The sequence below is a fragment of the Solitalea koreensis genome, from assembly GCF_900182575.1.
In the GTDB taxonomy this organism is placed as follows: domain Bacteria; phylum Bacteroidota; class Bacteroidia; order Sphingobacteriales; family Sphingobacteriaceae; genus Solitalea; species Solitalea koreensis.
In genome coordinates this window covers 1-44,590 of record NZ_FXSZ01000014.1, presented here as the reverse complement: position 1 = coordinate 44,590, position 44,590 = coordinate 1, and the positions used below count along the sequence as shown (strand labels likewise).

General features: G+C 39.2%; 41 protein-coding genes. 12 read left to right on the top strand and 29 right to left on the bottom strand.

What is annotated here, in order from left to right:
* Nucleotides 1-160: 160 nt before the first annotated feature.
* The 6 genes from FN756_RS13905 to FN756_RS13880 all read right to left on the bottom strand — a co-directional run bounded on the left by FN756_RS13905 (nt 161) and on the right by FN756_RS13880 (nt 10,075).
* Nucleotides 161-730 carry a DUF2911 domain-containing protein gene (locus FN756_RS13905; protein WP_142604723.1) on the bottom strand — a complete coding sequence of 190 codons (570 nt, stop codon included), beginning with the start codon at nt 728-730 and terminating at the stop codon, nt 161-163.
* Between the two features lie 61 nt (nt 731-791).
* Complete coding sequence (locus tag FN756_RS13900; RefSeq protein ID WP_142604722.1) at nt 792-3,158, bottom strand: S9 family peptidase; 2,367 nt, start codon at nt 3,156-3,158, stop codon at nt 792-794.
* Between the two features lie 207 nt (nt 3,159-3,365).
* Complete coding sequence (locus tag FN756_RS13895) at nt 3,366-4,061, bottom strand: OmpA family protein (RefSeq protein WP_142604721.1); 696 nt, start codon at nt 4,059-4,061, stop codon at nt 3,366-3,368.
* Nucleotides 4,062-4,299: 238 nt separating this feature from the next.
* Nucleotides 4,300-5,676, bottom strand: a complete 1,377-nt coding sequence (locus FN756_RS13890) for an efflux transporter outer membrane subunit (RefSeq protein ID WP_142604720.1) — start codon at nt 5,674-5,676, stop codon at nt 4,300-4,302.
* A 5-nt stretch (nt 5,677-5,681) separates the two neighbouring features.
* On the bottom strand, nt 5,682-8,822 hold the full coding sequence (locus FN756_RS13885; protein ID WP_142604719.1) for an efflux RND transporter permease subunit: 3,141 nt from the start codon (nt 8,820-8,822) through the stop codon (nt 5,682-5,684).
* A gap of 77 nt (nt 8,823-8,899) precedes the next feature.
* A complete protein-coding gene (locus FN756_RS13880; protein ID WP_142604718.1) occupies nt 8,900-10,075 on the bottom strand; it encodes an efflux RND transporter periplasmic adaptor subunit in 1,176 nt (391 codons plus the stop codon).
* A 264-nt stretch (nt 10,076-10,339) separates the two neighbouring features.
* Between FN756_RS13880 and FN756_RS13875 the strand changes: the two genes are divergently transcribed.
* The 4 genes from FN756_RS13875 to FN756_RS14530 all read left to right on the top strand — a co-directional run bounded on the left by FN756_RS13875 (nt 10,340) and on the right by FN756_RS14530 (nt 13,113).
* The gene (locus FN756_RS13875) at nt 10,340-10,552 is read left to right on the top strand and encodes a CsbD family protein (protein ID WP_142604717.1); all 213 of its coding nucleotides are present in this window, start codon (nt 10,340-10,342) and stop codon (nt 10,550-10,552) included.
* An 11-nt stretch (nt 10,553-10,563) separates the two neighbouring features.
* Nucleotides 10,564-10,851: an ATP-dependent Clp protease adaptor ClpS gene (locus FN756_RS13870; RefSeq protein WP_142604716.1), complete on the top strand. Its 288-nt coding sequence runs from the start codon at nt 10,564-10,566 to the stop codon at nt 10,849-10,851.
* 72 nt (nt 10,852-10,923) lie between these two features.
* Nucleotides 10,924-12,768 (top strand): S41 family peptidase, encoded by a 1,845-nt coding sequence (locus FN756_RS13865; RefSeq protein ID WP_185955299.1) that lies wholly within the window; start codon nt 10,924-10,926, stop codon nt 12,766-12,768.
* 201 nt (nt 12,769-12,969) lie between these two features.
* Nucleotides 12,970-13,113, top strand: a complete 144-nt coding sequence (locus FN756_RS14530; protein ID WP_185955298.1) for a hypothetical protein — start codon at nt 12,970-12,972, stop codon at nt 13,111-13,113.
* A gap of 146 nt (nt 13,114-13,259) precedes the next feature.
* Here the strand turns inward: FN756_RS14530 and FN756_RS13860 are convergent, their stop codons facing one another.
* The 9 genes from FN756_RS13860 to FN756_RS13820 form a co-directional block, all read right to left on the bottom strand.
* A complete protein-coding gene (locus FN756_RS13860; protein ID WP_142604714.1) occupies nt 13,260-13,586 on the bottom strand; it encodes a YdhR family protein in 327 nt (108 codons plus the stop codon).
* A gap of 79 nt (nt 13,587-13,665) precedes the next feature.
* Complete coding sequence (locus FN756_RS13855; RefSeq protein WP_142604713.1) at nt 13,666-15,801, bottom strand: elongation factor G; 2,136 nt, start codon at nt 15,799-15,801, stop codon at nt 13,666-13,668.
* A 199-nt stretch (nt 15,802-16,000) separates the two neighbouring features.
* Nucleotides 16,001-17,242 carry an FtsX-like permease family protein gene (locus FN756_RS13850; protein ID WP_142604712.1) on the bottom strand — a complete coding sequence of 414 codons (1,242 nt, stop codon included), beginning with the start codon at nt 17,240-17,242 and terminating at the stop codon, nt 16,001-16,003.
* 69 nt (nt 17,243-17,311) lie between these two features.
* The gene (locus FN756_RS13845; protein WP_142604711.1) at nt 17,312-17,947 is read right to left on the bottom strand and encodes an MBL fold metallo-hydrolase; all 636 of its coding nucleotides are present in this window, start codon (nt 17,945-17,947) and stop codon (nt 17,312-17,314) included.
* A 9-nt stretch (nt 17,948-17,956) separates the two neighbouring features.
* Nucleotides 17,957-18,541 carry a gliding motility lipoprotein GldD gene (gene gldD, locus FN756_RS13840; protein WP_142604710.1) on the bottom strand — a complete coding sequence of 195 codons (585 nt, stop codon included), beginning with the start codon at nt 18,539-18,541 and terminating at the stop codon, nt 17,957-17,959.
* A 158-nt stretch (nt 18,542-18,699) separates the two neighbouring features.
* A complete protein-coding gene (locus FN756_RS13835) occupies nt 18,700-19,449 on the bottom strand; it encodes a shikimate dehydrogenase family protein (protein WP_142604709.1) in 750 nt (249 codons plus the stop codon).
* A gap of 59 nt (nt 19,450-19,508) precedes the next feature.
* The gene (locus tag FN756_RS13830; RefSeq protein WP_142604708.1) at nt 19,509-20,285 is read right to left on the bottom strand and encodes a phosphosulfolactate synthase; all 777 of its coding nucleotides are present in this window, start codon (nt 20,283-20,285) and stop codon (nt 19,509-19,511) included.
* Between the two features lie 164 nt (nt 20,286-20,449).
* Entirely contained in the window at nt 20,450-21,856 is a 1,407-nt protein-coding gene (locus FN756_RS13825; protein WP_142604707.1) for a tetratricopeptide repeat protein, read from the bottom strand.
* A 462-nt stretch (nt 21,857-22,318) separates the two neighbouring features.
* Complete coding sequence (locus FN756_RS13820; protein WP_142604706.1) at nt 22,319-22,747, bottom strand: DUF3592 domain-containing protein; 429 nt, start codon at nt 22,745-22,747, stop codon at nt 22,319-22,321.
* 206 nt (nt 22,748-22,953) lie between these two features.
* On the opposite strand from FN756_RS13820, the gene amaB reads away from it, so the two are divergent.
* The gene (amaB, locus tag FN756_RS13815; protein ID WP_142604705.1) at nt 22,954-24,492 is read left to right on the top strand and encodes an L-piperidine-6-carboxylate dehydrogenase; all 1,539 of its coding nucleotides are present in this window, start codon (nt 22,954-22,956) and stop codon (nt 24,490-24,492) included.
* Nucleotides 24,493-24,616: 124 nt separating this feature from the next.
* On the opposite strand, the gene FN756_RS13810 is transcribed toward amaB, so the two are convergent.
* Nucleotides 24,617-25,015 carry a cupin domain-containing protein gene (locus FN756_RS13810; RefSeq protein WP_142604704.1) on the bottom strand — a complete coding sequence of 133 codons (399 nt, stop codon included), beginning with the start codon at nt 25,013-25,015 and terminating at the stop codon, nt 24,617-24,619.
* A 259-nt stretch (nt 25,016-25,274) separates the two neighbouring features.
* On the opposite strand from FN756_RS13810, the gene FN756_RS13805 reads away from it, so the two are divergent.
* Nucleotides 25,275-25,802: a YfiT family bacillithiol transferase gene (locus tag FN756_RS13805; protein ID WP_142604703.1), complete on the top strand. Its 528-nt coding sequence runs from the start codon at nt 25,275-25,277 to the stop codon at nt 25,800-25,802.
* Nucleotides 25,803-25,814: 12 nt separating this feature from the next.
* On the opposite strand, the gene ppk2 is transcribed toward FN756_RS13805, so the two are convergent.
* Both ppk2 and FN756_RS13795 read right to left on the bottom strand, forming a co-directional pair.
* The gene (gene ppk2, locus FN756_RS13800; protein ID WP_142604702.1) at nt 25,815-26,651 is read right to left on the bottom strand and encodes a polyphosphate kinase 2; all 837 of its coding nucleotides are present in this window, start codon (nt 26,649-26,651) and stop codon (nt 25,815-25,817) included.
* A gap of 43 nt (nt 26,652-26,694) precedes the next feature.
* Nucleotides 26,695-28,398 (bottom strand): SulP family inorganic anion transporter, encoded by a 1,704-nt coding sequence (locus FN756_RS13795; RefSeq protein WP_142604701.1) that lies wholly within the window; start codon nt 28,396-28,398, stop codon nt 26,695-26,697.
* Nucleotides 28,399-28,674: 276 nt separating this feature from the next.
* Here FN756_RS13795 and FN756_RS13790 point away from each other — a divergent pair, with 276 nt between their 5' ends.
* A complete protein-coding gene (locus FN756_RS13790) occupies nt 28,675-29,181 on the top strand; it encodes a DUF4199 domain-containing protein (protein ID WP_142604700.1) in 507 nt (168 codons plus the stop codon).
* A gap of 48 nt (nt 29,182-29,229) precedes the next feature.
* Complete coding sequence (locus tag FN756_RS13785; protein WP_142604699.1) at nt 29,230-29,760, top strand: DUF192 domain-containing protein; 531 nt, start codon at nt 29,230-29,232, stop codon at nt 29,758-29,760.
* A 91-nt stretch (nt 29,761-29,851) separates the two neighbouring features.
* Here FN756_RS13785 and FN756_RS13780 read toward each other — a convergent pair whose 3' ends face one another.
* The gene (locus tag FN756_RS13780) at nt 29,852-30,223 is read right to left on the bottom strand and encodes a DUF3127 domain-containing protein (protein ID WP_142604698.1); all 372 of its coding nucleotides are present in this window, start codon (nt 30,221-30,223) and stop codon (nt 29,852-29,854) included.
* 51 nt (nt 30,224-30,274) lie between these two features.
* Here FN756_RS13780 and FN756_RS13775 point away from each other — a divergent pair, with 51 nt between their 5' ends.
* Both FN756_RS13775 and tsaA read left to right on the top strand, forming a co-directional pair.
* Nucleotides 30,275-31,492 (top strand): THUMP domain-containing class I SAM-dependent RNA methyltransferase, encoded by a 1,218-nt coding sequence (locus tag FN756_RS13775; RefSeq protein WP_142604697.1) that lies wholly within the window; start codon nt 30,275-30,277, stop codon nt 31,490-31,492.
* A gap of 118 nt (nt 31,493-31,610) precedes the next feature.
* A complete protein-coding gene (gene tsaA / locus FN756_RS13770; RefSeq protein ID WP_142604696.1) occupies nt 31,611-32,300 on the top strand; it encodes a tRNA (N6-threonylcarbamoyladenosine(37)-N6)-methyltransferase TrmO in 690 nt (229 codons plus the stop codon).
* Nucleotides 32,301-32,412: 112 nt separating this feature from the next.
* On the opposite strand, the gene FN756_RS13765 is transcribed toward tsaA, so the two are convergent.
* From FN756_RS13765 to FN756_RS13745, 5 genes are all read right to left on the bottom strand, one after another.
* Nucleotides 32,413-32,943 carry a hypothetical protein gene (locus FN756_RS13765; protein ID WP_142604695.1) on the bottom strand — a complete coding sequence of 177 codons (531 nt, stop codon included), beginning with the start codon at nt 32,941-32,943 and terminating at the stop codon, nt 32,413-32,415.
* A gap of 65 nt (nt 32,944-33,008) precedes the next feature.
* The gene (locus FN756_RS13760; protein WP_142604694.1) at nt 33,009-33,209 is read right to left on the bottom strand and encodes a YwbE family protein; all 201 of its coding nucleotides are present in this window, start codon (nt 33,207-33,209) and stop codon (nt 33,009-33,011) included.
* Nucleotides 33,210-33,211: 2 nt separating this feature from the next.
* The gene (locus tag FN756_RS13755; RefSeq protein ID WP_142604693.1) at nt 33,212-35,071 is read right to left on the bottom strand and encodes a M1 family metallopeptidase; all 1,860 of its coding nucleotides are present in this window, start codon (nt 35,069-35,071) and stop codon (nt 33,212-33,214) included.
* 123 nt (nt 35,072-35,194) lie between these two features.
* On the bottom strand, nt 35,195-36,196 hold the full coding sequence (locus FN756_RS13750; RefSeq protein WP_142604692.1) for an energy transducer TonB: 1,002 nt from the start codon (nt 36,194-36,196) through the stop codon (nt 35,195-35,197).
* A complete protein-coding gene (locus tag FN756_RS13745; protein WP_142604691.1) occupies nt 36,189-36,779 on the bottom strand; it encodes an RNA polymerase sigma factor in 591 nt (196 codons plus the stop codon). Before FN756_RS13745 ends, FN756_RS13750 begins: the two co-directional genes overlap by 8 nt.
* A 236-nt stretch (nt 36,780-37,015) precedes the next feature.
* Between FN756_RS13745 and FN756_RS14595 the strand changes: the two genes are divergently transcribed.
* Nucleotides 37,016-37,315: a P-loop NTPase family protein gene (locus FN756_RS14595; protein ID WP_221929069.1), complete on the top strand. Its 300-nt coding sequence runs from the start codon at nt 37,016-37,018 to the stop codon at nt 37,313-37,315.
* A gap of 276 nt (nt 37,316-37,591) precedes the next feature.
* Here FN756_RS14595 and FN756_RS13735 read toward each other — a convergent pair whose 3' ends face one another.
* The 4 genes from FN756_RS13735 to FN756_RS13720 form a co-directional block, all read right to left on the bottom strand.
* Nucleotides 37,592-38,305 carry a carboxypeptidase-like regulatory domain-containing protein gene (locus FN756_RS13735; protein ID WP_185955296.1) on the bottom strand — a complete coding sequence of 238 codons (714 nt, stop codon included), beginning with the start codon at nt 38,303-38,305 and terminating at the stop codon, nt 37,592-37,594.
* Between the two features lie 131 nt (nt 38,306-38,436).
* Nucleotides 38,437-40,398: a DUF2075 domain-containing protein gene (locus tag FN756_RS13730; protein WP_142604688.1), complete on the bottom strand. Its 1,962-nt coding sequence runs from the start codon at nt 40,396-40,398 to the stop codon at nt 38,437-38,439.
* 334 nt (nt 40,399-40,732) lie between these two features.
* Nucleotides 40,733-41,218: a nuclear transport factor 2 family protein gene (locus tag FN756_RS13725; RefSeq protein ID WP_221929068.1), complete on the bottom strand. Its 486-nt coding sequence runs from the start codon at nt 41,216-41,218 to the stop codon at nt 40,733-40,735.
* A 35-nt stretch (nt 41,219-41,253) separates the two neighbouring features.
* Nucleotides 41,254-42,240 carry a tyrosine-type recombinase/integrase gene (locus FN756_RS13720; RefSeq protein ID WP_142604687.1) on the bottom strand — a complete coding sequence of 329 codons (987 nt, stop codon included), beginning with the start codon at nt 42,238-42,240 and terminating at the stop codon, nt 41,254-41,256.
* A 134-nt stretch (nt 42,241-42,374) separates the two neighbouring features.
* On the opposite strand from FN756_RS13720, the gene FN756_RS13715 reads away from it, so the two are divergent.
* Nucleotides 42,375-42,971 carry a hypothetical protein gene (locus FN756_RS13715; protein ID WP_142604686.1) on the top strand — a complete coding sequence of 199 codons (597 nt, stop codon included), beginning with the start codon at nt 42,375-42,377 and terminating at the stop codon, nt 42,969-42,971.
* A gap of 305 nt (nt 42,972-43,276) precedes the next feature.
* Here FN756_RS13715 and FN756_RS13710 read toward each other — a convergent pair whose 3' ends face one another.
* A complete protein-coding gene (locus tag FN756_RS13710) occupies nt 43,277-43,651 on the bottom strand; it encodes a hypothetical protein (RefSeq protein WP_142604685.1) in 375 nt (124 codons plus the stop codon).
* Nucleotides 43,652-44,590 lie beyond the last annotated feature (939 nt).

Here is a 44,590-nt window from a genome sequence, read left to right as displayed (position 1 = left end):
CTGTAATCTTTTTGAGTCTTTCTTTGATAACCCTTAAATTCCTGATCTTTCATATAGTTAACACGTCTTGTGTCAACTTATTTCAGGACGCTACAAAACTATAAAAGAAAAAGGATCGCTTAAAACTAAGCGATCCTTTTTCTTTTTATTCAACAATGCCTTAAAACTTCAGTGGTAATTCAACATAGGTCTTGTCCCAGGCCATAATCATTTTTGCACTGTCTTTATCGTCTTTAAATAAAATGGTAAATGCCTCAATCGGGTTTACACAACTTTTAACAGGAACTTGTATTCTGGCAACATCTTTAGATTTATCATAAAAATAGGCGCCCCATTTATCAGTTTGAGCATTCAAAATAACGGTCCATTTATCTCTGTCAGGAATAGTAAATATTGAGTAGGCGCCCGCCTTTATTAGCGTTCCGTTTATAGTGACATCTTTATAAAACTTTACCTCTGTCGACTCATTGGCTCCAGTTCTCCAAACCTGGCCGTAATTTATCAACGCTCCCCATACTTCCCTGCCATTTTTCAACGGGCGAGAATAAATTACCTTTGCCAATGGCGTTTTGTTTGTGTCACGTTCAAATGGAATACGAGAAGGGTAATAAGCAATATCGGCAACTGATTTGTCAACCGGAACTACCTGAATACTATCGGATTTTTGAGCTAAAGCTGAACTACTAACAAAAGCTGTTAATGCAACTAAAAGAAGTTTGATTTTTGTCATTAAATTGGATTTTGGGCAAATGTAAAAAATCTTACCACTCTCATTAACTTCTTTTTATAAATTATTTTTTAAGATTTTGTTCAAAAAGATTGAAGATTCGTTTGTATTCATCAGCCCAACTGCTTGGTTCTACAAAGCCATGGTCTTCCATCGGGAATACCGCCAATTCCCAATTGTTTTTATGAAGATCGATTAGTCTTTGCGACAAGCGAACTATGTCTTGAAAATGAACATTTACATCAACCATTCCGTGACACATTAATAAAGGTCCTTTTAAACCTTCTGCAAAATAGATTGGAGAGCTGCGTTTGTAAGCGATACTATCATTTACAGGTTCGTTCAAAATATTGGAGGTGTAGCCATGATTATAATGTGCCCAATCAGTTACTGAGCGCAAAGCTGCGCCGGCAGCAAATGTATCAGGCTGAGTAAACATAGCCATCAAGGTCATGAAACCACCGTATGAACCACCATAAATCCCAATCTTTTTCGGATTTACATTGTATTTTTCGGCTAACAGTTTTGCGCCATCTACCTCATCGCTAAGATCCTTGCCTCCCATGTGCCGATAAATATTTGTGCGGCAGTTTCGTCCATAGCCTGAACTTCCCTGATAATCGATATCTAAAACCGTGTATCCTTCATCCGTCAATAGATTATGGAACATGTATTCTCTGAAATAATTACTCCACCAGTAGTGAGCATTTTGCAAATAGCCAGCTCCGTGTACGAATATTACAGCCGGTTTACTGCCATGTTGAATAGCCGGTCGATATAACCTTGCATACACTACATTTCCATATCGATTTTTAAAGTTAATCAACTCGGCGTCGCGCCAATTGTATGATTTAAATTCATCGGAAAGAGAGTGAGTGATTTGAATAGGCTGTGCACTTTCCTTGTTTTCCTGAAGAAAAAGTTCCCAAGGTTTATTGGTGTAGGAATATCGAATAGCCAGCCATTTTTCATCGGGAGATAACTGCACTTCATTATTTCCTTTCATTGAGGTTAGTTTTATCATTTTGCCACCTGCCACAGCTAAACGATAAAAATCTTTTACTCCAGGATGATCCCTGTTCGCTGTAATGTAGAAATTCTGCTTATCATGTGAAAGTTGTACATCCTGCACTTCCCAATTGCCTGATGTAAGTTGAATTTTCTTTCGGCTGGCAATATTTATTGAATACAAATGCGAAAAGCTTGATACTTCACTTTGATAATAGAAGTTTTGATTATCAATCCATCCCATTGTTCCGGCCCCGGTCCAGTCATCAATCCCTGGCCCTCCAATCCAGGCATCGTCATGCTGACGGTCAATCAGAGTAAGTTTACGCGTCGCCGCATCAAGGTGCATTATCCAACGATCCTTATTATCCTGTGCACCAATTTCAACGATAGCGTTTTTCCCGTCTTCACTCCAAAACGGGCCATGGAAAACTACTTTCCGAGGTTCATGCTTTTTCTCCCTTTCGGCTTTCTGTTTTGGGTAATCTTTTATGTAATCGGGCAAATCAAATAAACCCGGAATTTGTACCACTTGCACCGCAATGGAGGTATCTTTTTTCACATCATAAATGAAAAATTGGTACGAAACAAGCGGACTTCCAACTTTGCTTCGTGCTTGCAATTCTTCCGTGTAGCCTGATTCGGTTACATAATTAGGAACAATTGTGTTTCTATCATTTGCATTAGTAAGTAAGTTGTAAGTAATAAAATCGGCGTTAGGGCTTATGGTGAGTTCATCAACCGACCGGTCCTCCAGATAGATTTCACGAAGGCGTTTAGGCTGATCAGCTTTGCGTGCTATTTCGTGGGCTTTCTTAGCATCTTTACGTTGTTCCAGTACTAGGAACTCTGACAGCTGATCTTGCTTTAGCCATCTATATTGATCAGTTAATTTTTCGGCTTCAGCTATTTTTTTACCTTTTACAAAGTTGGTGAGTTGTGCTATGTGGCCATCATTCATCGACCAGGAAAATAAATTATCTCCTTTCATGTAGATAATGCTGTTGCCATCACCCGAAAAACGAGGCAAAATTTCACGTTCGCTCGTGTTGGTTATTTGGTTTGATAAACCAGTTGTAATATCTAATATAAAAATATCGCCACCTCGCTCAACTACCTTTTTTGTATGTAATTTATTGAATTCGCCTTTATGGGAGAGTTCTCTTCGTATCGGGGCAGGAACCTTCTTTATTGTAGTTGATCCAACCTCAACCGAATACAAAGAGTCAAATTTTGTTTTCTCAGGGTTCCAGTTGAAGTAGATGGTTTTGCTATTATCACTCCAAAATACATTGCTTGGCGAAACCCCGATCCATTGCGGATCGCGCATTATTTTTTCAACCGAAAGTGGACTCAATTGTTGAGCAATAGCAAATTCAGATAAGCTAAAAAGTATAGAGCAAGACAGCAGGATTTTTTTCATAAGAATTATGTGGATATTGAATGTTGGTTATTTATGTAAATATTGTGAGCCTTTTAAAACACAAAAGAACTATAAATAACCGTATAGTCGTTTTGAAGCTCTAAATTTTGCGTTGGTTTAATTTATGAAATTGTTTTTGAAGAAACTGATTTAATCAAAAAAGGCAACCTTGTGGGGTTGCCTTTTCCTGTTCTTTAGCGAATTGATTTATCTCTGAGATTGTTGTTGTTTAGCCTTAGCTTTCAACTGGTCGTTTGCACTAATCAAAAACTCAACTCTACGGTTTTCAGTACGACCTTCTGCTGTTGTATTATCGGCAATTGGTTGTGACTCGCCATAACCGATAGCTGTTAATCTTTTAGCATTCACGCCTAAAGAAAGTGCATAATCTTTAACAGCATCTGCACGTTGTTGCGACAACTTCATATTGTAATCATCCTTACCGGTATCATCGGTATGACCAAGGATTTTAACTTCAGTATCAGGGTATTTAATCAGAATCTCATTAAGTTGTTTAACCGCATTTTTTGACTGATCTTTGAGTGCATACTTATTGATATCGAACAATACTTTTGAATCAAATGTAACCTTTAAAGCTTCTCCGTTATTTACTTCTTCAACTTTAGCATTAGGAACCGTTTCCTCAATTTCCTTTTTCTGTTTATCCATGTACTTGCCAATGTAAGCACCAGCAGTACCACCCACAGCGGTACCGATAAGAGCTCCAACTAAGGTGTTTCCTGCAGCTTTACCAATTAAGGCACCCACACCTGCTCCTGCTCCAGCTCCGATTGCTGCTCCTTTTTGGGTTCCTGTCATGTTTTTACAAGAAGGTAATACAGACGAAATGGCTAATAAAAATGCCAATGCAAGAGCACTAAATTTTAACGACTTATTTTTCATGTTTCTATTTTAAAATTATAATTGAGCGAGATGAATTGTTGTTTGATTAACAACTGTTGAGCATTTCATACATGTTTTAAAGTCATGTTCTCTGCAAAGATAATTCTTTTCAAACAGGTAACAATATACGCCTTTGGGTGATTTTGGCAATTGGGGAGGATCATAATGTGCTCTAAGAGCGAAAGTTCTGCAGTGAGTTTAACAAAAAGAGCTGAAAAAAGCTTTTTGAATAACGAATTTACCAGCCTCCGCCTAAAGCTTTGTAAAGTTGCACCGTAGCGATCAACTGGTTTTGTTTAGTTAAGGCCTGAACCAATTCTCCGTCGTATAAATTTCTTTCTGCATCTAATACTTGCAGGAAAGACGTATAACCGTTGTCATACAAAGCTTTTGAAAGCTCAAGACTTTTAGTGGCAGCAATCACCTGCATGCTTCTGGCCGAGTATTCTCTTTTATAAGTGCTAACCTGCGCCAAAGAAAACTCAACATCGCCAAATGCCTGCAATACGCTTTGTTCATACTGGAAAGCGAACTGTTTGGCCCGGGCCTTGGCAGCTTCTACTCTCCGCTTGTTTTGATTAAACCTAAAGACTGGGCCTGCAAGTTGACCGGTAATTGATCCGACAAATGAATTGCCATCGATCAAATTACTAAGATCGGAGCTGGCCAGCCCTGCAAAACCGGTTAAGCTAAGGCTCGGAAAACGAAGGGCTACCGCCACCCCTACTTGCTCGGTTTGAGAAATAAGATTTTGTTCGGCGAAACGCACATCCGGCCTTCTTTGCAATAATTGAGAAGGTAGGCCGGTAGGAATATCTGGAGGAAGCTGTTGAGTTACATTTTGCAAGCCACGGTTAATTTTTCCTGGCAAACGACCTAATAATACATTCAGTGCTGTTTCGACCCCTGACAGTTCACGTTCAAGGCTTGGAATAGTAGCAGCTGCTTCATATTCTAGTTGCTCTGCTTGCAATTTATCGAGTTCAGCAACTTCTCCCTTTTCAAACCTTAGTGTGATGATCTTCAAATATTCAGAACGTGATCTAAGAGTCTTTTTAGAAATCTCTATGCGATCATCCAGGCCACGAATGGCAAAATAAAACTGCGCTACCTGGGCTACCAAACTAACAATAACCGCTTGGCGATTCTCTTCTGTTGCTAAAAAATCAGCCCAAGCCGCGCGGTTGGCATGGCCTAGCTTGCCCCAAAGATCGAGCTCCCATGATACATTTCCGACAACCGAAAATAGATTCCCGTCAAATCCAATACCTGACTGCGATGCATTTTCATTAACCTTGGTAACACCTGCCCTTGCAGAATAATCAACAAATGGAAATTGATTCGCTTTAGTAAATCCGTAGACAGCCTTCGCTTCTTCAACCCGGGCTACTGCAGTAAGCAGATCTTTATTTTGAGCTAATGTGGTTCGGATTAAGCCTTGTAACACGGTGTCCTGATAAACTTCCCACCACTTTAAATTGGTAATAGAGTCCGTCTTTATAGAATCATTCAAATAAACAGCGGGCGGGCCTACTACAGGCCTGCTATATTTAGGGCCAACCAAACAGCCGGAAACCAAAAGGCTAATTAGTATAAATGAAAATAATTTTTTCATGGCCTCTAGATATTAGAATTTTCATTATCCACCTTCTTCTTTTTACCTATATTTTCTATGAAAACAAAAAATGCAGGCACTAGCAAAACGCCTAAAATGGTTGCGATAAGCATTCCCATAAATACTCCCATACCCATTACTTTGCGGCCCTCAGCTCCGGCTCCGGTAGCCGTTAACAGCGGAGTAACACCTAAAATGAAAGCAAAAGCGGTCATCAAAATAGGCCTGAAACGAAGTTTTGCAGCCTCCAGTGCCGAATCAAACAATCCTTTGCCTTCCTTTTCGTGAGTTTCCTTTGCAAATTCAACGATAAGTATTGCATTTTTTGCGGCCAAACCGATAAGCATCACTAAACCGATTTGGGCGAAAACATTGTTCACATAACTATTACTAAAAAAGCCGGACACCCAAAGTCCCAAAAAAGCGCCAAAGACAGCCGCAGGCGTGCCTAAAAGAACACTAAATGGAAGTTTCCAACTTTCATATTGTGCCGCAAGAATCAGAAATACAAAGACCAAAGCCATCACAAACATTACTCCTGCCGTACCTTCAGCCGCTTTTTCCTGATACGACATGTTACTCCATTCATACCCTATTCCTTTAGGCAATACCTCTTTGGCAACTTCTTCAAGCGCCGTTATTGCCTGGCTCGAACTGTAACCTTCTGCAGGAATGCCGGATAATTCAGCGGCGCGGAACATGTTAAAACGGTTGGTGAACTCTGGGCCGGTAGTATCACTAACAGCAACAAGTGTACTTACCGGAAGAATACTTCCATTACTAGAACGAACAAAAAATTGATTCAAAGCGGAAGGGTCAAGCCGGTATTCTTGTTCGGCTTGTACATACACTTTGTATTGCCGTCCGAATTTGTTAAAATCGTTTACATATGCACTGCCCAGGTAGGCCGAAATGGTACTATTAAGGTCATTTATATTAACCCCCAACTTTTCTGCCTTTTCAAAATCAACAGTTATCCTTTTTTGTGGCACGTTTGACCTGTAAAGTGTAAAAATCCTGCCAATCTCCGGTCTTTTGCTCACAGCTTCCATAAAAATTTTGGCTTGTTGGGCAAGGTATTGAGGCGGTTGTCCGGTTCTGTCTTGCAACATCATGGTAAAGCCCGCTCCTGTTCCTAATCCCACAATAGGAGGAGGCCCGAATGCCACGGCGTTAGCTTCTGCTATGTTTTTCTTAAAAGCTAAATTTACTTCCTTCATCAACTCAAACACAGTTTTAGAGCGATCGTGCCATGGCTTTAAGGCAACGAACACAAAGGCGCTATTTGTAGAATAGGACTGAGTAACCATGCTATAGCCCATTACAGTGGTATAAAATTCAACACCCTCAATTTTTTTAAGTATGGCCTCCACTTTTTTAGCCACCTTATCTGATCGCTCGAGCGAAGCTGCATCCGGCAATGAAACATTAAGCATGAAATAGCCATTGTCTTCCTCCGGAACGAACCCTCCGGGTATGCGACTGCCAATTAAGCCTGTTAAAACAGTAATAATGACAATAAAGAAAATAGAACGAATAGCCTTTTTGGCGAAAAAGTTTGCCGCTCCGAGGTATTGATTGGTGAATTTGTCGAACAGAATGTTGAATTTATTGAAGAATCTTGCCAATATGCCCTTCGATTCCCTTTTGGGTTTTAAGAGCATGGCGCTTAATGCCGGGCTGAGGGTGAGGGCATTAAAGGCTGAAAAAATTACAGAAATAGCAATTGTAATGGCAAACTGCTGATATAAACGACCTACTATGCCTCCTGCAAGAGCTACAGGTATGAATACAGCTGCCAAAATAAGTGCGATGGCAATAACCGGACCACCTACATCTTTCATTGCTTTGCTGGTTGCGGCCTTAGGATCCATGCCGTGTTCAATGTTATGAATTACAGCCTCAACTACAACAATGGCATCGTCAACTACCAGCCCAATGGCTAAAACCAACCCTAGCAATGAAAGTACATTTACAGAAAATCCGAGAAGAGGAAATACAATAAAAGTGCCGATAAGCGACACCGGAACAGTGAGCAGGGGAATCAGCGTAGCTCGCCAATCTTGTAAAAAAATGAAAACCACTAAAATTACCAATACCACAGCTTCAAAAAGCGTATGCACAATTTCGTCTATGCCCGCAGAAATAGCCGCTGTTGTATCTAATGAAACATCGTATTTTAATCCCTCAGGAAAGCGTTCTGAAAGTTGCTTTACAGTAGTTTTAACTTTCTCAGCAACATCCAGCGCGTTAGAGCCGGGAAGTTGATAAATAGCGAGTGTTGCCGCCTCTTTACCATTAAGCCGGCTATATGAATTGTAATTTTCGGTGCCAAGTTCAATCCGCCCTGCATCTTTCAATTTAACAATAGCACCTTCTTTACTTGATTTAATAATGATATTGCCGAATTCTTCTTCTGTTGTCAGACGATCCTGAAGCTTTACGGCATAACTATAATCAACGCCGGGAGGGGTTGGTGGGGCCCCGAATTTCCCCCCTGGAGTAATGGCGTTTTGTTGTTTCACCGCATTAATAATATCATTGGCGGTAAGGCCGAGCTTGGCTAACTTAGCCGGGTCGAGCCATATCCTCATGGAATAATCATATCCCCCGAAAAGATTTACCTGGCCAACTCCGGGTATGCGGGCCAGTTGATCAACAATATTGATGTTCGCATAATTATTAAGGAACAAGGAATTGTATCGACCGTCGGGAGAAGAAAGTGAAACCAGCAAAAGCGGAAAAACCAATGATTTTTTTGTCGTAACACCAAAATTTTTAACGTCAACAGGGAGTTTAGCTCCGGCCTGAGAAACTCTATTCTGAGTAAGCATGTTGGCATTATCAAGATTTGCTCCTACTTCAAATGATACTTGTAGTGTCAATGATCCGTCGTTCGCATTGATCGATTTCATGTATAGCATCTGCTCCACGCCATTTACTTGCTGTTCGATTGGGGTTGCAACAGCCTGCTCAACATTTACGGCATTAGCTCCTGTGTAAGTGGTAGTAACCTGAATCATCGGAGGTGTGATATCAGGATATTGCGAAACCGGAGTACTGCGCAGAGTGATCAAACCCAGTATAACCATGAGAATGGATATAACCATGGCAACAATGGGGCGTCTGATAAAGAATTCACTCATAGATAGTTGTATGTTATCCGTTATAAGTTATTCAGTGAACTGTAAATAGTTATCAACAGATGTAAAAGCTAAACCTTTCAATCCGTAGTACTTTTCGGCCATTTTGTTTCAACGGGCTCAATCTTGGTATTGTTAGTCAATGCTTGTGTTCCTACAATTGCGATTCTTTCTCCTGGCTGAATTCCTTTAGTAATGATCCATCCATCGCCCGCCCTTGGTCCGGTTTCCACCACCTTTACCTTTAAAGAATTATCTTTCTGAACGGCAAATACCTGATATATACTTTGAAGTTGAATTACAGCATTCTGAGGAATTACAACTGCATTAGGAAAGTAATCGGATAGAAATTTCACCTTTACGTATAAACCTGGTCGGAGTAGTTGGTCAGGATTGTTGATTGTTGCTTCTATGGTGATTGTGCCTGTTTCAGTATCAATCTGCCGGTTGGCAAAGTTGATAACCCCTTTTTGGGGATAGATGGAATTGTCCGGTAGAATAATATCTACGTCGCGGGTTTCACTGCTGAGTTGACCTTTGGCGATTTTTCTCTGGAGGCGTAAATATTCTGTTTCACTCAATTGAAACCGTACCCGTAAAGATTGGATTTGCGATATCGTGGCGAGGGTTCCAGCTCCGGGACTTCTGGTTACATAATCACCCACGCGAACGTTTGAAATTCCAATAATTCCCCCAATAGGAGCATAAACCCGGGTGTAGCCCAACTCGATCTTTGAGTTTTGCAATGCGGCTTCAGCAGATTGTTTCTGTGCTTTTGCTGCACCATATTGGGCCGTGGCATTATCAAGATCTTTTTGGCTTAAGGCATTCATTTGAGTTAACGGCCGCACTCTGTTCAACTCATTTTCTGCGCGTACCAACTCTGTATTGGCCCGAGCGAGTTGGCCCTCCATTTGGTCAACTTTTGTTTTATACTGAATATCTTCAATGGTATATAGTAATTGCCCTTTTTTTACAGGTGAACCTTCTTTAAAATTGAAACTGGTAACCCAGCCTTCAACGCGAGAACGCACCTCAACATCGGATAGCCCATAGGTTTGACCCACATATTCTTCATATATGGGTACATCTTTTTGAATGGCCTTTATTACCGAAACCTGTGGAGGAGGAAGTGCTTTGGGTTGAGGGTTCTTACAAGATGGTAAAGCTAAAAAGAAGGCTATAGCCAAATGAATGCAAATCAAATGATGAAGTCTAGAGGGGAGTAAGAGGAAATAATAAGTAGAGAGTTTCATGAAATTCTTATTTGTAGAAAGTTAACTAAAAAAAACCATTTATAAAACACAACAAATTAATTTTCAGTTGGTTGTGAATACTCCTGAGTTTGACCACTGCTTTTTCAGGAAGGTTTTGTTCGTGTTTTTTTAACTATCAACAGCATTATGATAAGTCAACAGCATTATGAATGGAAGGCCCGATCGATTACACATCTTTACCCTTTCAATTAATCATTGTGATAACCGTTCAGCTTTCTTATTTTTGCATAAAATAGAAACATAATGGGCAATCTGGTTATCAACGGAAACTGGGATAAAATCAAAACGAAGATCAAAAGAAAATACAACAACTTAACTGACGATGAGTTAACGTACGTTAACGGCCAAGAAGAAGAGCTGGTTACGCGTTTAATGAAGTTGCTCAACAAAGACCGGACTTATGTAGAGTTTATGCTGAGCAAAATGCAAAGCAATCTTGATAATAACCGTTTATAAACAAAAATATCATGCAAGCAACAGTTGAAGAGGAAGTTTTAGAACAGGAACTTGTTGCAGTCGAAGAAGAGATAGGGCTCTCTAAAAAGCTTATCCTTTGGAACGATGACTTTAACACATTCGAGCACGTAATTGGCTGTTTGGTACGTTATATTAAAAAAACATACGATGAAGCTGAGGGCATTGCCTGGATTGTGCATACTCGCGGTAAATACATTTTGCTCGAAGGGCAAAGAAAAAACCTGGTTGAATATTACAACATCCTCAAACTTAAAGGCCTAACGGTAAGCATTGATTAGCAAACTCCTTGCGAATGCTTATTTTTTAGTTTTGAAATTAATTTATTTAGATTAGGTGATATACAAGGCACGATGAAAAGGATTAAATTATTTTTCAAGTCACCTAAAAAAACACTGCTTACGCTTGGCGTAATTGGCTTTGTATTAATTTCTTTTAAGGTAGTTGAAGAAAACATTGAAGTAACTAAAAGCCTGGACATTTTTTCAGGCATCTACAAAGAAATTAATCTTAGTTATGTAGAAAGTGTAGAGCCGTCAAAGGTTACTAAAACAGCAATCGATGCCATGCTCACTTCACTTGATCCTTACACTGAATTCATCCCTGAAGCAGGTATTGAGGATTTTAAAATGAATTACATAAGTTCTCAATACGGTGGTATTGGAGCGCTCATCTTCCAAAAAGATAATAGAACTTACGTTTCTGATATTTACGAAGGATTTCCTGCTCAAAAAGCGGATCTACGTGCCGGCGATCAGATCATTGCCATTAACGGCGTTGATTTGGCAGGCAAAAATAATCAGCAAATCAGCGATCTGCTCAAAGGACAAAAAAACTCACTTATTATCCTTACCGTTTACCGTGACGGCAGCGGCGGCCCGGTAAATAAAAAACTGCAGCGCGAGGACATTAAGTTTCCGAATGTTTCTTATTACGGCGTTGTTAATAATAAAGTAGGTTACATAAAACTCGATCGATTCCTTGAAAACGCCGGTAATGAAGTTAAGAAAGCCTTTATTAACCTGAAAAAGAATGATCACATTACTTCTTTAATCATCGATTTGCGTGGAAACGGCGGCGGTATTTTGCAGGAAGCAGTTAAGATTCTTAACCTTTTTATTGTTAAAGGCGAGGTTTTGGTCACTCAGAAAGGGCGCTCGGCTGCTAACACTCAATCCTACCACGCTAACGCAAATCCGATTGACCCTTATATCCCGATTGTAGTGCTTGTTGACGACGGTACCGCTTCAGCTTCTGAAATTTTAGCCGGAGCTATGCAAGATTTGGACCGTGGTGTTATTGTTGGTCAGCGTTCATTTGGCAAGGGCCTGGTTCAGCAAACGTTTAAACTACCTTACAATTCTTTAGTAAAAATAACCGTTGCCCGTTACTACACCCCTAGTGGTCGTTGTGTTCAAAAAATTGATTACCTGCATCGTAAATCTGGAGAAGCAGCTGTAAACATCGCTGATTCATTAATTACTGAGTTTAAAACTAAAGGTGGTCGTATTGTGTACGATGGAAGAGGCATCAGCCCGGACGTTTTGGTTAAACCTTATTACTATAGCAACCTGGTAACGGCGCTCGTCGACCAAAACCTCATTTTTGATTACGCAACTGAATACCGTCATCGTAATAATAATGCACGTAACCCACGTGATTTCTCCATAAAAGAAGATGATTACCTGGCTTTTGTCAAATCATTAAGCAACAAGGGTTTTGATTATACTCCAAAAAGCGAACGTATTTTAGATGAGTTGAAGAAAACTACTGAAAAAGAAAAGTATTACGATCAAATTAGTTCACACTATACTCAACTGAAAAACCGCGTAGATCATAATAAAAGCGAAGATCTGTCAAAATACAAAGATGAAATTGAACAGGTGTTGGAGAATGAAATTATGTCGCGCTACTACTTTCAACGTGGCCGTATCGAATCATCGTTCAGGTACGACCGTGAAATCAAAGAGGCACTGCGTGTAATTAACGAAAAGAACCTTTACTCATCCATTTTAAAAGGAGCAGGACCCTATAAAACAATTGGCAAAAACGATAATTCGGAGGCAAACTCTTCCAGATCCAGAACGCCAAATAATTTCTCTTTAGGCACCGATTCCGATTCTAAAAAAAAGCGTTCGGAAGATCATCTTTATGAGAGCCAACTGCCCAAAGCCAAAGGTAAGCACATTGTGTTTTAAGCCTGTAGTAATCAGTGTGAAAACTCAAGAGACAATTCTATTTTAATACCTTGTTTCAGTTAATTTATCTAATGCATAACTAGGTAACCTTTATGCAACAGGTACTGAAATTTACAGTACACTTATTACACCGGTGGTCAGTCATCTGTCAACAATACTTACAAAGATGACCGGTCAAAAAACTCACGCATTGGTGGTACTTTGGCTTTGCCGGTTGGAAAGCGAAACGGATTGAAGATTGCTTTCAGTACAGGTGCCATCATTCGTGTCGGCGCCAATTTTAACACGCTTACGGCAGGTTGGACGACTGCATGGTTCGATAAGCCTAAAGTGGGTACCCAATAATGGATAGATGGAAATTCGATATTTCTAACGGAATGAACTACTTCACTACCCCTTAAAAAAGCCGCTGAGGATTGAGTAAACAATTTGCAGCGGCTTTTTAGTTGAATTGAAAACCCCGGCTTTTAATACCTCGGAAGAAGATTGATTTAAACCGTTGTCTTTCCCATTAATGGTGCATACGTTATTTTACTCACTTCCAATAGTATATCCATTTCCTTTAAATCAAAATCGCTTAATGCAGGGTGAGAAAGTACCGAAGCAACTAATGGGCTCGATTTGAATTTTTTTAATGATTCTTCATCACTAAATAAATAGACAGCTCCTGCCTCTTTTTTTTCAGCATCAATCAGCCATATCTTCCAAAGACATCCTGGTACATCTGCAAATGCATGGGCAAGCTGATTAGCCATATTTTCAAATTCCTCACGGGAAACACTATAAGTGTAGTTGGTAACAAGAATCTTCTGCGCCATAATTAATAATTTTTAATAATTGTAAGAGATTAAATCAGGGAAATGCATCCTACGTAATGACTTTTAACTCAACTATTTTTTAATGCAGTTCGGCCACTTCCGTTTTATGATACTCTTCTGATAGGCGTTTTTGTAATTCAGCGGGAACCGGAGCGTAGTCAGCAAATTGGGTACGCACTTTTGCCCGGCCCTGACTTATATTTTTTAGGGTAGAAAAAAACTTATCCAGTTCAGCAAGCGGAGTGCGCGCCTTAATCACCTGATAGCCGTGCTCGTTTTCCATGCCCATAATCATACTCCTTCTGGCTTGTAATTCGGTCATCACATCACCCATCATGGCATCAGGGATTGAAACTTCTACTTCGTTAATCGGTTCCAGCAATTGTGGTTCTGCCTGATGAAATGCATCACGGAAAGCCATGGTGCCTGCAATTTTAAAGGAGATGTCGTTGCTGTCAACCGGATGCATCTTGCCATCATAAATGCTTACGCGCACATCACGCACGTATGAGCCCGTCAAAGGCCCTTCGCTCATTTTTTCCAACACCCCTTTTAGAATAGACGGAATAAAACGGGCATCAATTACTCCTCCCACTATACAATTATTAAACACCAGTTTGCCGCCCCATGGCAGTTCATGTGTTTCGGAATCGCGCACCGGGAACTCTTTAAATGGAGGCATGCCTTCATAATAAGGTTCAATCTTCATGAACACTTCACCAAACTGTCCCGCGCCACCCGATTGTTTTTTATGTCGATAAGAAGAATTTGCCGGCTTTTGAATGGTTTCGCGATAGGGAATTTTAGCCTTTTGAAACTCTACCTGCATTTTATAGATATGCTCCAACCTCCATTTCGTGACTGCCAAATGCAGTTCACCTTGGGCATGTAAAATGATTTGTTTTAATTCGCGGTTATATTCTATCTCAATGGTGGGATCTTCCATGTGGATTTCATTAAGCACCTCGCTTAACTTTTCATCATCCTGTTTGTTTTTAGCCACAATGGCAATCCGGACTTTAGGTGCTGGAAAATGAATAGGGTCAATATTTCCTTTCGCTCCTTTACCGTTTAAGGTATGATTCGTTAAAGTGTTTTTCAGTTTTAAGGTACAGCCAATATCACCGGCTTTTAAGCGATCAATAGGGTTACGGTTTTTACCATCGGCTATAAACAGTTGAGCAATGCGCTCAGTAGTGTTTGTTTTTTCATTTTGAAGCTCCATTCCCAATGCAACCTCTCCTGCAATTACTTTAAAAAAAGAAAGCCGGCCTAAATGTGGCTCAACCAAAGTTTTAAAAACAAATAAACGGGTGGGTGCTGCCGGATCGCATGCAACTTCCTGTCCTTCTTCAGTAAAATCCTCAGGCATTTCAATGGCGGATGGCGCCACATTATCGATGAAGCCCATCATTCGTCCTGCACCCATATCTTTACGAGTTGAAAGACAAAATACTGGAAAAACCTGGTGTTTCATCATGCCTATCTTCAAGCCCTGGCGTAACTCATCTTCATCCAGATTGCCTTTTTGGAAATAGTGTTCCATCAACTCTTCATCATTTTCTGCGGCCTTTTCTACCAACTCATTATGCAGTTCATTTGCGTGATCTTGTTCACTATCAGGAATCGGCAGTTTTTCAGGCTTACCTCCATTTTCAGGGAATTTATACATCACCATTTTCAACAGATCTATGATGCTGTTAAAAGTAGAGCCTGTACTTAACGGATACTGCATCACCGTTACCGCTGGACCAAAAAAGGATTTGGCGTCTTCAATGGTCTGATTGAAATTTGCCTTTTCAGCATCTAGCTGGTTAATGGCGAGAATAGTCGGTTTGCCGTATTTGTCAACATAGTCCCAAATGAGTTCAGTGCCAACTTCCACACCATATTGTGCGTTGAGCAGCATTACCGCCGTATCACAAACGCTTATAGCAGATATCACTTCTCCAATGAAATCATCTAATCCGGGAGTGTCAATGATGTTGATTTTATAATCACGCCATTCAGTATGCAGGGTGGTTGCATAAACCGAGTTGCCCCGTTCGTGCTCAATTTCGTGGTAGTCGGAAAGGGTATTTTTTTCTTCTATAGTTCCACGCCGATTAATAATACCGGCTTCAAACAACATGGTTTCGGCAAGAGTGGTCTTGCCGCTTTTCGCAGAGCCGATCAGTACCACGTTTTTAATGTGTTTTTCGTCATAGGTTTTCATAGAGATAGATTTAGAGTGGCAATATAGAGTGAATAGTTTGAGAACATTTGGAGTGTGTTTATAGAATCCAACACGATGGTTATCAATTTATTAAGTTAATTTTTTTTTGAGAGAAAATGAAACTTAGGCGAAATAAAAAACGCCTCAGGCGTTAAAATCCGAGGCGCTATAATTTAAAAGCTCAATCTCTCAAAACGACCTACTGTTCGTTCAAATCTTCGCGTACACTTGAGAAATTTCGTACGCTATTTGCCGAGGCAAACCAAGATGCCGCAAATGAAATAATGAACACCGTTCCGAACACCAGCAGAAAGTCGATATAACGAATGCTAACCGGGTAATTCTCCATAATAAACGTACCCGATTGGCTCAGCTTAATAAGTCCGTATTTTTGTTGCAGCAAACAGAATATCCAACCTAAAAGTATTCCTAAAATTGATCCGGCAAGCGCTATCAACATGCCTTCTAGTAAAAAAATGCGACGAATGAGCCAGGAGTCGGCACCCATACTTAACAAAACGGCAACATCTTTCTTTTTGTCAATTACCAGCATGGTTAGGGAACCAATGATATTGCAAATGGCAATTAGGAGTACAAAAGTAAGAATAAGGTAAACGGCCCATTTCTCAGAATTCAGAATTTTGTATAATAACTGATTTTGTTCGACGCGATCCTTAACCGTAAAGCGATCGCCCAATAAAGCCGATAGTTGTGTTTTAAGCCTGCTTATACTTGTCCCTTTAGTTGCATAAATTTCAACCGCCGAAAGCAGGTTAGGTTCATCCATTAAGTCACGTGCAAAAGAGATGGGAGTAAGCATGTACTTATCATCAAAATCTTGTTGCACCTGAAATACTCCGGAAACAAAAATCTCCTTACGATTTAGGTTAGCACCAGGGTTTATGGTTGAAGCGATTTTTTTCTTCGGAGAAAACACTGAAACCGGCTGTTGACTATTTTTAACGTCCAAGCCTAAAAAATATTCAACCCCACTACCCACTATGGCCACTTCGCGAGATCCTTCATGCAGCGCAAGTTTGCCGCGTAAAATCATTGAATCAAGTGCATGTGTTTTAAGAAAATCATCACTAACACCCTTGATTGTGGCTATATATTGACTGTTATTATTACGCAGTAACGCTTTTTCTTCCAGGCTTTCTACATAATAAGCCACCTGCTTCATTTTCTTTATTTCGCTGAACGGAGCAGTTCGTGGGTCAAACGTTTTACCCACCTTGGTCTCAATCTTAATATCAGGAGTAAACTTATTGTACAGCGATAAAACCAGTTCCTCAAAGCCATTGAACACCGAAAGAATGATGATAAGCGCAGCACTGCCAATCATGATTCCAAGCATGGAAATACCCGAAATAATGTTGATGGCATTAGTCGATTTCTTTGAGAAAAGATAACGCTTGGCTATGTACAGTGCTAAATTCAATGTTTAGGTAGAGTTATTCGTTATTAAGTTATTTATCCTTTTTTATAAAGTGATGTTTTCAGCTGAATATTACAAAAACGGATTATGTAAACGCTCAAACCCAATTGTAGTTGGCTGGCCATGGCCCGGATATACTTTCACCTCATCGCCTAAAGGGAACAACCTTGTTTCAATGCTTTGTTTTAACACCGGAAAACTTCCGCCTGGTAAATCCGTACGGCCAACGCTTTGATGAAATAAAACGTCTCCCGCAATTACAAATTTATCGGCCTTACTATAAAATGAAAGGCTTGCTGGTGAATGTCCGGGAGTAAAAATACTTTCAAGCTTAGCGTTCCCGAATTTAATAATGTCGCCATCCTTTAGGTAATATTCGGCCTTGGGCGAAAGTTCATAATGCATGCCCATTGAAGGGGCATAGCCCGGAATTGCATCCAGAATCCATTGTTCCTGTTCATGAAAATGAGGTTTTAAACCCCAATTATCAAACACAAACTTATTCCCCAGCACATGATCGATATGACAATGTGTATTTATCAACAGCACCGGCTTTAGGTTTTTACTTTTGATGAGATTAACCAGTTCGTTTTGCTCACTGGCATTATAGCAACCCGGATCAATGATCAGGCATTCATTGGTTTCATCGTGTAAAATGTACGTGTTTTCTTGATAAGGATTAAATGTAAGCGATTCTACTGTGATCATAATAACTAATTATTTCTTCCACTTAAATGTACCAATTAACCTATCCACATCTTTCCTTATAAATTCAAGAACAGGTTTTATGGAATCGATACGTGGTTGACTTTTAAAATAAAGAGCTCCACGTATAAAATTACGAGTACTATCGGTAAGGTAAAATTGTAAAGAGGATGCGGTATTGCCGTCGATGTCGTAATAGGTTCCGTATACGTGCTCGGCAGGTTTTGCAATCAGGCTTTCGTCGATGGCGGTAGCTTTAATGGTATGCTTAAAGGCCAGTTTGCGTGTATCTTCCACTAAATGGTTCAAGCTTTCTTTGCCTTTAATTTGATGATAGGTAAGGTAAATGCGGCCGTTAAACTGAGGGAAATCGACGTTAATCCAACATGGCTCGGCATTCTTTGACAAATCAGGAGCTACTTTTGAATATACAGGGATATCAAAGCTGTACGGACAGACTTCATCGTAATGCTTGTATGCTTTTTTAGGAAAATCAATACGATAGTAACCTCGGGGCTTAGGTGTGCCTGACTCATGTTGACACGACACTAAAACACCGCCAACGAAGAGTGTTGCAAACAATACGATTCTTTTCACGCTCAATCAGATTTTTGACAAATATGCTTATTAAAGTTATAAGTTAGTGGTGAATAGTTATAAGTTATTGGTAGTATTTAATTATTGGTATCATTTCCTCTTGTCGCTTACTTTATATGATTAAAACCACTCTCAATACTCATTTGCATATCTCATATCTACTCTTTCTTCCAAATCTCCCATGCTTTTTCGGCTTGTAGCTCCAGCATTTCATAGCCATTTTTTATCGCGGCACCTTTTAGCTTTCCTTGTTTTAAAAACGCGGTTTCAGCAGGATTGTAAACCAAATCATAAAGCAAATGATCAGTACTTAAACACTGATAAGGAATGGCAGGAGAATCCTCTGTATTAGGATAAGTGCCCAGAGGGGAGCAGTTCACAATTACTTTATATTGAGATAGTATTTCTTCTGTTAGCTCATTGTATGAAAAACTGCCTTCTGTCTTTTTACGAGAAACGAACTTAAACTCAATCCCTAGTTTTTTTAATGCAAAGGCTACCGCCTTTGATGCGCCTCCAGTTCCCAAAATTAAAGCATGGTCATGAACAGGTTTGAGCAAAGGTTTTAGCGATTCCTGAAAACCATATACATCCGAGTTAAAGCCTGTAAGGGAGATGGCTCCCAGTTCATCTCTATCAATTCTGATTACGTTTACGGCTCCAACTTCGGCTGCCGATTCGTCAAGCGAATCGAGAAAAGGCATTACGGCTAACTTATGCGGAATCGTTACGTTCAATCCGAAAAGGTTCGTGTCGTTTTTTACGATTGCTAAAAAATCTTCAGCATGTTCAATAGGATACAAATCATACTGGTGATCAGTAAGCCCTTGTTTAGCAAACTTCTCAGTAAAATATTTTTGTGAAAACGAATGAGAAAGCGGAAATCCGATGAGGCCAAATTTTTTCATGGAAGCAATAGAAAGAAAACAAATAACCCCTCATTTACGAGGGGTTAAGAAAAATTTTATCAAACAACGATATCGAAATCTTTGAGAAAATGGTTAAAGGTATCTCCACGTAAACCTAAACGTACGGTTTCCAACGGAATAACCTCTGCTGGAGCAATATTGCCTAAGTTTACATTGGTTCCCAACAATTTCACGAACCACACTTGCTGCGCTTTTTGAGGCGCTTCCCAAATGATGTTTTCCTGAGGGATTTTAGTTAAGATCTCCTCGACTAAACCTGAGCGAACTTCGCCGTTTCCGCGGAAAAGGCCAACATTTCCGCTTTCACGCGCTTCGGCAATTACCTTCCAAGCTCCTGCGTCTTTTTCAGCCTGCATCAATTCAATCCATTTATAAGGAGGGATGATTACGGTATCGTCTTTTGAGCCTACTTCTGAAATTACGGTCACTTGTGATTTCAGTTGTTTAATGTATTCACACTTAAGTTTATGGTCGATGGTGATAGAACCATCCGAAACCTCGGCATATTGCATATCGTACTTGTCAAGCATTTTACGATAGTCGTCAAATTGACCGCGAATAATAAAAGCTTCAAAAAGGGTTCCTCCAAAATACACAGGAATGCCCGCATCACGGTAGATTCTTAATTTATCCTGAAGATTAGGGGTTACAAAAGATGTAGCCCAACCAAGCTTTACCAAGTCAGTATGGGTACCTGAAACCGAAAGAAAATTTTCAACTTCATTAATACTTAAACCCTTATCCATCACCATTGTAATGCCTCTTTCTCGGGGTTTTGCTTCACGCTCTGGAACGTACTTCAACGTATAATTCATTTAATGTTAACTAGAAAAAATTAACAACCGGAAGGTTGCAATCAGCACAAAGTAAATGTTAAGCCCTCAAAATAGCAAATATTACTGCTTCTTATTGTGCGCCTTACAAACAGAAATCCCCAAGCTGATGGATTGGGGATTTACGGTTCAAACACATTCAACTATTACAAAATGTAACGGTTAATGATATCAATTATTATTTTATTGTTTTGTAATTGCGGCAAATACTCAAATAGATGCTCATATTTTTCAGGATCTGCAGCTAAAGCATGCTCCAAGAAACTCAAGGCTTCCTGATATTGGCCTGAACTAAATTTATAAGCTACCATGCGATAGTAGAGTTCTGCAGCATCGGGATTGTTTTTTATTCCTTCGGAAAGAATAGCAATTGCCTCCTCTACTTTTTCCTGCTCATAAAATAGCGAAGAGTAATCGAGCCAAATTTCAGTATCAAGAGGATCGATTTCAGCAGCTTTTTCATAAGCCGATGCGCTTTCTTCGTAATTGCCTAATTTGCCTTGCGAGTCACCAAATGCAAACCAATATTCCGCATTAATGGCATCCAGTTCGATTGCCTTTCTGTAAAAGTGCAATGATTCAAACCAACGTTCTTCATAATCAAGGGTTACTCCGATTCCAAACCACCCTTCGGCTAGGTTTGCATCCATTTTCACCGCTTTTTTATAGAAGGAACGGGCCTCGTCCATCATTTCTAATTTTTCATAACACTCACCCATGCTGCAATAGATTTCAGCATCAGGCTGTTCATATTCAAAAGTTTGCCGATAAACCTGGATGGCCTCCATAAAACGATCCAGACAAACCAATGCGTTTCCTTTATTAAAGTACGCCGAAGCGAAGTTTTCCTTAATCAGGATCGCATAATCGTAAGCATCGATTGATTTTTCATACAACCCCATTTTCAGGTATGAATTACCCAGGTTATACCAGGCTGCGTGAGAGTAAGGCTCTTCGTTTATGTATTGTTCGTAGAATTTAATGCTTTCTTCTTGTTGATCCAGTACATCGTAACAAAAGGCTAGCTCATACAAGGCATCCTGATTCTCCATGTTTATCTCTAAACTCTTCTTTAAAAAATCAACCGCACTTTCATAATTACCCATATTTTGGTACACATAGGCAATCTGTAAACAAATCTCATCCACTTCATCAGCAAAAAGCAATGCTTTTTGATAATTCAGCAGCGCCTCATCATGACGCTCGTGATTTTCAAGAAGATTTCCTCTCAAAAGATAAATATCAGGATTTGAAGGTTCCATTGTTTCGGCTTTATCAAGCATTTTAAATGCTTTCGCCGTTTGGTTGGTCATGATAAAAAGCTGCGCCTGCTTAATAAAGAAAGAAGATGCATAGGGATGTTGATTTAATGCATATTCAACTACCTGCAAAGCTTTTATCGGGTCATTTTTATCGATATAATGGTCGATAATTTTCTCAAAAGCATCAGCATCAAAAAAATATTGATCCTGATTACGGATCATTTCTTCGTATCGTTCAACCGAAAGCCTAGCGTCTTCAGGGTTTTCAAAATCAAAATCGTCGTCGTACATCTGCTTGCCTACTTTAAAGTTAAAAAGAACGAAATGCACTGCATCACAGTATTGTTAAATAAACAAATATTGTAGCAGGATTTATTGATTAAAGTAGAATAATTTTAGCTACCGCAGCAGTTCATTTTTTCCACATATTGTCAATTACTTTTGTAATGCATTGACAATAACGTTCTTTTTACGAATATCAGTTTACAAATATATGGAAAACAAACCACTTTAATTCTCAAAACCTTAATATACAGTTAGGTTAAAAGAACAAAAATGAAAGAAATATGTGGAAAACTCTTACTCGGCATACGGCTTGATAACGGGTTAAATACTACACATTGTCCATAAAAAGAACCGATAGCTTAAAAACCTGAAAATTGCCAATTCTTGAACTTGAAACACAAAAAAAGAGCACAGCTAAGATTTAGCTATGCTCCTTTCTATAAAAAACGAATTGCCTATGTAGTTTTTTTAATGCAACACAATTATTTGATGTGCAGCGGCTAGCATTAGTCCAAATCCTGCTACCAAAAGAAAAGTAGGTAACCACGTGCGGCCAGGCATTTTATCAATTTTTACTTCATTGGGGTCTTGCTGGTTGTAAATGATATGCATACGCTCACCCGGAACGAAATGGTGTCTATTCGTTGGATCAACTGCCAACTCTCCGGAAATCCAGCCTTTATCAGTTGTCATAAATTTAATATAAGGATGCTCAACATGTTGACCGCCGGGAAGCACTTCATCTTCAACTTTTACCACTTCACAATCAGTTGCAACCCCCCATTTGAACAAATGGTTGGTTTGGGTTTTGGTAAAAATACCAAGGTCAATTAAAATAACCCCTCCAATGAACATTAACAGGATAAAAAGATATCCTTGATACATCGCCATTTCCATATTACATCAATTTTTAAGTTCACAATTTAGGTCGATAATCTAAATTTACGTTATTTATATTGAAAATCAAGATGTTACAATAAAAAAAACAAGCTTTAAGCACTCAAGCTTTAGCAAAGCGCCGCTATCTTTCTATCGTTCAAAAGTTTGGAATGAGTATACCTGCTAAAATCCCTACATTTGAACTAATACTTAAACTAATCATAATGAAGCTTCAAAATATAGAACAAATTTTAAATGACCTCGGCATAAGGGCTATAAATAATGCCTGGAGCACCGGCCTAAATTCGGGAGCTAGTTGCAAAGAAACCATAGCCAGTTATTCTCCTGTTGATGGAAAAGAAATAGCAAAGGTTGCCATCGCCACTTCCGATGATTATGAAAACGTAATCAGCCAAGCTCAAGCAGCATTCAAGAGCTGGAGGTTACTGCCGGCTCCTAAACGTGGCGAAATTGTCCGTCAATTTGGAGAAGAACTAAGAAAGAAAAAGGTAGCGCTCGGTACGCTCGTTTCTTACGAAATGGGTAAAAGTTTACAAGAAGGCTTGGGCGAAGTACAGGAGATGATTGACATCTGCGATTTTGCCGTTGGACTTTCGCGCCAATTATATGGTTTAACCATGCATAGCGAGCGTCCTCAACACCGCATGTATGAACAATATCATCCTCTTGGCATTGTAGGTATTATTTCGGCTTTCAATTTCCCGGTAGCAGTTTGGGCATGGAATGCTGCGCTAGCCTGGGTATGCGGAGATGTTTGTGTATGGAAACCTTCGTCAAAAACTCCACTTTGCGCAGTAGCTTGTCAAAATATCATTGCCGGTGTTTTGCAAAAAAACAACATTTCGGAAGGTGTTAGCTGCCTGGTTATCGGCAACCCTGTTGGTGATTTAATGAACAATGACAAACGTGTTCCATTGGTATCATTTACAGGCTCAACCCGCACCGGCAGAATTGTTTCAGGCAGCGTTGCACAGCGTTTCGGGCGCAGTATACTTGAATTAGGTGGAAACAATGCCATCATCGTTTCAGAACATGCTGATTTAAACATGGTATTGGTGGGTTCCGTTTTTGGAGCTGTTGGCACTGCCGGTCAGCGTTGCACCAGCACCCGTCGTTTAATTGTTCATGAAAGTGTTTACGACAAAACCCTTAATGTACTAAAAAATGCCTACCAACAATTAAACATTGGCAATCCGCTGGATGCGAATAATCACGTAGGGCCACTAATTGATAAAAAAGCTGCTGAAACCTATCTGAACGCTATTGATCAGGCAAAAAAAGAAGGAGGTAATGTGGTGGTTGAAGGCGGCATACTTGCAGGTGATGGATTTGAAAGTGGTTGTTACGTTAAACCATGTATTATTGAAGCAAAAAATGAATTTAAAATAGTTCAGGAAGAAACCTTTGCTCCTATACTTTATATTATGAAATATAAAAACGTTGAAGATGCCATACACATGCAGAATGATGTTCCACAAGGTTTATCCTCTTCAATCTTTACCAATAATTTGCGTGAAATGGAGCAGTTTCTTTCACATGCCGGTTCCGATTGTGGTATTGCTAACGTAAACATCGGTACTTCCGGAGCAGAAATTGGCGGAGCATTCGGTGGTGAAAAAGAAACCGGTGGAGGCCGTGAATCGGGTTCTGATGCATGGAAAGTGTACATGCGTCGTCAAACCAATACGATTAACTATGGAAAAGATCTTCCATTAGCCCAAGGTATACGCTTCGATTTATAGCGAAAAACATCTTTCAATAAATCTAGAAGGCTGAATTAAGTTGATTCAGCCTTCTAGATTTTTATTAAGTGGCAAAAGACACACTTGTAATGAATTGATTTAGATTAGACACAACTCTCCGGTATTACATTTTTTTCTTGGCCATTTCAGGCTTCATCTCAATAACGATTACTTTCGTTTCAGTGGTGCCAACGTTTTTGTTCATATGGGTCACGGCATCTGTATAATGTACTTCTCCGGCCTTCATTTCCCTTGTTTCAGGGGCTTTTCCTTTCACCGTTGTTTCAATTTTCCCGCCTTCAATCACATAAACAACATAATTTGGATGTGAGTGCCATGGAATTACTTCACCAGGTTTAAGCGTAGTTTCTATAATTCGCACGTGAGCATTGTCAAGCAATACCTTTTGATGAATATTTGGCGCCACCTTAACCTGGTCCTGTGCTTTAACAGCCAGCACCGACAGAGAAAACATCCCTGTCAAAACGATAATCATTACTGAGAATTTAAATGCGTTTTTCATGATTTACCTCCTTTTAAATTGAGTTAATTACAGACAAAAGAGTAAAAAGCATGTTCCGCCAGCTATCAGATTAGATAACCAATGAGTGGTTTCAGGATAAATAATAATTTATTACACTGAGTTTTGAGCTATACAAAGTTTAGTTAAATACTCGACAAATAAAAACTATTACGCTTCTTTTTAAAGATAGTCGGTTAACCATAATCACAGCAATAAAACGGTAACTTAACAGATCTTGAAAATATGTTTTCTATACAAAATGGATCAACAAAGCTTACAGTACCCGATTGGTAAATTTAATGCCGCTGAAAATCTTAGTCAGGGACAGATTGAAGATTTTATAAGTGATATTGAACAACTGCCGAAACAAATCGCAGCCGCAATAGCTGGACTATCAGCTGAAAAACTAGACACTCCATATCGGCCGGGAGGCTGGACCGTTCGCCAGGTTATGCATCATATTCCCGACAGCCACATGAATGCATATATTCGATTTAAACTGGCTCTTACAGAAAACAACCCGACAATTCGGCCTTATTTTGAAGATCGTTGGGCCGAGCTACCAGATAGCCAGCTAACACCTATTGATGTCTCTCTAACATTGCTTAGTTCGATTCATCAACGTTGGGTAGTATTATTAAAAGCCATGAAAGCAGATGATTTTAAACGCAGTTATTTTCATCCGGAATATCAACAAGCTATAGCATTATTGCATGCATTGCAAATGTACTCGTGGCACGGAAAGCATCACTTAGCTCATATCATGCTTGTAACGAACAGTCATTAGGCCTGTCTAATCTCAAAACACTTCTTGAATGAATTTAAACGGATAATTAGGCTCCTGATAATCTCCAACTTCTTGTCTCTTGGGTAGTTTTATCTTTTCATGAGGCGTACTTTTATACGGAATCATGCTTAACAAGTGGGTGATTATGTTTAATCGAGCTCGTTTTTTATCGTCAGATCTGGCCACAAACCAGGGGGCTATATCAGTATCTGTGGCCATAAACATTTCATCTCTTGCTCTGGAATAATCATACCAGCGGCTATACGATTTGAGGTCCATAGGTGAAAGTTTCCATGTTTTTCGTCCGTCGCCAATGCGCGACTCTAATCGGCGAGTTTGCTCTTCCTGGTTAACTTCTAACCAGTACTTAATGAGAATGACGCCTGAATCAACAATTGCTTTTTCTACGAGTGGTACAGTTTTCAAGAATTTCTTTGCCATTTCTTCGGTACAAAAACCCATCACCCGTTCAACCCCTGCTCTGTTATACCAACTGCGATCAAAAATCACAATTTCGCCCGCTGCTGGCAAGTGTGGCAAATAACGCTGTACATACATCTGACTCTTCTCGCGTTCTGTTGGAGCCGTTAGTGCAATTACGCGGAAAACCCGTGGACTTACCCGTTCGGTAATCGCTTTTATAGTTCCACCTTTTCCGGCTCCATCACGACCTTCAAAAACAATACACACCTTTAGTCCTTTATACTTAACCCACTCTTGTAGTTTAACTAATTCTACGTGAAGCTTCGATAGCTCTTTGTCGTAATCTTTACGCTTCAATTTTTCGGTTGATGTGTTCCCTTTAAGCTTTTCTTTAATGGGTTTCACCTTTGTTGCTTTTTTTTTCATGAGCAGTAAGTTCAGATATTGTGTTATTTTTTAATAAGCGGCATCAATTATTTTCAAGTTCCATGTATTTTTTAACGGCAAGTTCAAGATTGAAATGCATTCGTTCACGGCCTATAGTTTTCCCAAGACTTGAACGATTGATCATATCAAACACTTCCGGGTTCATCCCAACAAACCATACCGTCACTCCTTCATTGCTTAATCTTTTTTCTCCTTGAATTAACATTTTTAATGCAGTGTACTCCAGATCCGTTACACCACTAAAATCGAGCACTAGCACTTTGGGTTTAAACTTCCCAAGCATTGTTCGAATCTTTTCTCCAATGTTTGCGGCATTTATAAAAAAAATGCGTCTCTCAAGGCGTAAAATCAACAGCCCTGGAAAAACTTCGTCATCCGGATGCTCTTTAGATAGTTGGCGAAAAACATTTGTGCCAGGTTTACGACCCAACACACGAATCGGTGGATTGACCAATTGCTGAGCGAGTGCGACCAACGATACTATAATAGCGACAATAATTCCCTGAAGGGTGCCTAATAAAACAACACCGACAAACGCTACTACTGCCCAAATAAACTCTGTACGTCTTATATCAAGAATTGCTCGGAAATCGGCTAGTTTGATCAATCCAATTGAATATATAATTACTATTGCAGCAAGCGTAGCCTGAGGCATTAACCCTAATAATGGTGCAAGCAATAGCATGGTCAACAATGAAAATGATGCAGTAGTTAAGGCCGCAAGTTGAGTTTTTGCTCCCGCCATCCGGTTGACAGCGGTTTGCGATGTGCCTCCTCCTGATGGCATTGCTCCAAACAAAGAACTGCCCACATTGGCTAAACCAGTGGCAAGCAATTCCATGTTGGGATGTATCATAGGCTCTTCACTTTTGGAGAAGGCCCGGCCGGCTGCAATGGTTTCAGTAAAACTCATTAAAGCAATTCCTATGGCTCCGGGCCAAAGTTGTTCAATCTGGGATAAGTTCGGCAATGTAAGCGAAGGTAGCCCTCCCGGTATATGACCTATAGATTCAACTCCATAATTTTGTAATTGAAAAAGCCCCATTCCTGCAATTCCTAGAGCTACCGCAATTAAAGGAGCAGGAGCTTTTGGGAAAAACTTGTTTAATCCTACCAACAAAACTATCATCGTTAACCCAACAATAAAGGTTGCCATTATTGTTTCAGGTAACGCTTTAATGATGGCCATCAAATTATGTATAAATGATCCTTTCGTAAAATGTACGCCCAATAACTTAGGAATTTGATCAAGAACAATAACTAACCCAATGCCTGCTTTAAATCCAACCAATACAGGTTCAGAAATAAAATTAGCTATAAACCCCAATCGCAATACATAAGCCAGTATGAGCGCCAATCCTACCATAAGGGTTAGTGTAACACCTGTGCTTATCAATAAGGCAGAATTGCCATCAGGAACCAATTTTTCGAGTTGTGCTGCAGTAAGAATTGCAAGAGTTGTGGTGGTGCTAACGCTAAGCGGGCGAGAAGTTCCAAAAAAGGCATATATAATCATTGGCACCAAAGCCGTATAAATTCCAACCTGTACCGGTAGCCCGGCTATAGTTGCATAGGCCATAGCCTTCGGAATTACTACTGCTGCAGTTATTGAGCCTGCAAGAATATCGTACTTCAGCCATTCTTTATTATAATGCAGAAGCCAGCTAAATAATGAAATAGCTTTGGGTTTATGCTCTTCTGATATAAAGCTTTCATTGCTGTCCATATCCAAAATTCATGTGCGGTCAATGAGATCTTTTATTTTACTTATAATTAAATAAAATAAATGCACTTTGTTGATTTATAAATAGATAAAGGGAATTTAATCAGAAAAAACTGCATTGTCAATAATCTGATGATTTAGAATGCTTAAAATCGGTGTTGCAAAAACAATTATTCTAACAAGAGCCGCATGTATGCTTTTAAACAAATGCTTTACATTATAAAACCTTTACCTTATCTTAGAATTTACGCTGAACTACATTAAAATTAGTTTTAAATCATGAAATTAGAAATTAGATGGGGACTCATTATTAGCGTATTATCATTTATTTGGCTTTGCTTGGAATATGGCTTGGGTTTACACACCCGCCATTTGAATATGCTCCCCTATGTTACTGTTTTTTCACTTCTGATTCCTGTTATATGCTTATGGCTTGCTATAAAAGAAAAACGAAACATCGTAAACCGGGGCTCAATTACATTTGCAGGGGCTTTTAAAACAGGTGCTATTATAAGCGTTATTGCTGCCGTGCTTAGCCTGCTTTCTATTCTGCTTTATTTCAAAGTAATTAACCCGAACTTTACTTCGTTCATGGTTGAGCACATGAAAGCCGCTGCTCTCAAAAATGGCACAAACGTTTTAGAAGCCGAAGTCCAGGCTAGGCGGTATTTTGGTTTATCCAACTATTTGCTTCAATCGTTTCTGAGTACCTTATTAATTGGCCTGGCCATTTCATTAATTATAGCCGCTTCCATTAAAAAGAAAATAATTTTATGGCAGGATTAAGAATTGCTTATGTAGATTAGCGATCAGCCTTAACAACCTTTTTAGATTATGAATGACAATACAAAAACCTTATCTGTAACCAAAGCGCATATGACGGCTCTTATGGCCGCAATAACATTTTCAATTGCAGCCTGTAATCCAAGTTCAAACAATAGCAATAAGGCCACTGCTCAAGATAATTCAACAGAAATTGCCGAGCCTAAATTTAAGAAAGAAGGAGAACTGACTTTCATTAGTACTGATGGAAAGGAAATTCGTAAGATTAACATTGAAATTGCCGATGACGAGCAACAACGGGAACAAGGTTTGATGTACCGAAAATCAATGTCTGATACTGAAGGAATGCTTTTCAAATTCAGCAAATCAGAACCCCAATCATTTTGGATGCACAATACCTATATTTCTTTGGATATTATTTATGTAAACGAAAACAAAGAAATCGTTAAGATTTATAAAGAAGCTAAACCCTTATCCGATCAAGGCCTTGATTCAGAAAAAAATGCACAATATGTGGTAGAGGTGATTGGTGGCTTTTGCGATAAATTCGGAGTGAAAGAAGGTGATAAAATTAGTTTTTAGCCAAAACAGAATTGATTTCTTAAACTAAAATAAAAAAGAAGAGCTGACGATCACGTCAGCTCTTCTTTTTTTCTTACTAAAATATTGATTACTAGAATGGCAAATCATCATCATCCGATGGACTTGAAATATTAGGAGCTGAGAATGATGGAGCTTCTTCTTGAATTGGAGCGCCTGCATCAGCACCCAATGAAGTCAATTTCCAAACCTGTAGCGTGTTAAAATAACTAGTCTTACCCGCCTTGTCTGTCCAGGCGCGACCTTTTAAGTTGAATGCTACCTCCACAAATTCACCCACTTTACATTTATCAAATAAAGATACTTTATCTTGTATGGCTTCAAACTTAACAAACTCAGGGTAAGCAGGATTTTCTGCGAATTCAATAACCAATTCGCGCTTCTTAAACGTCTCTGTAACGTTCATTACCGGCGAAATTTCGTGCACTTTACCTTTAATTTCCATAATATTGCAAATAATTAACCCCCAAAAGTACTAATCAAACTTAATATATCGATGTCTGTTTTCAACACTGTTAGCAAAATTGTAGTTACCTGCCCTAAACGCATCTCTCCCTACCTGCGTCGAGAGGTCTTGTTTCAGGGGTTTCAGATTATGGAAGAATGGGCAACCGGGGTTGAAACCGTCGGTACACTTAACGACTGCATTAAGTTAAATCTGAACCTACGCACTGGAAATCAGGTTTTGTATTTATTGAAAGAGTTTAAGGCTTTGAATGCAGATGAGTTGTACAAGGGATTAATTGAAATTGCCTGGGAAGACTTATTAGATGAAAACGGATATTTTTCGGTGACATCCAATGTGGATAACCCAACGATCGACAATTCGATGTTTCCGAGTGTAAAAACAAAAGATGCCATTGTTGACAGAATAAGAGATAAGAAAGGCTACCGCCCGAACACCGGACCTGATCGTCACAAAGCAGTCATCCATCTGTTTTGGTTAGGTAGTGCGGCCTCTGTTTTTATTGATAGTTCCGGAGAAACTTTAAGTAAACATGGTTACCGCAAGCACCCGGGTTTAGCACCAATGCAAGAAAATCTGGCAGCTTCGGTGGTACTGGCAACTGGCTGGGATGGCAAAGGAACGTTCGTTAACCCTATGTGTGGAAGCGGAACACTTGCTATTGAGGCGGCATTGATCGCTTTAAAGCGCGCACCAGGGTTATATCGCGATAATTACAGCTTTATGCACATAAAGGGTTACGATGAAACCATATACAATGAGGAACGAAAACGTTCACGTGAATCGGCCTTAAAGAAAATAGACGGACAAATCATCGCCACAGATATTGATAAGCGCGCAGTGGATATGGCTTATAAAAACGCTGTCACCGCCGGCGTTGATCACCTGATTCATTTTGAGGTTTGCGATTTCAGGGAAACACCTGTTCCAAAAACGGATGGCGTGGTTGTATTTAACCCTGAATACGGTGAGCGTTTAGGAGAATACGAAGAACTGGAATTGATCTATAAGGCCATGGGCGACTTTATGAAAAAAGAGTGCAAAGGCTACAAAGGTTATGTTTTCACAGGAAGTCCTGATCTGGCCAAAAAAATCGGATTAAAGGCTTCCCGCAAAATTGAGTTCTTTAACAGCAAGCTCGACTGCCGTTTGTTAGAATATGATTTGTACGAGGGCAGCAAAGGCCGAAGAGAAAAACCTGCACCTAAACCGGATGCAGAAGGCCGCGCAGAAACTACAGAAGAGTAATAAGCTTTTGTTAGCAATTCCTCTTTGTCATGCTGAGGAACGAAGCATCTCTAGGAAAAGCTATTTACCGGGAGATTCCTCGTGCCTCGGAGTGACACTCAGAAACAAACACCTCAAAATGCAGAAAGACTTCAAATTTAATCCTATTGGCATTGTTCATTCACCTTTCAAGGAGAAGTTCGGCATTCCACGGCAGCCTGGATTAGCGCCCTCTGCAAAAGCCGTTATCGAATTATTGCCACCTTTTAATTTGGCCGAAACGGTTTTAGGCTTACCAGAATTCTCTCACATTTGGGTAATTTTCATATTTCATGCCACTTCAGAAAGAGGATGGTCACCGACTGTTCGTCCGCCCAGATTAGGTGGAAATAAACGAACAGGTGTTTTTGCTACCCGCTCAACTCACCGCCCCAACCCGATCGGCATGTCGGTTGCCGAACTTGAACAAGTCGAAGTTGAAAACGGGAAAGTGCTTCTCCATCTCCGCAACATTGATTTAATGGACGGCACTCCGGTTATTGACATCAAACCTTATGTTCCCTATTCCGACAGCATTCCGAATGCTTACGCAGATTATGCGGCCAATGTGCCTGAACATAAGTTAATTGTGAGTTTTAATGAAGAAGTAGAAATCAAGCTTCGGGAAAAGCCACAATTAAAACAATTAATCATAGAAATATTAAGACTAGATCCTCGTCCGGCTTACAGGTCTATTAAAGATGATGCTAATGTTTACGGTATCAGAATTGAAGACGTGGATGTGAAATTTAAAATCGAAAACAACGCAGTTATTGTGGTTGATTTATAAAAAGCGCAACTCAAAAGAAGCATTTTGTTATAAGTCGCTCATAATCAACAAATTGAGAATGAAATTCTTAAGCGCCTAAAGCTTAAGCGTGAATTAAATAGAATTTCATTTATCAACCTTTTCCTTTCTCTCCTACAAACTGATCTTCTGAAAATTTAAACAGCACATTAAAGGTGGTAAGGCTTCCGTAAACACGGGTAATATATTGTTGAATATCCACTTTTTCTTCATCTGTTAAATTGCTGGCGTTTACTTTTTGCTCGAGCACACGAATACGGTCGCGAACCATCACAATTTTATGGAAAAATTGATCAATGGGTACCTCTTTAGATGCGAGGCCGGTATTTCCGGGTTGCAGCACCATTTTGCCGCCTGTCCATTTGTCGCCTAACTTAACTACTTCTGTAGCATCCGACCATTTGCGTAAAATATCACGTAAAGTGCGTTCGATGTCATACATGCTAACCGTATCGGTATCAGGCACCATTTCATCGAGCACTTCAAAGTCATCAGTTGCCGGAATCTCTTTATATCCTGAATCAATAAATGTTACTCTGAAAGCATTAGAAGTAACATTAATAATTACTCCGACTCCAAATCGTGGGTGTTTTATTCTTGAACCGATTCCTAAGTTATACTCCATTACAATTGCTTTTATTTAGAATAAGATAGTAAAACTTTGTAAAACGTCGCCATTGTCACACGTTTTTAGTCTTCCTCAATAATCTCAATTACGCGCCCAATTTGTCCATTCTCTAATCGCACTTTAATGCCGCGATGATGAACTGGCGCACTTGTCAACAAATCTTTAACGATACCTCGGGTGCGAACGCCGCTGCGTTGATCTTTCTTCAAAATAATATCCACCTCTAGTCCGGGATAAATGTCTTTTCTGTTTTGTCCGTTCATAATTATTTCAGTAAGTTATCTATGCTTTCTTGTGCCACATAATGATAGTTCGGCCGTGCTTTGCTATAAATATCTTTAGCCATTTTCTTTCCGTCTTCACTAGCAGCCAATTGTTTGTAAATAGGTAAAATAAAACGACGACGACCCACATTTTCCAAAAATGTATTGAGGGCCGGATAAGCAGCTACGTATCGTTTTTTTACCGACAGTAATAACCACGCTCCAAGAACTTCGCTATTGCCGGATTGAGTAAAGTGAAATGCCTTATCCAATTCTTTCATTTGGGTTGTTGTAATATTTTCAGGAAGATGACGTACAAAATGCAGCCATTCATGCGAACTCCATGCGTTGGTTGGCAAAGCGGAAGCTGCGGTTCCGTTAATCCACTGTTCTAAGGCCTTATTAACCTCGTCAAATCGCGCGGAGGTAAATTTCGGACAATTATCCGGTAATCCAGGTTCGTACACCCATTTTTCGATTGCGATTTTATCGCCTAAAGCCTTATCGCCTTTGATCAGTTCTTTGTAATAATAGTTAATAAACTCTTCGGTGGTGATGGTTTGGAATGCATGAGATGCAAAGTATTTATTTAGAAAAGCATCAAAACGTTCTCTACCTGCTGCATTTTCCATGACACGTAATAAACAGTAGCCTTTTTCATACGCGATATCCGTAAGTCCATCATCCGGATTACGCCCCTTCAAATCGAGTTTTAATTTCGTATCCGGATTAGTAGCCCCCAGGTCTTGTAATGTGCCTTGCAATTCTTGAAAGCCTAGCTGGGCAAGCATATCTGCGTAGTTTTTGCCTTCCATTTTTTCCATGATACGGCGTTCAAAATAGTTGGTAAAGCCCTCATTGAGCCACATGTCATTCCAAGTAGCATTTGTTACCAAATTTCCACTCCATGAATGCGCCAGCTCGTGCGCCAATAAACTCACTAATGAACGATCGCCGGCGATAATGGTTGGAGTAGCAAAAGTTAACTCAGGATTTTCCATACCACCAAAGGGAAAACTTGGAGGTAAAACTAACACATCATATCGCCCCCAACGGTATTTTCCGTATAGTTTTTCTGCCGAATCCATCATTTTTTGAAGTCCTTCAAACTCCCAGGCCGCTTTCTTTATAACACTTGGCTCAGCATAAACGCCGGTATTTCTTCCCAATGAACGGAACTCCAAATCACCAACCGCAAGTGCCATTAAATAAGATGGAATTGCATTTTTTTGATTAAACTGATAAGTACCCGAGGTATTTTTTTGAGTTACATTACTGGCACTCATTACAGCCATGAGTTCTTTGGGAACACTCACTTTAGCATCGTACGTGAAACGGATTCCTGGGCTATCCTGGCAAGGAACCCAACTGCGCGCTAAAATGGCTTCAGACTGTGTAAACAGGAAAGGATATTTTTTATCAGCAGTTTGTTGTGGATTTAACCATTGCAAAGCAGCTGCGTCAGAAGAAGTCTTATACCAAATTGAAACTCTTTTTGAAGCCGAATTTATTTTCACATTTAATGGTCGGCCAAGAAACTCATCTTCATGCCCGAGACTGTAACTGGTGCTGTCGCCGTCCACTTTAACGCTGTCGATCTGTAGGTCGTTTGTATCGAAAATAATTGTTTTAGCACCCTTCTTAGCAGATATGGCCCAATCGGCCATTCCGCATATTTGCTTTTTATCAAAATCAACAGTGAGCTTTAGGTTCAAATGCTTAACAACTGCTTGTTTAGGATCTGAAAAACTGTGCGCGTCATCGGCCCTTGTTGTTACTTGTTGTTGAGTTGCCTGAGGCTTATTCTCATGCTTACATGCCGCTAAACCTGCAGCAAGCACTATGGTGTATTTTAAATTCATTAATTATTGTTTGGTCTTTGGTGCTTGTTATTGTATAGTATTAGTCGTATTGTTACGCTGAGCGAGGTCGAAGCATTTTTGCTTAAAGCCTTTACTCCGCTCAGGCAGATGAATTTTAGCAATCTAAAGTTGGATAAAATTCACTGAATACCGGGCTTTTGTAGCAACCGGTTTGCCATTTTTATAAGCCGGTACCCATTTCGGACCATCCTGCAACACACGTATTGAAGGCTCATCAAACTCTTTACCCATGCTGCGTAATACCTTAAATTTACTCAGAGATCCGTCTTTGCTAACCGTAAACTCAAGCTCAACGGTTCCTTCTTTACCCATTTCGGTATAAGCTTTAGGGTAATTAATATGCCTCCTGATGTAAATTCTATACTCGCCTTCGTCCATGGCAGGCTTAGCTTTACTAAATAAGGGAGCTGCTGGCTTAATTAATGCAGTAGATGAATCCGTCTTCTTTAGGGCTGCTACCGCAACTTTAGGTTCAGCAGACATAATTCTTACTGCATCGGCATTCGTCTCTTTTTTTGCAGCAAAGGTATCAGCGCTATCCGTTTTAATAACATTGTCGTGGCCGTTTTCTTTTGCCGTCGCAACTTGAGGCAATGACTGAATGACAGCACTACTAACCTGACCTCCGGATTTTCTCTTTACTTTATCTTGATGAATTAGCTGAGCAATGCTTTCTTCTGAAATCGCCCCTTCATTAGGGACATAAATCAGTATTGTATCTCCTTTTGTAAGTATTGGCAATACCATGCTGGTTTTAGCGGCCAACTCTCGCTGTTCGATGCTTTGTTTTTTGATAATGTAAAAAGCTCCTATACCAACCACCAAGGCAATAGTTGCAGCAACACTTAAGGACGGCCAACGCGGCATTTCACGTCGTTTTGGCTTGCTAACTTTTTGATGAAGCTGGTGTTTAAGTTCATAAGCGGCCTGTTCACTGTTTAAGCCTGCTTTTTTAAGTTCAGCAAACCCTTCAATCGCGTCTTTTTCAAACTCAGAATTCAGATCTAAACGTTGCTTTGCATCGGGCATAAGCATCTTATCTGCCAGTAGCTTGAGCTCCTCAACAGTTAATCCGTTTCGTATATGATTCACTTGCTTAGCCATTCTTTTCCATGCAAATTTTGAGATTACGCTTGCCGTTTTGTACGTAACTCTTCACTTTGTTTATATCAAAACCCGTTATCTCTACTATTTTTTTATAGCTTTTTTGTTGTAGATAAAACAATTCAATACAGGTTTTTTGTTCGTCGGGAAGTTGTTCAATACACTTCTCCATTGCTGTTAGCGCCTCTTCCTTTGTAACTCCATCAACATGATGCAATACATCCACAAATTCCACATTATCATCTTCGTCATCTTCTTTTAAAGCTACAACATTCCGTTCAAACTGATGTTTCTTTGAACGCAACTGCATGAGGCAGTAGTTTTTAGCAACTACGTGTATCCAGCTTTTCCAATTATCAACCTTTTGCCGGAGTAAGTCTTTTGAGCTTTTTTCAAATACCTGCATCACGGCATCCTTGCTTGCTTCTTCGTCTTTCAAATATTTAAAGCACACCGCAAATAACATTTCCATATACCTGCTGTACAGCTCACCGAGGTACACAAGGTCTCCTGTTTGCCGGTAAAGTTCCAGCAATTCCGAGTCATCTTTAGGTCGGCGTTTTGAAAATAGCTTAACGAACATGGAAGGGCTTAAAGGCCATCAAAATAGAAATTTTTGATGCTTATGGCAATTTATTTCAAGTTGAAGCTTTTCAACCCTGTTGATCTCGAGCGCTTTTGGTTTTTACTCACAGGTAATGCTTGAAAAAAATCTGGTGCAGGGTCTATAGGATTGCTGCCCTGGCTCTTTTTAAATCTTAGGACTTAAAAGTTCAATATAGCAAAGGGCTCAGGAAAACAATCAATAATTATATCATCATGAATACACAAAGTACATTAGAACTATTATGGCAGCTAAAGCTGCATGGAATGGCCGGATGCTATCAGGCTGTTCTGGAACAACCACTTCATCAGCAGCCTGAACCGCATTTATTATTAGGAATGCTGGTTGAGGAGGAGTTACAACAGCGACAAATGGCCCGCATGGACCTTTATCTATTATCTACGCTTATCCAAATTATGTTACCATGCATTGCCCGAACAGCTAAACTGCTCCCCCAAAAGAGGACTACTAAAGGAACAACTCATCCAACTTTGCGATGGCCTGTTCATCGATAAAGGAGACAATGTCCTCATTACCGGAGCTACTGGCTGTGGGTTTTCTTGCCTGTGCGTTGGGACGAAAAGCCTGTAATATAGAATCGTTTTTTATTAAAATAGCAAAAGTTAACAGGAACCTCCGTAGTCAGAAGGAGATGGGTGTTGACAGGTTGAATGAAAAAGATCAAAATAGAGTAGCCGGTATATTTTAAGTGAAAACTCCATAGAGTTGAAACACTTTTTCTTATAAAAGATATTGGAAAATAGGGAATTCAGCTTGTAGAAGATGTAGCCCTAGTTTACGCCAAATGCTCTTTTAATCTTCCCCCAGAAAGTAGCTTTTTTTACGATGGGTGTAACCACTACTTCTCCCATTGCAAGGGTCGTAGGCCTCATTTCCACTACCTCCATATCTGTTGTGAAAGCTTTTAGAGGTAGCTCCTTTTGTGCGAAGCCTATATATTTAAATAAAATAATGGCATTAAGGCTGATGGTATCAGGAATAACCAAGGTAAATTCACCATTTTCATCTGTATGTGTTTCGATGTTTGTTCCTTTTATTAACACAGCGACACCACTAATATTATTATTATAATTATCAGAATCAATCACTTTTCCTCGTATATGTTTTAAGCTATCTGCAACTTTAGGTGTTATTTTTTTAAGATTATCATTTGAAGATGGTAAAATTTGAATAAGTTGACTGGGCTTTATTGCCGCTTTTGTTGGTGGTGAATGAAATAAAAAGATAGAACCAAGAATACTTAAAAACGAAGTGAAATTCACAGAAGTAGATTTGTTCTTAAGTAAAGTCCTATCTAATTGGTCATTAGTAAAGCGTCCGCAAATTTTTCCGTTCAATTGATTTAAACTAGCCACAATCTCATTATCAACGTGTAGTGTAAAGTCAATGACTTCTTTTTGACAGGAAGTACAAAAACGTCCTGAAGTTGAAGAACTCATCTCAGTCCAATTCTCTGAACAAGGTTGTGGGATGTTTATTTTCATAGCTGTATTGTAAAAGATTCTGACTAATGTTAAAAAAGATGCCATTAAAGGCTCAAAGCCCAGATCTTCATTGGTCAGGCCGAATTTACTAACGCAAAACCCGTGTTACCGGTTCGTGCTTCTCTTAATCATTATATTGTCTGAATGCCGCATGAGCTTAAAAAATTATATGTATTGTCGTAGAGTTCATTTGGTCTTGTTTGGTCTAAATTGTCACCATGAGGAATAAATATAATTAACCCCTGTCTAGCCCTTGTCATTAAAACCCTGTAGGCATTTCGTAAATATGATTTATCAATTTCACTGTTAATCCATTTCCATTTTGTCCCTTCAAATGATTGATAATGCCATTCACCGTTACCAAAGTAGAAGTTGATGTCCCACGCTAAACAAACATAGTCGATTTCCAAACCTTGTATGTCAAATTCGGTCGCAACTAATTCTAAATAATGAGATGAGCGAACGTCTGACGCATCATTTAAAAACCAATCTTCTGCTGTAATTTCATTTTTAACATCAATTCCTAAAGGCCTTAATCTTCTTCCACCTGAACTACCAACAAGTCCAATTCGCTCTGTTCCTTTTTTATTTTTCCGTAGCCAATCCTTAGCAACATTAACATCCCTTGTTAGCCGAATTGGAAAAAGTGTGTCGATTTCATTTAGAATTGTTTTAGCTTGACTAGCATTGCCATCAATTACAGCATGAACAAAGCTGGATATTTTTTCAGAACGGAAGGAACGAACTGAAACTGATAAATGAAGTTCAGTCTCTGCATTTCCGTTTTCTTTAAGCCAATCTTTTAAAGTTTTGTCATTTAGATAATCATTGTCTGCCGTAATTAGGTTCGAATAATAAATGTCCCAATTCGGATAGTGATTTTTTAATGCAATTACCCACTCTGAAAGACCAGCTTCACCAGTATTGATTTCTTGTCCGCCACCAACTAAGCAAATTATTGTGCAATAGTTTTCATGTCTATTCATTACGTCAATTAAAAACTCGGGTTCTGACATTTCGAACTCTTTTCCTTTTGATTTCATAAAGGAAGTTGCTTTCTCTTTTGTCCATGCTCGCTGAGCTTCATCAAAGACGACTACTTTTTCATCTGGTGCTTTTGATGAAATTAAATTGTCGTCTCTGAAATGATGGATATTTTGAATAAAGGCGTTAGCCTTTATTGCAGATTTTTTCTTTGTTAGTTTTTCACCATTTTCTTTGGCTTGTTGAACTTCATCTCTAACCAAGGCTTCTCTTAAAACATAAACCAAGGGACCGTTGCCGGAAAGAAAAACTGCATTCTCATCTTCATGTGCTTTTCTTCTTTCGTTGGCTATGTTAAGTCCAGCTAAAGTTTTTCCTGCACCAGGAACACCTGTCAAAAAGCAAATAGATTTAGAATTGGTTGTTTTTGATTTTTCGATTATTCGATTAATGCATTCAGTCGTTTTCGAAAGGTTTATGGCTCCTGCATCACTTCTTGAAATTTCTGAAACTGAATGTCCCCGATAAAGTGCTTGTGAAGCTTCAATTATTGTTGGTGTCGGTTTATAAATAGAATTTTCCCATTGCGTAGGATTGATTTTATTTCTATCACTTAATAAAAGTGTTTGGTTTATAATTTGGGCAATATTGTTTTGATTTGCTTTAAGTAGTTCAAATAGGTTGTTATTGATTTTAAAAACATTTTCAATTTCTGGTGCTTTTGTTGAAATCAAGATTGGAACTATTTTTTCGTGATGGCTACCTTCATGAAAATTCTGCAAGTCTAAGCAGTAGTCAATGGTTTGTTCAATTGCGTGCTTCTGATATTCCGTATCACCAACTTTAAATTCAACTACAAAAATGAAATCGTCAATTATTAGGATGTTGTCAACCCTTTTGCCCATCCTCGGAATAGAGAATTCAAAGTAAATCTGTCCGTTTTTAAACGGCGTCAATACGGACTTTAAAATCTCAATTTGTTTTATCCAAGCATTTCGTTGTAAGTTTTCAACAGCAAAGTCATGGTTACGAATTAGCTGTCCAAGTATTTTGTCGCTATCGTCAGGCAAGAAGTAAGAAAATGTATTTGAGTAGTAACTTCTTGTCATTTATTGTTCATCTTTTTCTTGGTTTGTGTGTAGTCATAGCATGACCGGTAACAATTTATTAATATACGCAACTACTCTTCATTTTAAGAAACGGAGTTGCGTATATATTCCATTTATCTGTCCCCTGCTGTTTGTTTTTTTGGGTAGCCGAACTTCTAAAATAACCATTCTACTTAAATATACAACCGATCCAACGGACTTTTAATCTGATCAAAACCCTTGGTTGTGATGTGGTAGGTTCATTGCCATCGGCCAGGCGGAGTCTCTGTTTTTATTGATACTCCTAAGTCATCCTAAAGGAAGACTTAGGAGAGGGGAAGTCGTTTTTGATATTTTAATGCAGGCTTACCACTCGTTTAATTCTCCAATCGTTGTTTTTGTGCTGCCAAATTATGATAAATTTTCCGGCGTGAGCTGGAGAGCCTTCTTTCTCAGTATTATTATGAAACTTATGCAGGCCCATTTCCACTGCGCCATAACCCTTAATCGGATATACTTCTATACTGCCCTTTACCAATTCTCTGGTTACTTTACCACATATATTTCTTTTAGTAGCCTCAAGAAGCGCCTTCTTTGAGGTCATTAAGCCTCCTTTGTCGTGATAAAACTCGATACTATCAGCATATAACTCAGCTTGCTTATCAAGATTACAGGTGTTATATGCTTCAAAGAACACACTGTCAAGATGAACGATAGAATCATATAATGGTTGAGAATCTGGTTTGTAGTTCTTCAACTCTTTAAGCATACTGTTTTTGGAAGCAGAACAAGAAGAAACTAATGCCAAAAACAGAAAAATGAAGACCATTAAATTTCTCATGTTGTCTTTATCAAAATAGAAGTTTAATTATGTCCTTATCTAATAATCAGCTCATCCAGAGGGCTTAGAACCTTGGTGTTGGCATTTAGCACTCGAGTATAAATCATTGTAGAGCGAATGTCGACATGGCCAAGTAGTTTTTGCACAACGCGAACGCTATAGCCTCGCTCCAAAAGATGTACAGCATAACTGTGGCGAAACATATGACAAGTAATACGCTTAAAAATTCCAGCTTCCAAAGCGGCCTTATTGATTGCTTTGGTAAGAAAACCATCACTTCGCTGAAACATACACAGTTGCCCTGAATTTGCATCGTACCCAGGTTTGGTTGCAGGAAAAAAGAGTTGTTGATGAAAATCTGTGATTAAGACGCTTTGATTAGTCTTTTTAGCAGCGCTCAATCTTTCCAATGCTTCGTGTCTGAGTTTAAGTTTTTGAATGCGATCATTTATTGGAACAAGGAGGCAATCGGGTAAACTTAATTTTCTCCTGATGGATGAATTGTCAGATTTAACGAATAGCTCCTTTTTGCAGAGATCAATGTCGCTTATTTGCAAAGAAAGACACTCTTTTAGGTTAAGACCACAACCGTATAATAAAGAAACCATCATCCGGGTTTCCTCTTTCAAATGGTTTAAAATTAAATTTATCTCGTTTCTGGTCAGTGTTTCCGGCAGGGTCAATTGCTTTTGCATCCTTAATGTTGTTTTGTTTTCAACTGATTGATGCAGAACATTTCGGTAAAGGAAAAGGATTGCCTGTAGCGCCAGATTGCAAGTCGCAGCGGATAAATGTCGTTCTTTAGAAAGAAAATCCAGAAACATGGAAATTCCTTTTTCATTGAACTCGTCTGGAGAGTGCTTTTTATTAAAAATTAGGAAACGGTAAATCCAATCGGAATAGGACTGCTGTGTGCGTAAACTTTTTTGTTGAAGCAATAGAACTCGTTTCGTTTCATCAAGTAGGAATAAATTCATAGGTATAAAGTGTAAGTTTGGATTGTTTAATTTACTGATTTTCATTTAGTTGTAAAACTAATTGTTGAAAAAGCGTATTATCGATAAACTTGTCCAATATCAAATAAGCGATATCTTTGAATTACGCATAAACACTTGATAACAAATGCTTTATTTAATTTAACCCAAAATTAACATCTATGAAAACGCTCTCTTTATTAAAAACTTCTGCAGTAGCATTATTATTGGTATCAGCTTGTACCAAGTCTGAAAAAGTAAGTGTCAATACAGAGGATGCAATTCTGCAAAAAGCGATTGAAAAATGCGGTTGCCCTTGCAACAACGGTTGTGAATCCGGAAAAGTAACAGCAGGTAGCTGCACCGTTAATAACGGCAGCGACGTCAACATCACATTTTCATTTCATGGTGATGGGATCAAAAAAACAGGTGATATAGGAGAATTTGAATTCGTTGATCATAACAACAAAGAAGAGAATCGTCATGGAGATGTTATTTGCTTAAAAATTCAGCATGTAGGTGATAATGAAATTGCCTGGTTCGTTGGTGTTGAATCTAAAAACAGTGTAAGTCCTGGATCACTTGCCATATGGAGAGCCGATGATAATGGAGAACCTGCACATAAAGATGATCCTAAAGATCAGGTAAGTCTGCCTAGATTTGGTGTGGATCCAAAAGACGCTAGGGCTGTATGTGCTTGCGATTTCACAGTTGGTGTTAATCCTTTTATAGATTTAACCTCTGGAAATATACAGTTTCATAAAGATTTAACAGAATAGGAATTTGCGTAAAAAGAGGCTGTCTCCTATGTTTGAAAAAACATAGGAGACGGCCTCTTTCTGTTTTCAGGGTTTATTAACAACTTAGAGCAGAATTTGTTGAAAGAAAAAGAGAGCCCGAAAGCTCTTTAAAGTATCTTGTAGTGTGTCCAGATCAAAAGTAACATTTAAGGAGTATACCGATCGGCTAGACTAAGTTTTCCTTTTTATATTTTTGGCGAAAGCTGTGCATAATAAAATCCATCCGATGACTTTATTGCTACCTTATATCTGGTCATCGGATGAATAGTTGACAATATTAATTTTTATTGCTTTTTCATTTCATCTTGAATCTCTTTTTTCATCTCCTCTTTTTTTGCTTTGTAGGTTTTGAATTGATCTTCTGTAAATACCATTTTTAATTCTCCCTCTTTTGCTTGATTATTGACTTTGGTTATATGCATTTTATCCTCCTTTGAGTGATTCCCGAGCATGAGATCATCCGTTTTTTTAGCATATTTCAGGTTGATGTCGTGTACTTTCGGCACCTGTTCAGCAGTCAAATGCAAATTGGTCTTCATCCATTCGGTGAGTTTAGTTGAACGTTCTTCTGCGGTAGGAATTGTTTGTTGTGCCTGAACTCTTGTAAACAAGAATAACATGGTTATCATTAACAAACCATGAACGATACATTTTTTCATAACGATAAAATTTTGGTTAAACGATAGGATTATTAAGCAATCAGTTAATTTACAAGTTGGTTAAAATTCGGCCGAATTCTATAAGCCATCCGCCATTTGTCACGGATCCTGTTTTAAGAAGAAAGCATAAAGACATATCATAACCTATAGGGTTTAATTAAAAGTTGATTTAATGCTAAATGCTTGGGAAGAATTGAACGCTTTATATGGGTTGTTTTATAGTTAAGTAGCTATAAAACAGGTGTTTGTAAATATACAAAAATATAATCGAATGTTTTGTAAAGAGTATTGCTGACATAGGGTGATATTTGGCCCATTATCTTTCCTTTTCCTCCTGAACAGGCAGCTTTCCATAGTCGCGTTCCGTTTGATCGGCCATGGTACTCCAACGTGTTAAGCTTTTCGCGTCACTTTGAAGTATAAATAAAACCGAAGACTCTGTCTGGCAGGAAGCACAAGCTTCCGTGCAACACTGACTTCATTGTTCGTACCTTCAAACGCAACAAAGTCTTAATTGTTAGCGGTTCGTGCTTTCATTTGCCAAGTTGTTTTAGTGTCCACCAGATTAATTTGTCTTGTCCAGTCCTGAATTTTGCAGGCTAATGCTATACACATTGCCAAGATAGTTGTCGTTGTCCAATGTAGCCAAGTCGTTGCACATTTTTAGTCAGCCAAATTGTCCCGAAAAAATGATAACAGCATTAAGTAGAAGTAGTACTGGGAGGGGAATAATTAAAAATGTCGTGAGGTGGGCAGAGCGCTTATTACTAGCTTTGCCGGACAAACCCCTCAGAAAAAAAGGCAGATCTGCATTAATGCGATCTGCCTTTTTTCTTATTTACAGTGTAGCGTCCTGAAATAAGTTGACACAAGACGTGTTAACTATATGAAAGATCAGGAATTTAAGGGTTATCAAAGAAAGACTCAAAAAGATTACAG

Bases quoted from the DNA above. Each gene is read 5' to 3' on its own strand.
- tsaA (WP_142604696.1), top strand. From the start codon at position 31,611: ATGCAGAAAGACTTCAAATTTAATCCTATTGGCATTGTTCATTCACCT.
- FN756_RS13875 (WP_142604717.1), top strand. From the start codon at position 10,340: ATGGGCAATCTGGTTATCAACGGAAACTGGGATAAAATCAAAACGAAG.
- FN756_RS13880 (WP_142604718.1), bottom strand. From the start codon at position 10,075: ATGAAACTCTCTACTTATTATTTCCTCTTACTCCCCTCTAGACTTCAT.
- FN756_RS13760 (WP_142604694.1), bottom strand. From the start codon at position 33,209: ATGAACGGACAAAACAGAAAAGACATTTATCCCGGACTAGAGGTGGAT.
- FN756_RS13870 (WP_142604716.1), top strand. From the start codon at position 10,564: ATGCAAGCAACAGTTGAAGAGGAAGTTTTAGAACAGGAACTTGTTGCA.
- FN756_RS13710 (WP_142604685.1), bottom strand. From the start codon at position 43,651: ATGAAAAAATGTATCGTTCATGGTTTGTTAATGATAACCATGTTATTC.
- FN756_RS13835 (WP_142604709.1), bottom strand. From the start codon at position 19,449: ATGAAAAAATTTGGCCTCATCGGATTTCCGCTTTCTCATTCGTTTTCA.
- FN756_RS13765 (WP_142604695.1), bottom strand. From the start codon at position 32,943: ATGGAGTATAACTTAGGAATCGGTTCAAGAATAAAACACCCACGATTT.
- FN756_RS14595 (WP_221929069.1), top strand. From the start codon at position 37,016: ATGAATACACAAAGTACATTAGAACTATTATGGCAGCTAAAGCTGCAT.
- FN756_RS13825 (WP_142604707.1), bottom strand. From the start codon at position 21,856: ATGTACGACGACGATTTTGATTTTGAAAACCCTGAAGACGCTAGGCTT.
- FN756_RS13810 (WP_142604704.1), bottom strand. From the start codon at position 25,015: ATGAAAAACGCATTTAAATTCTCAGTAATGATTATCGTTTTGACAGGG.
- FN756_RS13785 (WP_142604699.1), top strand. From the start codon at position 29,230: ATGAATGACAATACAAAAACCTTATCTGTAACCAAAGCGCATATGACG.
- FN756_RS13905 (WP_142604723.1), bottom strand. From the start codon at position 730: ATGACAAAAATCAAACTTCTTTTAGTTGCATTAACAGCTTTTGTTAGT.
- FN756_RS13860 (WP_142604714.1), bottom strand. From the start codon at position 13,586: ATGGCGCAGAAGATTCTTGTTACCAACTACACTTATAGTGTTTCCCGT.
- FN756_RS13775 (WP_142604697.1), top strand. From the start codon at position 30,275: ATGTCTGTTTTCAACACTGTTAGCAAAATTGTAGTTACCTGCCCTAAA.
- FN756_RS13725 (WP_221929068.1), bottom strand. From the start codon at position 41,218: ATGAGAAATTTAATGGTCTTCATTTTTCTGTTTTTGGCATTAGTTTCT.
- FN756_RS13895 (WP_142604721.1), bottom strand. From the start codon at position 4,061: ATGAAAAATAAGTCGTTAAAATTTAGTGCTCTTGCATTGGCATTTTTA.
- FN756_RS13865 (WP_185955299.1), top strand. From the start codon at position 10,924: ATGAAAAGGATTAAATTATTTTTCAAGTCACCTAAAAAAACACTGCTT.
- FN756_RS13890 (WP_142604720.1), bottom strand. From the start codon at position 5,676: ATGAAAAAATTATTTTCATTTATACTAATTAGCCTTTTGGTTTCCGGC.
- FN756_RS13720 (WP_142604687.1), bottom strand. From the start codon at position 42,240: ATGAAAATCAGTAAATTAAACAATCCAAACTTACACTTTATACCTATG.
- amaB (WP_142604705.1), top strand. From the start codon at position 22,954: ATGAAGCTTCAAAATATAGAACAAATTTTAAATGACCTCGGCATAAGG.
- FN756_RS13730 (WP_142604688.1), bottom strand. From the start codon at position 40,398: ATGACAAGAAGTTACTACTCAAATACATTTTCTTACTTCTTGCCTGAC.
- FN756_RS13780 (WP_142604698.1), bottom strand. From the start codon at position 30,223: ATGGAAATTAAAGGTAAAGTGCACGAAATTTCGCCGGTAATGAACGTT.
- FN756_RS13805 (WP_142604703.1), top strand. From the start codon at position 25,275: ATGGATCAACAAAGCTTACAGTACCCGATTGGTAAATTTAATGCCGCT.
- FN756_RS13790 (WP_142604700.1), top strand. From the start codon at position 28,675: ATGAAATTAGAAATTAGATGGGGACTCATTATTAGCGTATTATCATTT.
- FN756_RS13715 (WP_142604686.1), top strand. From the start codon at position 42,375: ATGAAAACGCTCTCTTTATTAAAAACTTCTGCAGTAGCATTATTATTG.
- FN756_RS13735 (WP_185955296.1), bottom strand. From the start codon at position 38,305: ATGAAAATAAACATCCCACAACCTTGTTCAGAGAATTGGACTGAGATG.
- FN756_RS13900 (WP_142604722.1), bottom strand. From the start codon at position 3,158: ATGAAAAAAATCCTGCTGTCTTGCTCTATACTTTTTAGCTTATCTGAA.
- FN756_RS13750 (WP_142604692.1), bottom strand. From the start codon at position 36,196: ATGGCTAAGCAAGTGAATCATATACGAAACGGATTAACTGTTGAGGAG.
- FN756_RS13855 (WP_142604713.1), bottom strand. From the start codon at position 15,801: ATGAAAACCTATGACGAAAAACACATTAAAAACGTGGTACTGATCGGC.
- FN756_RS13885 (WP_142604719.1), bottom strand. From the start codon at position 8,822: ATGAGTGAATTCTTTATCAGACGCCCCATTGTTGCCATGGTTATATCC.
- FN756_RS13845 (WP_142604711.1), bottom strand. From the start codon at position 17,947: ATGATCACAGTAGAATCGCTTACATTTAATCCTTATCAAGAAAACACG.
- ppk2 (WP_142604702.1), bottom strand. From the start codon at position 26,651: ATGAAAAAAAAAGCAACAAAGGTGAAACCCATTAAAGAAAAGCTTAAA.
- FN756_RS13795 (WP_142604701.1), bottom strand. From the start codon at position 28,398: ATGGACAGCAATGAAAGCTTTATATCAGAAGAGCATAAACCCAAAGCT.
- FN756_RS13820 (WP_142604706.1), bottom strand. From the start codon at position 22,747: ATGGAAATGGCGATGTATCAAGGATATCTTTTTATCCTGTTAATGTTC.
- FN756_RS13830 (WP_142604708.1), bottom strand. From the start codon at position 20,285: ATGAATTATACGTTGAAGTACGTTCCAGAGCGTGAAGCAAAACCCCGA.
- FN756_RS13745 (WP_142604691.1), bottom strand. From the start codon at position 36,779: ATGTTCGTTAAGCTATTTTCAAAACGCCGACCTAAAGATGACTCGGAA.
- FN756_RS13755 (WP_142604693.1), bottom strand. From the start codon at position 35,071: ATGAATTTAAAATACACCATAGTGCTTGCTGCAGGTTTAGCGGCATGT.